Source organism: Nonomuraea sp. NPDC003201 (assembly GCF_053590415.1).
Genome location: NZ_JBSFTC010000057.1, coordinates 1 through 47,867, shown reverse-complemented (window position 1 = coordinate 47,867; position 47,867 = coordinate 1). Strand labels below are relative to the sequence as shown.

The window sequence follows — 47,867 nt, the reverse complement described above, 5'->3', positions numbered from 1 at the left end:
CCAAGCAAATTTCCGTCAATTAATGACGGGGATATGCATGTGTATCTCATGCACTGGCTTTTAACACACTGTTGAGTTCTCAAGAAACGGACGCGTACTTCCTTGCTCAAAACCGTTCCGGTCTTTCGCTCGGAGGCGTTCATTTCGTTGTGTCTTTATTCTTTCCAGCCGTTCAAGTCCCTGTCAAATTGACCCGACTTGCTCGACCTGCTGGAATTAAGACCCGCCCCGCTTCCGGGACAACCCCTCTAACTTACCAGCCCTCACGAGTGGACGCGCACGTCCGCCGTGATGGAGGAGGAAGAAGGCTTGTGCCGGACTGCTTCGGCTCTTCAAGATTAGCAGCGCTCCCGACCCCTCGTGCCGGATCGCCGCGTACGACGGACACAGATCGATCACGCCCGAACATAGACTCCCCACGTGAGCAGTAACACGCCGCCAGTGGCGAAGAAGGTTCCGACTGAGCGCACCCACCACGGTGACACCGTCATCGACGAGTACGCCTGGCTGAGCAACAAGGAAGATCCCGATACCACCTCCTATCTGGAGGCGGAGAACGAGTTTCTCAAACAGCAGACCGCTCACCTCTCCGATCTCCAGGAGCAGGTGTTCCAGGAGATCAAGGGCCGCACGCAGGAAACCGACCTCTCGGTGGCCAGCCGCAAGGGCTCCTGGTGGTACTTCTCGCGCACCTCGGAAGGCAAGCAGTACGCCGTCTCCTGCCGGGTTCCGGCCGACAGCGACGCGCCTCCGGAGATCACCCCGGGTGCCACTCTCGAACGCGAGGAGGTGATTCTCGACGGCAACGAGCTCGCCGGCGACAGCCCGTTCTTCTCGATCGGCACCAGCTCCGTCTCGCCCGACGGCACGATGCTGGCCTATTCGACCGACTTCAAGGGCGACGAGCGATTCACGCTGAAGTTCAAGAACCTCGAAACAGGCGAACTGCTCCCCGACGAGATCACCGACATCTTCTACGGCGGCGCCTGGTCGGCCGACGGCTCGACGTTCTTCTACACGCGCGTCGACGACGCCTGGCGCCCGTTCCAGGTCTACCGGCACACCCTCGGCACCGAAGAGGACGTGCTGGTCTACGAGGAGTCCGACGAGCGTTACTGGGTCGGCATCGGCCTCACGCGCAGCGAGAAATACCTCGTGCTCGGCGCGGGCAGCAAGATCACCAGTGAGGTGCGCATTCTCGACGCCACCGATCCCGCCGGTGAGTTCACGGTCGTGCGCCCCAGGAAGACCGGCGTCGAATACGGCGTCGAGCACGCGGGCGACTTCTTCTACGTGCTCCACAACGAGAACGCCGAGAACTTCGAGCTGGCCACCGCCCCGCTCGACGCCCCCGGCACCTGGACGCCGCTGATCGCCCACCGGGACGACACCAGGCTCCTGGAGATCGACGCCTTCTCCGACCACGCCGTGGTGCACTTCCGCCGCGACGGGCTGACCGGCCTGCGCGTGCTGCCGTACCCGGGCGACGTCCAAGGTTGGCGCGAGCGGATCGAGGCCGCCGAGCGGAACGCGTACGAGATCGACTTCCCCGAGCCGCTCTACGACGTCGGGCCCGCGGGCAACCCCGAGTTCACCACGACGCGGCTCCGGCTGGCCTACACGAGCATGGTCACCCCGCCCAGCGTGTACGACTACGAGCTGGACACGCACGAGCTGATCCTGCTCAAGCGGCGCCCGGTGCTGGGCGGCTACGACCCGGCCGACTACGAGCAGTTCCGCGAGTGGGCCACGGCCGAGGACGGCACGAGGATCCCGGTGTCCATCGTGAAGCGCAAGGACTCCGCCAGGCCCGCGCCGACCGTTCTGTACGGGTACGGCAGCTACGAGACCTCCATCGACCCCGGCTTCTCGGTCCCGAGGCTCTCGCTGCTCGACCGCGGGTTCGTCTTCGCCGTCGCGCACATCAGGGGCGGCGGTGAGATGGGCCGCCGCTGGTACGAGGACGGCAAGCTCACCAGGAAGCGCAACACGTTCACCGACTTCGTGGCCGTGGCCAGGCACCTGAAGGCGACCGGCTGGAGCGAGCGGGTCATCGCCAGGGGCGGCTCGGCCGGCGGCCTGCTGATGGGCGCGGTCGCGAACCTGGCGCCGGAGGAGTTCGCGGGCGTGGTGGCCGAGGTGCCGTTCGTGGACGCGCTGAACACCATCCTGGATCCGTCGCTCCCGCTCACTGTGATCGAATGGGACGAGTGGGGCGACCCGCTGCACAACCCCGACGTCTACGCCTACATGAAGAGCTACACCCCGTACGAGAACGTGGACGGCCGCGCGTACCCGCCGATCCTGGCCATCACCAGCCTGAACGACACCCGCGTCCTCTACCACGAGCCCGCGAAGTGGATCGCTCGCCTGCGGGCGACGGCGAACGGCGGGCCGTTCCTGCTCAAGACGGAGATGGGCGCCGGGCACGGCGGCCGCAGCGGGCGCTACGACGCCTGGCGCGAGGAGGCCTTCGCGCTCTCCTGGATCATCGAGAGGGGCACCTCATGACCTATCAGGCCGACGACAGCCGCTACGAGCGGCAGCCGTACAACCGCAGCGGTCGCAGCGGGCTGAAACTGCCCGCGGTCTCGCTGGGCCTGTGGCACAACTTCGGCGACACCCGCCCGATCGAGAACTCGCGGGCGATCCTGCGGCGCGCGTTCGACCTCGGGGTGACGCACTTCGACCTGGCCAACAACTACGGCGTCCCGTACGGCTCGGCGGAGACGAACTTCGGCCGCATCCTGCGCGAGGACTTCACCCCGTACCGGGACGAGCTGATCATCTCCACCAAGGCCGGCTACGACATGTGGCCGGGTCCGTACGGCGAGTGGGGATCGCGCAAGTACGTCCTGGCCAGCCTCGACCAGTCGCTGAAGCGCATGGGGCTGGAGTACGTCGACATCTTCTACAGCCACCGCCCCGACCCGGGGACGCCGCTGGAGGAGACCATGGGGGCGCTCGACCGGGCCGTGCGCTCGGGCAAGGCGCTCTACGCGGGCATCTCCAACTACTCGGCCGAGCAGACCGCCCAGGCCGCGCGGATCATGCGCGAGCTGGGCACGCCGCTGCTCATCCACCAGCCGTCCTACTCGATGATCAACCGGTGGATCGAGGACGGGCTGCTCGACGCGGTGGAGGAGGCGGGCATGGGCTGCATCGTGTTCTCGCCGCTGGCCCAGGGCTTGCTGACCGACCGCTACCTCGGCGGCGTGCCGGCGGACTCGCGGGCGGCGACGAGCAGGTTCCTCAGCGCCGACCGGATCGACCTCGACCTGGCTCGCGGCCTCGACGAGATCGCCAGGGGCCGCGGGCAGACGCTGGCCCAGATGGCGCTGTCGTGGACGCTCAGGGACCCGCGGGTGACGAGCGTGCTCATCGGGGCGAGCAGCGTGCGGCAGTTGGAGGACAACGTGGCGTGCGTGGACGGCCCGGCCTTCACGGAGGACGAGCTGGCGGCCATCGACAAGATCACCGAGCGCTACACGGCCCGTTGATCACAGGGATTCGTGCCGCTGAAGGTAGGTGAAGGCGGCCCAGCCGGGCAGCACCGGGAGCCAGAACGTGAGCAGCCGGTGCAGCAGCACGGCCGAGGTGGCCAGCTCGGCGGGCACGCCGGCCACGGTCAGGCCGCCCGCGAGCGCGAGTTCGACCGCGCCCAGACCGCCCGGTGTGGGCGCGGCCGAGCCGATGGCGTTGGCCGTGAGGTAGACGACCGCGACGGCGGTGAAGCTGAGCGAGCCGCCGAACGCGGCCACACAGGCGTCCAGGCAGAGCACGAACGCCAGGGTGATCATGAGCGTGCCCGTGCACGCCTCCACCATCTTGCGCGGCGACTGCAGCACGTCGAGCAGCCTGGGCAGCACGTTCGAGAACAGTTTGCGCATCCTGGAGGTCACCAGCCTGCGCAGCGGCGGCACGCCAAGCACCACCACGACCAGCACCGCGACCGCGAGCAGCACCAGGACGAGGCCGCGCGACGGGGTGAACGACGTGGTCGTGGTGGAGCCGGTGATGTAGGCGAACAGCAGCAGCAGCGCGATGTGGAAGACCAGCATGATGAGCTGTGAGGCCCCCACGCTGGCCACCGCGCTGGCCGGCGAGATGCCGCGCTTCTGCAGGTAACGGGTGTTGATCGCGACGCCGCCCACGGCGGCGGGCGCGACGAGCTTGACGAACGACGAGGCGAACTGCACGAGCACGGTACGCCAGAGCGGCAGCGGCTCGGGCACGAAGCCCCGCAGCATCAGGGCCGCGGCCACGAAGCTGACGAACGACGCGACCAGCGCGACCCCGGACCAGGCCCAGTTGGCCGTGGTGACCACCCGGTAGATGTCGACCCGGCTGAGCTGGGAGAGCACGATGTACGCGGCCAGCGTGCTGGCGATGATCGTGATCAGGGTGCGCGGTTTGAAGCGTTCGAGGCGTACTTCCTCGACCTTGCCCTGCGGCTTGAGCGCGACGATGTGCTCGCGGATGCCGGCCAGCAGGTTCTTGTTCTTCGACAGGGCCGAACGGGTCTCCCTGGTCAGCGCGATGCGCTGGAGCAGCGGCATGGCGGCGGCCAGCGTGTCGGGCCCCATGACGGCCGCCGCCGTCCGTACGGAGCGCTCAGGGCCGACGCGCAGCGCCAGGTAGGTGAGCAGCTGGGCGATGTCGAGCCTGAGCAGCAGGTCGCCGGCGGCGATCTCGCCGCTGCGCGCGTCGGTCAGCACGACGCGGCCCGCCCGGTCGAGGTGGATGCTGTCGCCGGTGAGCCGCCGGTGCGCCAGGCGCTGGATCTGCAGCAGCTCCACCTGCTCCCAGATCTGGGCGAGCAGCTCGTCGTCGATCTGCTCGTCGGGCACCTCGTCGAGGGGGCGCGTCTCGATGTGCTCGTACGCGAGCATCGCGGCCTCGGTGCCGATCTCGCTGGTGCCGAGCAGCCTGGGGGTGCTCACGCCGGCCGCCTGGGCCGCGTACGCCATGAGCGCCTCGCGCTCCAGCTCCGCCCGGAGCGACCTGATGGCCCTGCGCCTGGTCTCGGAGTTGAGCCGGATGCGCCGCCACAGCCGGTACGGCAGCCCGGCCACCTGCCGGTCGCGGTCGAGCACGGTGACGTCGAGGCTGGTGCCGTCCTTGAGCCCGATGGCGTAGCGGCGGCTCCCCTGGTGGTCGTCCTCGATGCGGCGGGCCGAGACCACCGCGAACGACAGCTTGCGCAGCGCGGCCACCAGGGCGCTGCCCGCCGGCCTGGTGTTGGGGCTGCCGACGCCGTAGAGGGTGGCGTAGCCGATGACCATGCCGACCAGCACCGTGACGATGGCGCTCGGGATCGTGATCTGCCGGCCGGAGAAGAACGCGAGGACGTAGAGGGCGATCGTGGTCCACATCAGCATGCGCCAGGTGGGCCGGCGCGAGATGCGGACGGCGGTGGCGTACGCGACGACCGAGGTGAGCAGCGTGTTCACCGGCTCGATCGTCCGGTCGCCGGTCAGCAGCACGCGCAGGTCGTCGGCGTTGCCGGCGACCAGCCACTGCCCGAGCAGGAACGACCCGGCCATGCCGATGATCGCGGCGATCAGCCCTTCGGCGACGCGCAGCCCGTCGCGGTGGAAGACCCGTTCGACGGCGAAGGCCGCGGGCACGATGAGCACGGCCGCGCCACCCAGGAACGCGGCGATCCTGCTGAGCAGCGGTACGAGCTGCGCGCCCTCCTTGACGTCGGCCTCCAGGCCGATGAGCGTCTGCTTGGCGACCAGCGCGAGCAGGACGACCGCGCCGAGCACGATGAGCGTGGCGAAGAAGCGCAGCAGGTCGGAGGGGCGGCGAAGGCGCTGGGGCAGCAGCGGCTCCACAACGTAGACGTCGCTTTCCGCGCGTGACTCACCCACGGCTGGATCCCCCTCGAGGTCCTCCGTGTCATCTCGTTCCCTGATTTCGGCCACCGACAGCGATTCTGCACCTTCCCGGCCGGACCGTGCGATCTCTAGGCTTCCAGTGTCCTCAATCGCCCCCGCAATCGTCGCACCGGGCAGGCTACACGCATTTCCGCGTCTGCCGTCATTCCAGGTGCGGGACGTAGTCTGTGTCCCATGTCGGGTGAATTGAGGGTTTTGGGGGCGTGTCCGCTGGACTGCCCGGATGGCTGCTCCTGGGTGGTCACCGTGGAGAACGGCAGGGCTGCCAAGCTCCGCGGCAACCCCGACCACCCGTACACCAGGGGCGCCCTCTGCGTGAAGGTCAACCGTTACCTCGAGCACACCCGGGCGGACGACCGCATCCTGCACCCCATGCGCCGAATCGGCCCCAAGGGCTCCGGCCAGTTCGAGCGCATCACCTGGGACGAGGCGCTCGACGAGATCTCGGTGCGGCTGCGCGGCATCGTCGAGGAGCACGGCGGGGAGGCCATCTGGCCGTACCTGGGCACCGGCACGCTCGGCTACCTGCAGGGCTGCGAGGGCGTGGCCGGGCGGCGGTTCTGGAACATGCTGGGCGCCTCCAAGCACTGGCTCAACATCTGCTCGGCGGCCGGCAGCAGCGGCCTGATGCGGACGAACGGCACCCCGGGCGGCATGGACCCCGAGAACTTCGCGCTGGCGAAGCTGATCCTGCTCTGGGGCACGAACACGCTGACCAGCGGTCACCACCTGTGGAAGTTCATCCAGGACGCGCGGGCGGACGGCGCGCACGTCGTCGCCATCGACCCGATCCGCACCAGGACGGCCGACCAGGCCGACGAGTACCTGGCGATCAGGCCGGGCACGGACGCGGCGCTCGCGCTCGGGCTGCTCAACGTCGTGCTGGCGGAGAACGCGCAGGATGAGGAGTTCCTGGCCGAGCACACCGAGGGCTGGGAGGACTTCCACCAGGAAATCCTGAAATATCCGGTCGAGACTGTGGCTGAAATCACCGGCATCCCCGCCTCCGCCATCCACAGCCTGGGGATACGGCTCGCCCACACCCGCCCGACCGCCATCCGCGCCACACAGGGCCTCCAGCGGCACCAGGGCGGCGGCACCGCGCTGCGCACGCTCGCCTCGATCCCCGGCGTCACCGGCGACTGGCGCCACCCCGGCGGCGGCATCGCGTACTCCACCAGCGGCCACGTGCACTTCGCCATCGACACCCGCGACGACCTGCTGGCCAAGCCCGTCCGCACGCTCGTCATGACCAAGCTGGGGTCCCAGCTCGACGACGTGAAATGCCTGTGGGTGTACGCGGCCAACCCGGTGGGCTCGAGCCCCGACGCGAACGCGATCAGGCGGCAGCTCGCCCGCGAGGACCTGTTCACGGTGGTCATGGAGCAGTTCCCGACCGACACCGTGGACTACGCCGACATCGTGCTCCCCGCGACCATGCAGACCGAGCACCAGGACCTGCACGCCGGATACGGGCACCTCTACCTGCTCTGGAACGAGCCCGCCGAGCCCGCGCCCGGCGAGTGCCTGTCCACGACGGAGACGTTCCGGCGGCTGGCGGCGCACATGGGGATGACCGAGCCGTCGCTGTTCGACTCGGACCTGGAGCTGGCCGAGCAGCTGCTGGCGAGCGGGCACCCGTCGCTGGAGGGCATCACGCTGGACCGGCTGCGCAAGGAGGGCTGGGTGCGGATGAACTACCCCGAGCCCTTCACGCCGTTCGCCGAGGGCTTCCCGACGAGGTCGGGCAGGATGCGCTTCCCGCAGGCGGGCAAGGCGTACACACCGTCCCACACGGCCGGTACGAGGGGCGGCTCGCCGTACCCGCTGGCGCTGGTCACGCCCGCGTCGCACACGTTCCTCAACACGACCTTCGGCAACAACCCTGAGCTGCGCCGCCGCGCCAAGGACCCGGTGGTGCTGGTCAACCCGGCCGACGCGGCCGCCCGGGGGCTGGTGGCCGGTCAGCGGGTACGCGTGCACAACGACGGCGGCGAGTTCCTGGCGGACGTGGAGATCAGCGACCGCGTGGCGGCCGGGGTGGTGGCCTCGCCGAAGGGGCGCTGGCCGAAGCTGACCCCCGGCGGCGCCAACCCGAACGCGGTCGTGGCCGAGCGGGACGGGGACATGGGAAGGGGGCCGGGCTTCCACGACAACCTGGTCGAGATCAGCCCTTGTGCCGGTCCATGAACGCCACGATCCGGTCGAGCACGTCCTTCCCGTGAGGACTGGCGAACAGCGCCGAGGCGTGCAGGCTCTCCCCCGGGATGACCATGGTCTGGTTGTCAGGGGCCTTCGTGGCGGCGGCGTGCGCCCTGGCCAGGTCGTCGGCGCCGCCGTACCCGTCGTTCGCGGAGCCGATCTGGAGGAGCGGGACGGTCAGTCTGGCCGCGTTCTCCCCGCTGATCTCGCCTGAGACGGCCACCACGCCGGCCACCTTCGAGCCGAGCCGCAGGGCGGCGGGGACGGCGGTGGTGGCGCCGATCGAGCCGCCGACCAGGAAGACCCGCTTGACGCCCGGCTCCTTGGCCAGGCGTTCGGCCATGGCGACGGCGCCGTCCTCGGGGAGGATGGCGGAGGTCCTGGCGTACAGCAGGACGCGGTAGCCGGCGGCCACGAGGCGGTCCGACAGGGGCCGCCACGTGCACACGTTGCCCCGGCGCTCGTAGGTGATGACCACGCCCACCGGGCCGTCACCGGTGATCACGCCGGGCAGGTCGCCGTCGTGCTTGAAGATCTTGCCGTCCGCCTCGGTGAAGCACCCGGAGACGTTCGGCCCCGTCGGAATCGGGGCCGACGTCGTCGCCTCGGGAACCGGGGCCGGACTCGTCGCCGCGGGAGCCGTGCTCGGGCCGGGCGCCGCGGCACCGGTGCCGGCCGCGCCCCCGCAGGCCGTCAGCACTCCCACCATGAGCCCCACCACACCTACCAACGCGCGCATGGCCGCCCTTTCCGCTCAACTATGTCAGAAGTGACATAGTCGTAGGAGCACCATATCCTTGGGCGAACCATGACCTCAACGCTGGGATTCGCGATCCTCGCCGTGCTGGCGCGCGGCGAGCGCACGGGGTACGACCTGGCTGCGGCCATGCGGCGGCCCGTCGGCTACTTCTGGACGGCCGGGCACAGCCAGATCCATGCCGAGCTGCAGAAGCTGCGGGCCGGGGGGCTGGTCGGGTTCGAGGCCGAGCACGGGCCGGGGCCGCAGGGCAGGAAGGTCTACCACCTGACCGCCGAGGGCCGGGTGGTGCTGCGGGAATGGGTCACCGAGCCGCCCCGCGAGCGGCCGGAGCGCGACGAGCTGGTGCTGAAGACGTACGCGTCGTGGCTGGCCGAGCCGGAGCTGGTCAGGCGGATGTTCGCCGACCAGCTCGCCGCGCACGAGGAGCGGCTGGCCGAGTACGAGCGGCAGGAGGCGTCATTCGACGGGCCGCCCGCCTTCGACGATCCCCGGTTCGGCAACTACGCCACGTTGCGCTGCGGGCTGAGCTACGAGCGGCACCGGGCCGAGTGGTGCCGCTGGATGCTGGCTCAGCTCAGCGAGAGCTTGTAGCCCTCGTGGGAGGCCGCGAAGCCGAGGTTGTCGTAGAAGCGGTGCGCGTCCGTACGTGACTTGTCGGAGGTGAGCTGCACGATGACGCAGCCGCGCTCCCGGGCCCGGTCGACGGCCCACTTGATCATCCGGCCGCCGAGGCCCTGGCCGCGGGCGGCGGCGGCGACCCTGACGGCCTCGATCTGGCACCGCTCGGCGCCCAGCCGCGACAGCCCGGCCAGGTACGTGAGCTGCATCGTGCCCACCACCTCGCCGTCCTGCTCGGCGACGATCAGCTCGTCGTACGGGTTGGCGTCGATCCGCTCGAACGCCGCCAGGTAGCGCTCGTCGCCGGGGTCGCCCTCGCGCGTGGCGCCGAGATGGTCGTCGGCCAGCATCGCCACGATCGCCGGCACATCCTCCTTGCGGGCCTCGCGGAAGAGCACTTTCTCACTTTGCTGCATGTCCGAATGATGTCAGGGATGGCTCAGGGTCCTTCCCCGATGCCCCCAAGGGGGCCGAAAAGGCACCATGAGTGACATGAACGAAATCAGCCGACGAGACGAAGTCTCGCTGTCGGGTGCCGCGCTCCGCGGCGCCCCCTGGAAGGCCGCCGCCGTCGGTGGCGGCGCCGTCGCCGCGACCAGCTTCGGCCTGGGCGTGCTCACGGGCGGTGGCGACCTGGTGTGGGCGCTGGGCCTGGGCATCAGCCTGTTCGCCCTGATCGCCGCGATCGGCGCGGTCTCCAAGCCGCACGAGGGCGACCGGGTGACCCGCCAGGCCCGCCTCTGGTCGCTGAAGCACCCGTGGAAGTTCGCACTGCTGCCCGCGGCCATCACGGCCGTGCTGGACTACCCGGTGCAGCTCGTGCTCGACCACGAAGGGGTGTTCGGCTCCGGCGTGCAGGCCCTGTGGCACGGCGCGCTGGTCTACCTGATCGCCGGCATCCTGACCCTCACCATGCGGGGCCGCGCCGATTCCGCCCGGTGAGCTCAGCCCTGCGCCTCCCGCTCCGCCTGGCTCCGGCACACGCAGAACTCGTTGCCCTCCGGGTCGAGCATCGTCACCCAGCCGGTGCCATCGGGCTGCCGCAGGTCGTCGTGGACGGTCGCGCCCAGCCCGATCAGCCGCTCGACCTCCTGGTCGCGGGTCCTGCCCTCGGTGCCGTTGACGTCGAGGTGGACCCGGTTCTTCACGGTCTTGCCCTCGGGCACGCGGATGAACAGCAGGAACGGGTCCTGCCTGGTACGCAGCATGACCTCGTCGTCGCCCGGCTTGTCACCCTCGCCGAGCGGCAGCCCGGTGGCCTTGCTCCACCAGGTGGCGATCTCGTACGGGTCGGCGGCGTCGATGGTCACGGCATGAATTTCGATCACGCAGACACCCAACCCGTGACGAGCCGGAACGTCAAGGTCAGGCGAGCACCCGCAGGCCGATGACCCCCGCCAGGATCAGCGCGATCGAGACGATGCGCGCCGGCGAGACCTCGTCCCCCATGGCGATCATGCCCAGCACCGCGGTGCCCGCCGCGCCGACGCCGGTCCAGACGGCGTACGCGGTGCCGACTTCGAGGGTCTTGAGCGCGTACGAGAGCAGGCCGAAGCTCAGCACGGCCGTGACGAGGAACGACAGGGTCCACCACAGGTTGCCGAACCCGTTGCTGAGCTTGAGCGAAAGGGCCATGACGACTTCGAAGACGCCGGCCAGCACGAGGACGATCCACGCCATGATCAGAACTCCCTTGGGACGAGACATCAGTACGTGCGTCGTCTTGGCGTTCCGGGTACGGCGCGTCTCGTCCGGGAGCTTGTCAGCTCATGAGCGACAACGCGGCCCTCGACGGGATCATTCCCACCAGATGGTGACCCATCGGTCGCGCGGCAACGGCCACATGCCCAGCTCCATCACCGTGGCCGCCACCTCCTCCGCTCTGGACGGGTCGAGGCACACCCTGCGGCACGCGCTGGCCGCCAGGTCGTCCAGCGAGGTGAATCGTTCCAGGGGAGCTTCCCGTTCCTCCACCTGCACCGGGTAGCCGAGCGCCGCGGCCAGCGCCACGCAGTCCTCGGCGATGGGCCGGACCGGCCGGTCCACCCCGTGGAAGTGCTGCCACAGCGGCGCCATCCAGCTCATGGGATGGCGGTGCGTGAGCTCCAGCACCACCCGCCCCTGCGTGCGCTCGTCGAGGGCCCGCAGGAAGTCGGCCAGGTCGAGGACGTTGTAGATCACGTGAGCGGCGATGGTGACGTCCACCACGGGCACCCGCCCGGCCACGTCGGGCCAGCGCCCCTCGATCGCCGTGACCGGCACGCCGAGCTTCTCCGCCCGGGCGGTCAGCCCCTCCAGCATCGACGCCGAGGTGTCCACCGCGTAGAGGTGGCCGATGCGCTCGTGCAGCGGCAGGGACGAGGCGCCGGGGCCCGAGCCCACGTCGAGCAGCGTGCCCTTGTCGGGCAGCGCCTCCGAGAGCCGGGACATGGTGGGGCCGTCGTCGGGTTCGGCCAGCGCCCTGTCGGTACGGGTGCCGAACCGCTCGGGCGAGTGACTCCAGGGGTCGGCGGAAACCTTGGCCATGATCTTGTCGGGAATGGCCCATGATTCCAGGCGCTCTCGCCATCTCGCGGCGAGTTCTTCGGCGTCCATGGAGACGAGCATGCCACGCATACCTGGGGTTACCCGCGGGTAGCATTGCAGAGTAAGGTTACTCGCCAGTACGAATACCCCTCGGTTCAAGGAGATCGACCCCATGGGCCACTACAAGAGCAACGTGCGAGACCTGGAATTCAACCTCTTCGAGGTGTTCGGGCGACGTGAGATCCTCGGCACAGGGCCCTTTGCGGACGTGGACGAGGAGGTCGCCCGGGGCATCCTTGACGAGGTCAACAGGCTGGCCTCCGGCGTCCTGGCCGACTCCTTCGAGGAGGGCGACAGGAACCCGCCGGTGTTCGACGCCGCGACCAGCTCCGTGAAGGTGCCCGAGGGCTTCAAGAAGTCCTACAAGGCGCTGGTGGACGGCGGCTGGGCCAACCTCGACCTGCCCCCCGAGCTGGGCGGCCCCGGCATCCCGAGGAGCCTGGCCTGGGCCACGGCCGAGATGGTGCTGGGCGCGAACCCGGCGCTGTACATGTACGCCGCGGGCCCCAACTTCGCCTACACGCTGTGGAAGGTCGGCACGCCGGAGCAGAAGCGCTTCGCCGAGCTGGCCATCGAGCGCGAGTGGGGCGCCACGATGGTCCTCACCGAGCCGGACGCCGGCTCCGACGTGGGCGCCGGGCGGGCCAAGGCGGTGCGCCAGGAGGACGGCAGCTGGCACATCGAGGGCGTCAAGCGCTTCATCACCAGCGCCGAGCACGACATGACCGAGAACATCTTCCACCTCGTGCTGGCCCGCCCCGAGGGCCACGGCCCGGGCACCAAGGGGCTGTCGATGTTCCTGGTGCCGAAGTTCCACGTGAATCTCGAGACCGGCGAGCTGGGCGAGCGCAACGGCGTCTACGTCACCAACGTCGAGAAGAAGATGGGGCTGAAGGTCTCCACGACGTGCGAGCTGACGTTCGGCGACAAGCACCCGGCCGTCGGCTGGCTGGTGGGCGATGTCCACGAGGGCATCAGGCAGATGTTCATGGTCATCGAGCACGCCCGCATGATGGTCGGCACCAAGGCCATCGCCACGCTCTCCACCGGTTACCTGAACGCGCTGGAGTACGCCAAGTCGCGCCTGCAGGGTGCGGACCTGACCCGGATGGCCGACAAGGCCGCCCCGCGGGTCGCCGTCACCCACCACCCCGACGTGCGGCGCGAGCTCATGCTGCAGAAGTCGTACGCCGAGGGCATGCGGGCCCTGGTGCTCTACACGGCCACGTTCCAGGACACCCTCCTGGTCGACCCCGACGACCGGCACGCCAGTGAGATGAACGACCTGCTGCTGCCCATCGTCAAGGGCGTCGGCTCCGAGCGGTCGTACGAGCTGCTCTCCCGCTCGCTGCAGACCCTCGGCGGCTCGGGCTACCTGCAGGACTACCCGATCGAGCAGTACATCCGGGACGCCAAGATCGACTCCCTCTACGAGGGCACGACCGCGATCCAGGGCCTGGACCTGTTCTTCCGGAAGATCCTGCGCAACCAGGGCGCGGCGGTCGGGTCGCTGCTGGCCGAGATCGGCGAGTTCGCCGGCTCGGAGGCGGGCAACGGCCGGCTCAAGGAGGAGCGCAAGCTCCTCGCGGAGGCCGCCGCCGAGGTCAAGGCCATGGGCGACACCATGGCGGGCTGGGCGCTGGGCTCGCTGGAGGCGCCGGCCGAGGTGTACAAGGTCGGGCTGAACACCACCCGGCTCCTGCTCGCGCTGGGCGACCTGGTGATCGGCTGGCTGCTGCTGCGGCAGGCCGAGGTGGCGCTGGCCAGGCTGGCCGACGGCGAGGACCCGTTCTACCTGGGCAAGGTGGCCGCGGCCTCGTTCTTCGCCAAGACCGTCCTGCCGCGGCTGGCGACCGAGCGCCGGATCGTGGACTCCACCGGGCAGGAGCTCATGGAGCTCCCCGAGGAGGCCTTCTGAACCGTGGGGGCGGGGGTGCTTCGAGGGAGTACGGTCGCGGCATGAGCTCGACTTCCCACGATCATCCCCTTCCTCCGCCCCGGGTCGAAGAGGTGTCCGAGGGCGTCTTCGCCTACATCCAGCCCGACGGGAGCTGGTGGATCAACAACACCGGCTTCCTGGCCGGCCGGCGCGGCGTGATCTGCGTCGACGCCTGCTCGACCGAGCGCCGTACGCGGGCCTTCCGCGAGGCCATCGGCACGGTCACCGACCGGCCGATCACCACGCTGGTCAACACCCACCACCACGGCGACCACACGTTCGGCAACTGGCTCTTCCCCGAGGCCACGATCGTCGGGCACGAGGGCGTGCGGGAGCAGATCCTGGCCGACGGCGTCCCCACCTACCGCGCCGCGTGGTCGCCCGAGGTGGAGTGGGGCGAGATGGAGGTGGCGCCGCCGTTCCTCACCTTCACCGACCGGATCACCCTGCACTCCGACGACCTGCGGTGCGAGGTGAGGCACGTGGGCCACGCCGCGCACACGACGAACGACTCGTACGTGTGGATCCCCGAGCGGCGGCTGCTGTTCTCGGGCGACCTCGTCTTCAACGGCGGCACGCCGTTCGTCCTGATGGGCTCGGTGGCCGGGGCGCTGGACGCGCTCGACCAGCTCAGGGCGCTGGGGGCGGAGACCGTCGTGCCGGGCCACGGCGGGGTGTGCGGGCCGGAGGTATACGACCGGGTCGAGGGTTACCTGCGGTTCGTGCAGGAGACCGCGGCGCGGGGCCGGGCGGCGGGCCTGTCGCCGCTGGAGGCGGCCAGGCAGGCAGACCTGGGCGAGTGGGGCGGGCTGCTGGACTCCGAGCGCATCGTGGGCAATCTGCACCGCGCCTACGCCGAACTCGACGGACAGCCGCTGGGCGCGCCGATCGACCTGGCCACCGCCGTGTTCGACATGATCACCTACAACGGCGGCAAGCCTTTGTCCTGCCTCGCCTGAGATGTTACGGGTGTGATCTTCTGTACCCGGGTATGACCGTGGCTGTACTCGCCGTTTGCCTGGAGGTCGTCATGGGTGTCGGGGTAAGCATCTTCTTCCTCACGCTTGGCGCCATCCTGAGATTCGCGATCGAGCCCGACGTGTTCGGCAAGGCCGTCCACATGGATGTCGTCGGGCTCATCTTCATGATCGTCGGTGGCGTGGGAGTGGTGCTGAGCGTCGTGCTGGCCCCCAGGAGGGGCCGCACTTCCGAGGGCCGGCTGATGCACCGCGAGAACAACCCGCCGGAGATCTAGAGGCTGAGCTGCACCGCGGCCCGGGAGGCCAGGATCGGCCTGATGTGCTCCACGATCACCGCCTGATGCTGCGGGTGGTCGCGGTAGACCAGGTAGTCGTCGACGTCGTCGAAGTCGGCCACCACCGCGTAGTCGTGGTTGCCCTGGTTGATGCCCGCGTCCGGGCCCACGGTGTACGAGCGGAGCTGCGGGATGATGCCGGGCAGCTTGCCCAGCTCGGTGGTCACCGTCTCCTTCTGCTCGTCGGTCGCGGCCTCGGTCCAGGTGAACAACACGATGTGGCGAATCATGCGATCAGGTGTATCAGATCGCGACGGCGTGACTCTGTACGGGATGGGTGCGGGTGTCCCCGGCCTACGGCGATCGCCGGGGGAGGGGTCCTCCCGGCGGTCGCCGTAGGCTTTCCCGGCTAGCTCCAGGCCAGCATGTGCAGCGGGTCCTCCAGCATGTCGCCGACGTCGCGCAGGAACATCGAGCCCAGCTCGCCGTCCACGATGCGGTGGTCGAACGACAGGGCCAGGGTGGTCACCTTGCGCACCGCCAGCTCGCCGTCCACCACCCACGGCATGTCCCTGATCTGGCCGACGGCGAGGATGGCGGCCTCGCCGGGGTTCAGGATCGGGGTGCCGGCGTCGACGCCGAAGACGCCGACGTTGGTGATGGTGAAGGTGCCGCCGGCCATCTCGGCCGGCTGGGTGCGGCCCGCCCTGGCGGTCTCCGTGAGCTCGGCCAGCCGCCCGGCCAGCTCGGGGAGCGACAGGGTGTGGGCGTCCTTGACGTTGGGCACGACGAGGCCGCGGGGGGTGGCGGCGGCTATCCCCAGGTTCACGTAGCGCTTGACCACGATCTCCTGCGCCGCCTCGTCCCACGACGAGTTGATCATCGGGTGGCGTTTGACGGCGGTGAGGACCGCCTTGGCCACCAGCAGCAGCGGGGACACCTTGACGTCCGCGAAGTCCCGGAAGGTGCGCAGGCGCCGCACCGTCTCCATGGTGTTCGTCACGTCGAGCTGGAGGAACTCGGTGACGTGCGGAGCGGTGAAGGCGCTGGCGACCATGGCCTGGGCGGTCATCCTGCGCACGCCCTTGACGGGGATGCGCTCCTCCGGCCGCTCGGCCGCCGCCACCTCGGCGACCGGGGCCGCCCCGGCCTCCGCAGCGGCGTGGACGTCCTCGCGGGTGATCGAGCCCTCGGGGCCGGTGCCGGCGAGGGTGGACAGGTCGACGCCGAGGTCTTTGGCCAGTTTCCGTACGGGTGGCTTGGCGAGGACGCCGACCCGGCCGGCCGGCGGCGCGACAGGGGCAGCGGCAGGGGCAGGAGCAGGGCCGCCGGCCACCTCCACGCGGGAGGGGTTGGCCACCGGGCTCGCCGGGATGCCGGGAGCCTGGGGCTTGCGGGGGCGGCGCTTGGTGGCGCCGGTCTTGACGCCGTAGCCGACCAGGACCGCCTGGCGCTCCTCCTTGGGCGCCGGGCTGCCGTGAGCCCCGGGCTCGACGGCGCCCTCCGCCGGAGGCGTGGGCACCATGTCCTCGGCCAGGGCCTTGGTCTCCTCCGAGACGGGAGCGGCGCCCTCGGAGGTCTCGACGGCGATGATGGGGGCGCCGACGTCGACCGTCTGGCCCGCCTCGGCCAGCAGGTCCGCGACCACCCCGTCCCAGGGGATCGGGAGCTCGACGATCGACTTGGCCGTCTCGATCTCGACGACGATCTGGTTGACCTTGACCGCGTCACCCGCCTCGACGTGCCAGCGGACGACCTCGGCCTCCGTCAGCCCTTCGCCGACGTCGGGGAGCTTGAACTCGCGTCGCATGAGAACCCCACCCCCCTCAGTACCCGAAGGCGCGGTCGACGGCGTCGAGCACCCGGTCCAGGTCGGGCAGGTAGTGCTCCTCCAGCTTCGACGGCGGGTAGGGGGTGGAGAAGCCGCCGACCCTGAGCACCGGCGACTCCAGGTGGTAGAAGCACTGCTCCGTGATCCTGGCCGCCAGCTCGGCCCCGAAACCGCTGTTGACGGGGGCCTCGTGGACGACCACCACCCGCCCGGTACGGCGCGCGGAGTCCATCACGGCCGGTTCGTCCAGCGGGTTGAGCGAGCGCAGGTCGATCACCTCCAGCGAACGGCCGTCTTCCTCGGCGGCCGTGGCGGCCTCCAGGCACGTCTTGACCATGGGGCCGTAGGCCAGCAACGTGACGTCGGACCCGGGGCGCACGACCCGGGCCGCGTGCAGCGGCGGCCACCAGTCGGTGGAGCCGGTGTCGATGTCGGCCTTCTCCCAGTAGCGCCGCTTGGGCTCGAAGAAGATCACCGGGTCGTCGCTGCGGATGGCCTGCTGGATCATGGTGTACGCGTCGGCCGGGTTGGAGCAGGACACGACGCGCAGGCCGGCCGTGTGGGTGAAGTACGCCTCGGGCGACTCGCTGTGGTGCTCGACCGCGCCGATGCCGCCGCCGCACGGGATGCGTACGACGACCGGGAGCTTGATCGCGCCCAGCGAGCGCATCGGCATCTTGGCGAGCTGCGTGATGATCTGGTCGGCGGCCGGGAAGACGAACCCGTCGAACTGGATCTCGCACACCGGCCGGTAGCCGCGCAGCGCCAGCCCGATCGCGGTGCCGATGATGCCCGACTCGGCCAGCGGCGTGTCGATGACGCGGTCCTCGCCGAAGTCCTTCTGCAGGCCGTCGGTGACCCGGAAGACGCCGCCCAGCTTGCCGACGTCCTCGCCCATGATGAGGACCTTGGAGTCGTCCTCCATGGCCTTGCGCATGCCCTCGTTGAGCGCCTTGGACAGGCTCATGACCGTCATTTGGCGAACCCCTCCAAGTAGGCCGCGTACTGGGCGCGCTCCTGGTCCATCAGGGCGTGGGGCTCGCGGTAGACGTGGTCGAAGATGTCGAGCGGCCGGGGGTCGGGCATGGCCAGGCAGCGCCTGCGCAGGTCGGCCCCGAGCTGGTCGGCCTCGGCGTCGACGGAGTCGAAGAACGACGGGTCGGCGTGCTCGTTCTTGAACAGGTACGACCTGACCCGCTCGATCGGGTCCTTGAGCTTCCACGCCTCCAGCTCGCTGGCCACGCGGTAGCGCGTCGGGTCGTCGGTGGTGGTGTGGGCGCCCATCCGGTACGTGAACGCCTCGATGAGCGTCGGCCCCTGACCGGTGCGGGCGGCCTCCAGCGCCTTCCTGGTCACGGCCAGGCAGGCGAACACGTCGTTGCCGTCCACCCTGATCCCCGGGAAGCCGAAGCCGGAGGCGCGCCGGTAGAGGGGGATGCGGGTCTGCTTCTCCAGGGGCTCGGAGATGGCCCACTGGTTGTTCTGGCAGAAGAACACGATCGGCGCGTTGAACACGCTGGCCCAGATGAACGACTCGTTCACGTCGCCCTGCGAGGTGGCGCCGTCGCCGAAGTAGACGATCGTGGCGGCGCTGGCGTCGTCGCGCTGGATGCCCATCGCGTAGCCGACCGCGTGGAGGGTCTGGCTGCCGATCACGATCGTGTACAGGTGGAAGTTGTGCTCCTTGGGGTCCCAGCCGCCGTGGTTCACGCCTCTGAACAGGCCCAGCAGCTTCACCGGGTCGACGTCGCGGCACCACGCCACGCCGTGCTCGCGGTAGGTGGGGAAGGCCATGTCGGAGTCGGTCAATGCGCGGCCCGAGCCGATCTGGGCCGCCTCCTGGCCCAGCAGCGAGGCCCAGATGCCCAGCTCGCCCTGGCGTTGCAGCGCCACGGCCTCCAGGTCGATGCGCCGTACGAGGACCAGGTCGCGGTAGAGCGACCGGACCTCCTCATCGGTCAGGTCGATGTCGTAGTCGGGGTGCTCAACCCGCTCGCCCTCGGGGGTGAGCAACTGGACTAGCTCCGGAGGTGCGTCAGAGGCACCACGAGAGGCTTCGGCTGTCACGAGGCCTCCTTCGTCGGCCTCGTGACAGAGGTGCTGTGTTCATTGATGACCTCGACAAGCTCGGTCATGAGCCACTCCTGTGCGGTCGTCAGGGCAGGTCTTCGATGGGGTTGCCACCTTGAGGCCCGCCTTCCATGCGATGAACCATCTGGTGGTGGTTCGTACGCGTTTGGGGACATCGTGGCAGACGTCACAGCCCTGCGCGCAAGCCCCATGCCCTCCCCGTTCCCGTTGTGTCGACAGCCACACGCGCCGGTAGGCTGTGCTTCCCAGTCACCCACCGCATCCAGGAGGAACGCAGTGGCCCGCGTCATCGTGGACGTCATGTTGAAGCCCGAGATCCTCGACCCGCAGGGCCAGGCGATCGCCAGAGCGCTGCCCAGGCTCGGCTTCTCCGGCGTCTCGGCCGTGCGGCAGGGCAAGCGCTTCGAGGTCGAGCTCGACGGCCCGGCCGACGAGGCGGCGCTGGAGGAGATCCGCAAGATGGCCGAGACCCTGCTGGCCAACACGGTGATCGAGGACTACAGCGTCCGGGTTGAGGATTAGGGGAGATTTGCCGCCCGGATTCCCCCCTGGCCGGTTAAAGCGGGGTTCGGGGGCGGCACAATGCCACGGGCGTGCCAACACTAAATAACAACAACGTGATTTTGCGGTTAGCCCCGTTTTCACAGGGAAACCTACTCCAGGTGATGGTCTGGCGCCCGGAGGAGTCCGGTGGATATTGAGTTCTCGTTGGCACTGCCTCGGGATGCGATCGGCATTCCGATGGTCAGGCGAGTGCTGGGCGATGCCATGCGTTCACTCAACGTGAGTGAGACGTGCATCGCCGACATGCTCCTCGCCGTCTCCGAGGCGTGCTCCAACGCTGTGCGGCACGGGGGTCCTGCCAACCGCTACGAAGTGAGCGCGGCGATCGGCTACGGCCGCTGCGACGTGCGCATCGCGGACAACGGCGACGGCCTGCCGACGATGCCGCCGCACTTCCCTCCACCCGACACGGAGAACGGCCGTGGTCTGCTGATCATGCGCTCCGTGGTGGACGAGATCTCCTTCGGCATCACACCCGGCCGTGGCACCACGGTCCACCTGCGCAAGCACCTCGCCTGGGACGACTCGGCCGACGCCCGTCCCCGCGAGCTGGCGGCAGTCTGACCTGCGCCTTCGCCCGACGCACGAGCCGATGTGGACCACCCGGCAGCACCCGATAATCTGAAGACACCGCCGCAGACCGCCGTCCACCCGAAGAGACGGTGGCGCGTGCGCGCGCATTCCTCGGAGGGGACGACTGTCATGAGCGCTGCCCGTGTGGGCGTAGTCACGTTTCCAGGAACTCTCGACGACCAGGACGCCGCCAGGGCCGTACGCCTCGTGGGCGCGGAGGCGGTGCCGCTGTGGCACGCCGACCACGACCTGAAGGGGGTCGACGCCGTCTTCCTGCCCGGCGGCTTCTCCTACGGCGACTACCTGCGCTGCGGCGCCATCTCCCGGTTCGCGCCGCTGATGGACGAGCTCGTCCCGGCCGCCAGGGCGGGGCTGCCCGTGATCGGCACCTGCAACGGGTTCCAGATCCTCTGCGAGGCCCATCTGCTGCCCGGCGCGCTGACCCGCAACGCCTCGCTCCACTATGTCTGCCGTGACCAGCGGGTCCGGATCGAGCAGACGGCCACCCCCTGGACCAGCTCCTTCGAGCCCGGCCAGGAGATCGTGCTGCCCGTCAAGCACGGCGAGGGCCGCTACGTGGCCTCCGAGGACACCCTGGCCGCGCTGGAGTCGGGCGGCCACGTGGTCGTGCGCTACGTCGGCGGCAACCCCAACGGCTCGCTCAACGACATCGCGGGCATCCGTAACGAGGCGGGCAACGTGGTCGGCCTCATGCCGCACCCCGAGCACGCGGTCGAGGACCTGGTCGGCGCGCCCAGCACCGACGGCCTCGGGTTCTTCACCTCCGTCCTCAAGAAGCTGGTGAACGCATGACCGATAACGTGAAGCGGGCGGCGGAGACGCCCGAAGAGCCGATGCCCTTCGCCGAGCTGGGGATGAAGCAGGACGAGTACGACCGGGTCAAGGACATCCTGGGTCGCCGTCCCACCGGCTCCGAGCTGGCCATCTACAGCGTCATGTGGTCCGAGCACTGCTCGTACAAGTCGTCCAAGGTGCATCTCAAGCAGTTCGCCACCAAGGCGCCCAAGTCCGACGCGCTGCTCGTGGGCATGGGTGAGAACGCCGGCGTGGTGGAGATCGGCGACGGCTGGGCGGCCACGTTCAAGATCGAGTCGCACAACCACCCGTCCTATGTCGAGCCGCACCAGGGTGCGGCCACCGGCGTCGGCGGGATCGTCCGCGACATCATGTCGATGGGCGCGCGCCCGATCGCGGTGATGGACGCGCTGCGCTTCGGCGGCGCGGACGCCGTGGACACCCGCCGGGTCCTGCCCGGCGTGGTCGAGGGCATCAGCCACTACGGAAACTGCCTGGGCCTGCCCAACATCGGCGGCGAGGTCGTCTTCGACCCCTGCTACATCGGCAACCCGCTGGTCAACGCCCTGTGCGTGGGCCTGCTCCGCAAGGACCAGATCAAGCTGGCCACCGCGCCCGGCCCGGGCAACAAGGTCGTGCTGTTCGGCGCGTCCACCGGCCCCGACGGCATCGGCGGCGCCTCCGTGCTCGCGTCGGCGACCTTCGAGGACGAGTCGCACGCCAAGCGGCCCGCCGTGCAGGTGGGCGACCCGTTCATGGAGAAGCTGCTCATCGAGTGCTGCCTGGAGCTGTACGCGGCCGACGTGGTCGTCGGCATCCAGGACCTCGGCGCGGCCGGGGTGTCGTGCGCGACGACCGAGCTGGCCGCCAAGGGCACCGGCGGCATGCACGTCGACCTCAACCTCGTCCCGCTCCGCGACCCCTCGCTCAGGCCCGAGGAGATCCTCATGAGCGAGTCGCAGGAGCGGATGATGGCCGTGGTCCGGCCCGACGACATCGCGGCCTTCATGGCGATCTGCGACAAGTGGGACGTCCCCGCCACCGTCATCGGCGAGGTCACCGACACCGGCCGCCTGGTCATGACCTGGGACGGCGAGGTCATCGTGGACATCCCGCCGGGCACGGCGGCCGACGACGGGCCCGTCTACGAGCGCCCGTACCACGAGCCGTCCGGGCAGGCCGCGCTCAACGCCGACACGCCCGACCGGCTGGAGCGGCCCGCGGACCTGCGGGCCACGCTGTTCCAGCTCCTCGGCTCGCCCAACCTGGCCTCCAAGGAGTGGGTGACCTCCCAGTACGACCGCTACGTCCGCTCCAACACCGTGCTGGCCCAGCCGGCGGACGCGGGCATGCTGCGGATCTCGGAGGTCATCGCCGGCGCGGAGCCGACGACCAGGGGCATCGCGCTGTCCACCGACGGCAACGGCCGTTACGCCAAGCTCGACCCGTACGCGGGGGCGCAGCTGGCGCTGGCCGAGGCGTACCGGAACGTGGCCGTGACCGGCGCCAAGCCGCTGGCCGTGACCAACTGCCTCAACTTCGGCTCGCCCGAGGACCCCGAGGTCATGTGGCAGTTCGCCGAGGCCGTGCGCGGCCTGGCCGACGCGTGCCGCACCCTGGGCGTGCCGGTGACCGGCGGGAACGTCTCCTTCTACAACCAGACGGGCTCGACGGCCATCCACCCCACGCCGGTCGTGGGCGTGCTGGGCGTCATCGAGGACGTGGCCAAGCGGGTGCCGTCCGGGTTCACCGCCGAAGGGCTGAAGGTCGTGCTGCTCGGCGACACGCACGAGGAGTTCGGCGGCTCGGAGTGGGCGCACGTCGCGCACCGCCACCTGGGCGGGCTGCCGCCCCGGGCCGACCTGCACGCCGAGCAGGCGCTGGCGACCGTGCTGGTGGAGGCCGCCAAGAGGGGGCTGCTGGAGGGCTCGCACGACCTGTCGGACGGCGGGCTGGCCGTCGCGCTGGCGGAGTCGTGCCTGGCTCGGGGCGTCGGGGCCTCGGTGGCGCTGAGCGGGGACGCCTTCACCGACCTGTTCAGCGAGTCGGCCGCGCGGGCGCTGGTCACGGTGCGGCCGGAGGCCTACGAGGAGTTCGCGTCGCTGTGCGGGCGGCACGAGGTGCCCTGCTACGGGCTCGGCACGACCGGAGGCGCTTCGCTGGTGGTCGAGGGTGTGTTCCAGGTGCAGGTCGAGGAGCTGCGGGAGACGCACTCGGCGGCGCTGCCCGCGCTGTTCGGCTGACGGACTTCGGAAGGGCCGGTACGGGGTGCCCGTACCGGCCCTTCTTCGCGTGTTACGCCTTCTTCTGGCCCAGGCAGACGACGTAGACGGTGCCGCTGACGCTGGTGCCGTGGTTGCCGCTGCTGGTGGTCGTCTTCTGGTCGGTGGCGGTGGTGGACGAGTAGGTGTTGTTGCCGTTGTCGTCCTTGGCCACGCTCACGGTCCAGCCGGTGGTGCCGCTGGGCGCGCTGCTCATGACGATGGCGTTCTTGAGGGCCTCGAACGAGAACCCGCCGCCGGTCATCATGCCGCCCTTGTCGCAGCTGGCGGTCGCGGAGCCGGTCGAGTTCAGGGACGCGAACTTGGTGTAGGAGGTGTAGCTCGCGCCGTCGCCCGAGTCACCCTTCGGACCCTGCGGACCCGCCGGACCCTGGGGGCCCCTCTCTCCCGGCTTGCCGGGGAGGCCGTCCTTGCCGTCCTTGCCGTCCTGGCCGTCGTGGCCGTTCCTGCCGGGCAGACCGTTCCTGCCGTCCTTGCCAGGCAGCCCGTTCTTACCGTCCTGACCGTTCTTGCCGGGCAGGCCGTCCTTACCGTCCTGGCCGTCCTTGCCGGGGAGGCCGTTCTTGCCGTCCTGGCCGTCCTTGCCAGGCAGACCGTCCTTACCGGGGAGGCCGTCCTTGCCGTCCTTGCCGGGCAGGCCGTTCTTGCCGTCCGCGCCCTTCGGACCCTGAGGGCCGGCCGGGCCGGTCTCGCCCTTCGCGCCCTGTGCCCCCTGCTGGCCCTGCTGAACGGTCGTCTGGGAGGCGCCGCCGATCAGGATCCGCTCCTCCGTCTTCCGGCACTTCGTGTCGGGGTTGACGATGCGGGCGTACCGCGTCTTCTTGTGCACGCAGGCGTGCACCTCGCCGGCGGCCGACGATGCGGTGGCGACGCCACCGACGGTGAGGAGCGAGGCGGCCAGCGCCCCCACGGCGGCGAGGGTGAGCGTGCGCCCACCGCGAACCTTGTTAGCCACGGCTGTCCTTCCGAACAAGTGATGCTCATGTTGTCCATGAGATTCACGTTTCAACCGTTCCAAGAGATGGCAAGAACTACATAACGTATCCATCACGAAACGGAGGGTTACTGACCAGATTGACAGGATTTGGAGACAGCGGTGAGTAAAACGACGCATTGGCGACGTCGATCGCCGGTGGATAATCGGGTCTGTGTCAACCCCCTACCTGCCTCCGGCCACCCAGCCCGTACGCGGCGTGGTCTGGGGGATCCACCTGGTACTGCCACTGCTGGGGCTCTGGCTGCTGCTGGCCCAGCCCCAGGTCAACATCATGTGGCACCACAACCTCAGCCACTTCTGGATGATCATCACGGTGGCCGGGATCAACGTGGTCCTCGGAGTGATGATCAGCGAGGCGTCGCGGCGCCGCCAGGACGCCCGGCTGTTCCTCGTGTCCATGGTCTTCCTGAGCAGCGCCGGCTTCTTCTTCATGCACGGCCTGGCCACGCCGCAGATCATCCTGCCGATCGGCTCGCTGGGCTTCGACGTGGGCCAGCAGGTGGGGCTCTCCGTCGCGGCGGCGTTCGCGTTCGCCTCGGCGCTGCCGCTGGGCGACGCGGCGGCCAGGAAGGTCCTGGACGCCCAGCACTTCATCCGCGCGGTGCTGTTCGGCTTCATGCTCATCTGGGGCGTCACGTCGCTGGTCCCGGGGCTGACGCGGCTCAGCGAGCCGCCGCTGGCGTCCCCGGTCGACTGGCTGGCCTGGGCGTCGATCCCCGGCGTCCTGCTGTACGGCGCGGCGAGCGTGATGATGTTCCTGCTGCACCGCAAGCGCCCGTCGGCCATGCTGATCAGCCTGATCACGGCGTACGCGCTGCTGGCCGAGGCCATGGTCGCCGGGATGTCGCAGCTCAACTGGCATCTGTCCTGGTGGGAGTGGCACCTGCTGCTCACGCTGGCCTTCGTCTTCGTGGCGTACAGCGCCTACCTGCAGTTCAGGCGGGAGGGGTCGAGCGCGGGCCTGTTCGACTCGGTGACGCTGGCGGCGACCGTGCGGCGCATCCAGCAGGACTACGACAAGGCCCTTGAGGAGCTGGTCGAGCACGTACGGCGGGGCGAGCCGCTGGCCGCGGCCCGGCTGTCGGGCAAGTTCCGGCTGAACGAGAGCCAGGTCGCGGTGCTCGACCGGGCGGGCGAGGCGCTGGCCAACGAGCGCGAGCTGTCCGGGCGGCTGTCCGCCATGGTGGCCGTGAGCGCCCAGACCCGGGTGGGCCTGCCCGAGGACCAGCTCCTGGCCACGGCCCTGGACCGGGTGCGGCAGGCGTACGGCGACGTGAAGATCGGCCTGGTCGCGGAGGGCAGGACGGAGATCGGCTCGCGCGAGTACGAGTTCGCCGACAACGAGCCCATCAGGCGCGACAACCTGCTGGCCTTCCCCCTGACGGTCAAGGGCCACCTGGCGGGCGTGCTGGAGGTGCCCGTCGGGCGCACCCAGCAGGACGAGGCGCTGGCCGCCACGCTGGCCGGGCAGCTGTCGATCTCCCTGGAGAACGCCCGCCTCTACCAGGAGCTCGACACGCTCTTCCGGCAGTACATGTCGCCCGACGTGGCCAACGCCCTGCTGGCCGACCCGGCGCAGGCCGCGCTGGGCGGCGAGCTGAAGGAGCTGACCGCGCTCTTCGCCGACCTCAAGGGCTTCACGACGTTCTCCGAGAAGGTCACGCCGGGCGAGATCGTCGAGATGCTCAACCGCTACCACACGGCCGCCGTCCCCTGCATCCTCAACAACGGCGGCACGATCGTGCAGTTCGTCGGCGACGCGCTGCTGGCCCTGTTCAACGCGCCCGCAGCCCAGGCGGGCCACGCGCGGGCCGCCTGCAAGGCCGCGCTGGAGATGCAGCGGGCCGCCGCCGAGGTGGCCGAGGAGATGGCGTGGAAGCGGGTGGACGACGTCCCGTGGCCGACGTTCAGGGTGGGCGTCAACACCGGCCCCGCGCTGGTCGGCAACATCGGCAGCCCGGAGCTGCGCGGCTTCAACGCGATGGGCGACTGCGTGAACGTGGCCGCCAGGCTCGAGGGCATCGCCGAGCCGGGCACGGTCGTCATCGGCGAGACGACGCTCCGGCAACTGGGACGTGGCGCGTCGGTGAACCCTCTGGGCCCGCTCAACCTCAAGGGCAAGGAAGAGCTCGTCAATGCGTATGTTCTGACTGATTTGCAATAGAAGGGTGACTCCCGTACCGCCATAATCGGGCGCATGGAGCCAGAGTCCGGCGAGTTTCTGTCCATGCTCACCGAGGAGGAGGTCGCGGCCCTGCGCGCGGCCGGTCGCCCGCGACGCTGGGATCGCGGCACGACCGTGATCAACGAGGGCGACACGTCCGACTGGGTCCTCGTGCTGACGGATGGCCGGGTCAAGTGCTCGTCGCACACGAGCGCCGGCACCGAGGTGGTGCTGGCCGTGCGCGGCCCCGGCGCGCTGCTCGGGGAGATGTCGGCCATCGACGGATCGCCCCGCTCGGCCACGGTGACCGCGCTGGAGCCGATCTCGGGCATCGTGGTGCGGGACTTCTCCTCGTTCCTGGAGTCCCACGGGCGCATCGCCGTGCTGCTCATGCAGCTCGTCACCGGCAGGCTGCGGGACGCGGACAGGAAACGCATCGAGTACGGCGCGTTCGACACCACGGGCCGGGTCGCGACGCGCCTGCTGGAACTCGCCGACCGCTACGGCGAGAAGACCAACAGCGGGGTGCGCGTGGCGCTGCCCCTGTCGCAGGACGAGCTGGCCGGCTGGACGGGCGCCTCCCGCGAGGCGGTCAGCAAGGCGCTGCGCACGCTGCGCGACCGGGGGCTCATCGAGACCGGGCGGCGGCGCGTGGTCATCCACGACCTCGACGGCCTGCGCAAGAGGGCCCGCTAGATCCCGCCCGCCAGATCCGGTACGTACGCCGTACGTCATAGTGGAGGGCATGGTCGCGGTCATTCCTCACGACGCCAGCCGCTTACGCTACGCCTGGCAGGTCTGCGCGGTCACCAGCCTGGGGCTGGTCCTCATCGGCATCGCCGGCAGCACGCTCAACGTCGCGCTCCCGACGGTCGTGCGGCACTTCCACGCCAACGCCCTGGAGTCGGGGTGGATCCTCCTGGCGTTCCTGCTGGTGAACACCGCGAGCCTGGTCTTCTTCGGCCGGGTGGCGGACCTGCTGGGCAGGCGGGAGGTCTACCTGACGGGGTTCGCGATCTTCACGGTGGCCTCGCTGCTGGCCGGGCTGTCGCCGAGCGTGTGGTTCCTGATCGCGATGCGGGTGCTGCAGGCGATCGGGGCGGCGATGATCCTGGCGAACGGCACGGTGATCATCACGGACGCGTTCCCGCCGGACCGGCTGAGCCAGGGCATGGGCGTCTACATCGGCACGCTGTCGGTGGCGCAGCTGGCCGGGCCCACGCTGGGCGGGCTGATCGCGGAGACCGCGGGCTGGCAGTGGATCTTCTGGGTGAACGTGCCCGCCGGGCTGGCCGCGCTGACCGTGGGGGCGGTGATCCTGCGCAGGATGCCCAGGCGGCCGAAGGAGCCCGTGGACGCGCTGGGCAACGTGCTGGTGTTCGCGGCGCTGACGGCGGTGCTGCTGGCGCTGTCGGAGACGGGCTCGGCGGGGCTGACCAGCCCCGTGGTGCTGACGGGTGCGGCGGTCTTCCTGGTGCTGCTGCCGCTGATCGCGCTGGCCGAGCGGCGCTCCTCGAACCCGGTGCTGGACCTGCGGCTGTTCGGCGGGCGGCTGCTGGCCTACGCGAATCTGGCCTCGTTCTGCAACGCCCTGGCCCGCTCTGCGCTGATCCTGGTGGTGGCGCTGTACTTCCAGGCGGCCAGGGGGGTCGACGCGTTCACGGCGGGGCTGAGCGTGCTGCCGGTGCCCGTCGGGATCGGGCTGGCCTCGCCGATCGTGGGCCTGCTGGGGCGGCGGGTGTCGCCGTACGCGCTGTCCATCGGCGGGGCGGTGCTCAGCGCTCTCGGGCTCGGGACGCTGATGCTGACCGCCGATCCCGCCACGCCGTACTGGGTGATCGGGATCGGCCTGTTCGTGGCCGGCTGCGGCAGCGGAACGTTCCTGACCGGCAACACCACCCAGGTCATGCGGGCGCTGCCGACCGGCAGCCTGGGCGTGGTCAACGGGTTCCGCGTCATGATCATGAACGTCGGCATCGTGATCAGCGTCGGCCTGTCGCTCAGCGTCCTGACCGCCTCCGTGGGGCCCGGGCTGCGGGCCCAGGTGTACGCGGGCACGCTGTCCAGGCTGTCGCCGGTGGCGGTGGGACAGCTCATGGACGGCTTCCAGCGCGCGTACGCCGCGCTCTTCGCCGTGGCCCTCACGGGCGCGCTGCTCGCGGCCCTGGCGCGTCCTCAGAGGGCGGTGGCGAGCCTGGACTCCACGTCGCGGTAGCGGGAGACCGGGATGAGGTGGACGCCGTCGAAGGCGCCCGAGTCGCGCAGGGCGAGCACCTGCTCGCAGGCCGCCTCGACGCCGGCCATGCGGTCCGCGGCCACCTTCGCGATCAGGTCCTCCGGCAGGTCGATGTCGGGGATGGCGGCGGTCAGCATCCTGGCGTGGCGCTCGCTGGCCAGGACCATGACGCCCGCGTAGACCGGCACGTCCACCGGGTGGGTCTCGCGCCAGCGCAGCTGCGCCTCCAGCGAGAAGCCGACCTGAAGGAACAGGAAGTCGGCCGCGCGCTTCCACGCGGGCAGCGAGCGCATCGAGGCCGCCGCGCCCAGCCGCATGCCCGGCGAGAACTCCCGGGCCTCCTCGATCATCGAGCGCACGGTGAGGTCGCTGGTCCGGTTGCCGCTCGTGGGCTTGTCCCCATATACGAACAGGAACTGGTCCACCCCGTAGGCCGCCGCCGTGAGCAGGTCACGGCGGAAGCCCAGCAGGTTGCGGTCGCGCGAGTTGAGGCAGGCGATGCCGCGCCCGCCCATGGCCTCGACCTCGTGCGCCACCGCCACGCTCGACACCGTCGCGCGCCCGATGTGGTTGTCGGGGATGAGGAACGAGTGGGCGATCTTGCTCATGGTGCCGATCTGGTGCCTGACGTGCTTCAGATCGGGCTTGGTGGGAGGTTCGATCTCGCAGATCAGCTCAAAGGGCATGATCGAGACTCTAACCTTTGGGCGCGAGCGCCTCTATGCCGCTGAGCACCAGATCGACGCCGAACGTGTCGTACAACCCCGGCTCCGTCCCCCTCACCAGCGGTGAGGCCATCTCGACCAGGTGCGGGTACGTCTCCTCGGGCAGCGACCGCAGGCCCGCCAGCTTGGTCCTGAGCGCATCCGGGTTGACGGTCTTGACGTGCACGGGGGCGTCGGCGATGGCGATGGCGCTCTGCAGCAGATATTTGCTGATCAGGCAGCTCTCGTCGACGCCGAACCCGGCGCTGCGGGCCAGGCCGAGCGCCTGGTCCCAGACGGCCAGGAAGTTCGGCACCTCGACGGGGTCGATCTGCTCGATCACGCTCTTGGCGCAGGGATGCGCGCGCAGCGTCCTGATCAGCCCCTCGATCAGGTCGCGGAACTGCTCCTGCCACGGGCGCTCGTCGGCCTGCTTGGGCGCGAAGCCGCCGATCAGGTGGTCGGCCATGCCGACGAGCAGCTGGTCCTTGTTCTTGTAGTGCCAGTAGAGGGCCATCGGGGTCACGCCCAGGTCCGTGGCCAGGCGCCGGATCGTCACGGTGTCGAGCCCTTCGGCGTCACCGATCTCCAGCGCCCGCTCCGCGATCGCCTGCGCGGTCAGTTTTCCCATCACGGTTGACAACTATACGCCGTACAAGTTCAACTATACGACGTACAAGTACGGCGTATAGGAGGAGATGTCCGTGCGGTGGTGGGCGTTGGTCGCGGTGACCTTGGGCACATTCATGACTTACTTGGACAACAACGTCGGCAATGTCGCGTTGCCGACGATCCAGCGGGAGCTCGGGCTGACGATCTCGGGTCTCGAATGGATCGTGAGCTCGTACATCCTGGTCTTCGCCGGGCTGATGCTGGTCGGCGGCCGGCTGGCGGACGTGTTCGGGGCCCGCAGGGTGTTCCTCGGCGGGCTGGCGGTCTTCACGCTGGCCTCGCTGGCGGCCGGGCTGGCCACGTCCGGCGCGGCGCTGATCGCCGCGCGGGCCGTGCAAGGGGTGGGGGCGGCGCTGCTCACGCCCACCGCGCTCACGCTGATCAGCCAGATCTTCCCCGACGCCGGCGAGCGCGGCAGGGCCGTGGGCATCTGGAGCGCCGCGGGGGCGCTCTCCATGGCGCTCGGGCCGATCACGGGCGGCTTCATCAGCCAGAACCTGCACTGGGGCTGGATCTACCTGATCAACGTGCCGATCGGCGTGGTGACGTTCGGCCTGGGGATGTGGGCGGTCAGGCCCGCGTTCACCCGCGTGCGGCACCGGATCGACCTGCCCGGGCTGGCCACTTCCGCCCTCGCCCTGTTCGCTCTGACATATGCGCTCATCGAGGGTGCGAGCGCCGGGTGGACCTCGCCGGAGATCCTGACCGCGTTCGGCGTGTTCGCGGCGGCGGCCGTGGCGTTCGTGCTGGTCGAGGCGCGGGCCGCCGAGCCGATGATCGCGATCTCGCTCTTCAGGTCCAGGGTGTTCAGCGGCGGGCTGCTCACCAGCGGCATCTGGTCGTTCGGCGTGTTCGGGATCTACTTCTTCAGCGCCCTGTGGCTGCAGAACGTGCTCGGCTTCTCCCCCACCCAGGCGGGCGCGTCGTTCGTGCCGATGGCCCTGGTCATGGCCGTGATCGCGATCCTGTCGCAGCGGATCAGCGCGCGCATCGGCATCGGCCGCACGGTGGCGCTGGGGATGGCGCTCATGGGCACGGCGATCTACCTGCTCTCCGGCGTGGGCGCCGGCGCCGACTACACCGACGTGGCCCCCTGGTTCCTGCTGTACGGGCTGGGCGGCGGCATGCTCGTGCCCCTGACGGCCGCGATCCTCGGCGGCATGCCCCAGGGCAGGTCGGGCGTGGCCTCGGGCGTCCTGAACGTGTCACGCGAGGTGTTCGGGCTGCTCGGCATCACCGTGCTGGGGGCGATCCTGAGCGCCAGGCAGAGCGGCAGCGACCGGGCGCCGCTGCTCGCCTTCCTGGACGCGTACCAGTTCACGCTGGTCATCGCGGCCGTCGTGGTGCTGGCGGCGATCCCGGTCGCCCTCTACTCGCTGCAGGCCCGTCGCGAGACCCGGCGCGACGACGAACCTCAGGCCATGGCCACCGTCGGCTCGTCGAACTGAGTGCGGTAGAGCTCCTCGTAGCGGCCCTCGGCGGCGAGCAGGTCGGCGTGCGTGCCCCGCTCGACCACGAGCCCGTCCTCGATCACGAGGATGAGGTCGGCGGCGCGGATCGTGGAGAGCCGGTGCGCGATCACCACGGCGGTCCTGCCTTCGAGCGCCTCCCCGAGCGCTGCCTGCACGGCCGCCTCGGAGGTGGAGTCGAGCGCCGCCGTGGCCTCGTCCAGGATGACCACCCGGGGCCTGGCCAGCAGCAGCCGGGCGATCGTCAGCCGCTGGCGCTCGCCGCCCGACAGGCGGTAGCCGCGCTCCCCCACGACCGTGTCGAGCCCGTCGGGCAGCGACTCGATCAGGGTGGCCAGCCTGGCCCTGGTGAGGGCGTCCCAGATGTCGTCCTCGCTCGCCTCGGGCCTGGCCAGCAGCAGGTTCGCCCTGATCGTTTCGTGGAAGAGGTGGCCGTCCTGGGTGACCATGCCGAGCGTGTCGCGCAGCGAGTCGGCGGTCAGGTCGCGTACGTCCACGCCGCCGAGCCGGACGGCGCCGGAGTCGACGTCGTACAGCCTGGGCAGGAGCTGGGCGATCGTGGACTTGCCCGCGCCGGACGAGCCGACCAGCGCCACCATCTGGCCGGGTTCGGCCCGGAACGAGACGCCGTGCAGCACCTCGACGCCGCCGCGCGAGTCGAGCGTGGCGACCTCCTCCAGCGAGGCGAGCGAGACCTTGTCGGCCGAGGGGTAGGCGAAGCGGACGTCGTCGAACTCGACGGAGACCGGGCCCTCCGGGACCTCGCGGGCGTCGGGCTTCTCCTTGATGAGCGGTTCGAGGTCGAGCACCTCGAAGACGCGCTCGAAGCTGACGACCGCGCTCATGACGTCCACGCGGGCGCTGGCGAGTGCGGTCAGGGGCGCGTACAGGCGGGTGAGCAGCATGGCCATCGACACGAGCGCGCCGGGCGCGAGCTGGTCGCGCAGGGCGTAGAAGCCGCCGAGGCCGTACACGAGCGCCAGGGCCAGCGCCGAGACCAGCGTCAGCGCGGTGACGAAGGCCGACTGGGTCATGGCGGAGCGCACGCCGATGTCGCGCACCCGCCTGGCCCGGTGGGCGAACTCGGCCGATTCGTGCGCGGGCCGGCCGAACAGCTTGACCAGCGTCGCGCCGGGCGCCGAGAAGCGCTCGGTCATCTGCGTGCCCATGGCCGCGTTGTGGTCGGCCGCCTCGCGCCGCAGCCTGGCGATCCGGGAGCCCATCCGCCGGGCGGGCAGCACGAAGACCGGGAGCAGCAGGAGCGCGAGCAGCGTGATCTGCCAGGAGATGCCGATCATGGCGATGAGCGTCAGCACGAGCGTCACGACGTTGCCCGCCACGCCGGACAGGGTGTCGGTGAACGCCCGCTGCGCCCCGATCACGTCGTTGTTCAGGCGGCTGACCAGCGCGCCGGTGCGCGTCCTCATGAAGAACGCGACGGGCATCTTCTGCACGTGGTCGAAGACGGCCGTACGCAGGTCGAGGATCAGGTCCTCGCCCAGGCCCGCGGACAACCACCGGTTGAGCAGCCCGAGCCCCGCCTCCGCGAGGGCCAGGCCCGCGATCGCGAGCGCCACCACCACGACCACGTCGAGCGGCTCGCTGTTGAAGATGGCGTCCACCACCCGGCCCGCGAGCAGCGGGGACCCCACCGCCAGGCCAGCCATCACCACGCTGAGCACCAGGAACAGCGTCAATTTCCGCCGGTGCGGGCGCGCGAACCCGCCGATACGCCGGAGCGTCGCCCTGGAGACAGGGCGACGCTCCTTCTGGTTGTTCATCGAGTACAGCTGGTGCCAGGCGGTCATCTCCATGCTCATGGCATGGAACGGTATTGCCTCAAGTTAACTTGAGGTCAAGCGCCGATCTTCTTGCCCTGGCCGTGCCAGACCACCGCGACCGACGGACGCGGCTGGTCGCCGTCGGGCCAGTGGCTGCTGGGGTTGTCGGGGTTCGCGCCGTCGGTCTCGCCGGGGTGCTGCACCGCGACGAAGACGCTGCGCTGGTCCGCGGTCACCAGCGGGCCGCAGGTCTCCGCGCCGAACGGGACGGTGAGGAACTGGCGCAGGTGGCCGCGCTCCTTGCCGCGCACGGGCATCACGAACATGCCGTCGTTGCTGCCCAGCTGGTTGCCGTCCGTGGCGATCCACAGGTTGCCGTCACGGTCGAACGCCACGTTGTCCGGGCACGAGATCGGCGAGACCTTGGTCTTGTCGTAGCCGGCGAAGTAGGTGCCGGGGTCGTTCGGGTCGCCGCAGACCAGCGGGAGCGACCACGCGAACGTCTTCTCGCCCGCGTCGTCGCGCCGCTCGACGATCTCCAGGATGTGGCCGTGCTTGTTCGAGGGGCGCGGGTTGGCCTCGTCCACCTGGGCCGCGGTGCGGTTGGTGTTGTTGGTGAGCGCCACGTACACGGCGCCGGTGACCGGGTTGCGCTCCATGTCCTCCGGGCGGTCCATCTTGGTCGCGCCCACCTTGTCGGCGGCCAGGCGGGTGTAGACCAGGACCTCGACGGCGGTCATGCCGTCCACGTACGACTTGTCGCCCGAGACCAGCGGGATCCACTCGCCCGAGCCGTCGAACTCGCCGTCGGAGGGCAGCTTGCCGCTCCCGTCGATCTCGGAGGCGGGGCTGTCGCCGGTGAACTTGGCCACGTACAGGGTGCCCTCGTCCAGCAGCGTCCGGTTGTGCCGGTCGAAGCCGGGGATGTAGCGGTTCTTGGAGACGAACTTGTAGATGTACTCGGAGCGCGAGTCGTCACCCATGTACACGACCAGGCGGCCGTCGCGGGCCAGCGTGGTGTTGGCGGCCTCGTGCTTGAAGCGCCCGAGCGCGGTCCGCTTGATCGGCGTGGAGTCGGGGTCGAACGGGTCGATCTCCACGATCCAGCCGAACCGGTTGGCCTCCTGCGGGTGCTTGGCCAGGTCGAAGCGCTCCTCCACCCGGTCGAACCGGCGGCTGCCCGACGGGGTGCCGGTGGTGATGGTGTAGCGGGTGATGTACGGCTTCTGCGCCGCGGGCACCTTGTCGCCGTTGACGAAGTACTGGTCGAAGTTCTCCTCGGCGGTCAGCACGGTGCCCCAGGGGGTGGTGCCGCCCGAGCAGTTGTTCAGCATGCCGACGGGGGTGCGCCCCTCGGGGTCGGCGGCCGTCTTGAGCAGGTCGCTGCCGGCCGCGGGGCCGGAGAACTTCATCGTGGTCTGGGCGGTGATGCGGCGGTTGTAGCGGCGGCGGCCCTTGGTGACCAGCTTCCACTCGCCCGCGCCGGCCCGCTCGATCTCCACGACCGAGCCGCCGTGCGCGGCCAGCGCGATCTTGATCTGCTCCTCGGTCGCGGCGGCGCCGCCGGTGTAACCGCGGAACATCAGGGCCTCGTTGGTGTACTCGTGGTTCACCCACAGCAGGGCGCGGTCACGGCCCATCGGCAGGAGCATGACGTAGTCGCAGTTGTAGCCGAACTGCTTGGCCTGCGCGTCCGCGCTCTGGTTGTTGAAGTCGAAAGCGGGGGCGTCGGGCAGCACGGGGTCGCCCCAGCGCACGACCACGGACGAGCGGTAGCCATCGGGGATGGTCAGCTTGTCGTCCTTGTTCGGCGCGACCGGGGTGAACCGGAGGTCGCCGGAATTCCCGCCCCGGGCGAGCTCAGCGGCCTGCGCCTCGGGGTCGTCGGCCATGGCCGGCACGGCCCCCGCGATCCCCGCGCCCGCCACGAGGGCGCCGAGCGCGCCGGCGCGCAGCACGCCGCGGCGTGACAGCGCCTCCTTCACCACATCGCCGAAATAAGCGTTGCCACTGGTGTTCGCCACGTCATGCGCGCACGCGTTCCCGCAGCGGAACTGACACGTCATCGCGGAGCGACCGCCCTTGTGCGGGGTGGAAATCAGCGGCAGCAGCCGCCCGCCCGCGTTCCGGTTCGCCACAGATCCTCCATATTTGTGCGCGGTTGTACGGCGGGGAGGCTACGGCCGTTGTCAAAACCGGAGGTGAACGATGACCTCCGTCTCGATGAACGCTGCCAGGGAGACAATGGTGGGGTGCCACCACGCAAACTGGATCAAGAGAAGCTGAGGGCGGCGCTCGACGCCCAGCTCGTCGCCCTCGACGAGCCCGCCTACGACGGTCCCGCGTCGTCACTGCCCGACGCGCTCGTGGCCGCCGTGCTGGCCGCCTACGACCGGGGGCTCGAGCCCGAGCGCGCCGCGGCCAGGCAGGCGGTGCGCCACCTGCTCGACCGGCTGGCGACCGCCGCGCCCGGCAGGACCGTGGAGGTGCGCGTGCCGCCGTACGCCGCCGTCCAGGCCGTCGAGGGCCCCCGCCACACCCGGGGCACGCCGCCGAACGTGGTCGAGATGGACGGCCGCACCTGGATGGAGCTGGCCCTGGGCCGCCTCACCTGGGCGGAGGCGATGGCGAAGAACCTGGTGTCCGCCAGCGGGTCGCGGGCGGACCTGTCAGAGCACCTGCCGCTCCAGCCTTCCTAGCCGCGGGTGCCGCTCATCCAGGGGAACTTGTCCTGGACGCACTTGTCCACGAGCGGGCTGGGCAGGTGCGCGCACTCCTGCACCACGTGCCAGAACCAGAGCGCCACGATCGCGAAGAGCACCAGCGAGAGCCCGCTGATCACGATACCGGCGATCGCGCGGCCCTTGCCGGCGCGCTTGGCGAGCGCCACGCAGCCGAAGACGATCGACAGGATGGCGGTGATCAGGCCCGTGAAGCAGACGAAGACCAGAAAGGGGCTGGCCACGCCCAGCACCAGCGACGCCGTGGCCAGACCGCTGCCCGGCTGGGCCTGCTGGTAGGAGACGCCGTAGGGCGGCGGGCCGTAGCCGGGCGGGCCGCCGTACGGGCTGGACGGCGTCGTGCCGGGGACGGTCGGCTCCTGGCCCGGTGGCGGGGCGGCGTACCCGCCCGGGGTGCCGCCGCCGGGCGGCCCCTGGTCCGGCGGCGGGGGCGGGTAGGGCCGCTGGTCGTCCTGTTCGTAGCGGGACGGCGCCGGCCTGGCCGGCGGCTCCCCCTGGGCGGCCCCCCAGCCCGGGTAGGTCGGGGTGGCCCCGGGGATCTGGTACGCCTGGGTCGCCTCGGCGTCGCCCTCCGCCGGCGGCAGGACCTGGGTCTCTTCAGCGTCGCCCCCGGTGGGCGGCGGGGGCTGGGCCTCCTCGGCACCGCGCTGGGCCTGCTCGGCGTCGCCTCCCGTGGGCGGCGGGGTCTCGGGTGAGGTGGGCAGGTCGGGATGGGTCGGCTCGCCGCCCGGCCTGGGCTCGTGCGTGGGCGGCACGTCGGGCGGGGGCACCACAGGCGGCACGGGAGCGATCGGCTCCTCGCCCTCCTGGGCGGGCTCCCGCCGCTCCTCCTCCGGCTCGCCGTCGCGCCACCACTCAGGCGCGTGCCGGCCGGGCTCTTCCTCTTCCGGACGACCTTCGCGCGGGCCCTGGCCCGGGCGGGGCTCGTTCGGGTCCTCAGGTGTGGTCATGCGTCTCCCCGACGGCTCAATTGCCGGACACTTCACCCTTTCGCGGAGAGGGTCGGCTAAACCACGCGACACGGTAAAAGGCTTCCGATACTTGGGTCACCATGCGCCAAAACCGCAGGCGGCGGGCAAGATGGGTGCATGCTGGAGGAGACCCTGACGTACGCGCTGATCAAGGTCATGAAGGCGCACCGCAACCAGTTGGCCGCCGAGCTGGGCCCGCTCGGGCTGCACGCCGGGCAGGAGCTGCTGCTCAACCAGCTGTGGCGGCAGGACGGCCTCTGCCAGGGCGAGCTCATCACCAGGCTCGGCGTCGAGCCGCCCACCGTCACGAAGACCCTCCAGCGCCTGGAGCGCGCCGGGCTCGTCCGCCGCGCGCCCGACCCCGGCCGGGCGCGGGTGACCCGCGTCTACCTCACGGACGCGGGCAAGGCGCTGGAGCAGCCGGTGGAGGACATCTGGAACCGGCTGGACGAGGAGCTCCTGCGCGGCTTCGACGCCGAGGAGCGCACCCTGCTGGCCCGGCTCGTACGCGCCATCACCCATTAGTCGTTTCACTCTCAGCGAAACCACCTTGCGACCAGGGCAGCCTCTCCAGTTAGCTGGCTAATTAGTCGGCTAACTAGAGAGGATCGTCTCCATGCACGTACTGATCACGGGTGGCTCGTCGGGCATCGGCGCCGCCACCGCGCTCGCGTACGCCAAGGCCGGGGCGCGCGTCACGATCACCTACAACACGGGCGCGGACCGGGCGGCCGGGGTCGTCAAGCGGATCGAGGAGGAGGGCGGCCAGGCCGCGGCCGTACACCTGGACCTGGAGGACCACGCGACCATCGCGCCCGCGGTCGCCCAGGCGGGCGAGGTGGACGCCCTGGTGGCCAACGCCGTCCGCTGGGGCACCATCATGCCCAACAGCGTGCCTTTCGAGGGTGTGCCCGCGGCCGAGTGGTCGGCGGTCATGCACGCCAACGTGGTGGCCAACGCCCTGCTCGTGCAGGCCGTGCTGCCGGGGATGCGGCACAGGGGGTTCGGACGGATCGTGTTCGTCTCGTCGGGCGCGGGCGAGGAGGGGCTGCCGGGGCCGGGCGCGTACGGCACCGCCAAGATGGCCCTGCACGGCATGGCCCGCGCGCTGGCCTGGGACGCCGGCAAGGACGGCATCCTGGTGAACGTGGCCGTCGCCGGGCTCACGCTGACCGAGCGGGAACGCCCGGTGTCGCAGGAGGTGCTGGACGCCATCGCGGCCCGCACGCCCACCCGCAGGCTGTCCACCGCGGACGACCTGGCCGCGCTGATCCTCTTCCTCGGATCCGCGGCGAACCGAAACCTCACCGGAGAGATCATCCGGGACGGTTCAAATGCGGGCAGATCCAGCCACGTCGCCTGATATCGCCCCCGAGTGTGCGAGCACAGAAGCGGCCGACCTAAACTGAGGCATGTGCTGAAGGGCGACGGCCGGCTCGGCCATGACCTGGACCTCGATGACCGCGCGCCTAAAGACGCCTGTGGCGTCTTCGGCGTCTGGGCTCCAGGCGAGGAAGTTTCCAAACTCACCTACTACGGGCTGTACGCGTTGCAGCACCGCGGCCAGGAGTCCGCGGGCATCGCGGTCAGCGAGGGCAGCCGCATTCTCGTCTACAAGGACATGGGCCTGGTCGCCCAGGTCTTCGACGAGTCGGTGCTCAGCACCCTGCGCGGCCACCTGGCCATCGGCCACTGCCGCTACTCCACCACCGGATCGAGCGTGTGGGAGAACGCGCAGCCCACGCTGAGCTCCACCGACGTCGGCGGCCTCGCGCTCGCCCACAACGGCAACCTGATCAACACCCCGGAGCTGGCCCAGCGCCTGGCTCCGGGCTCCACCCGCGCGACGACCGACACCGAGGTCCTGACCACGCTGCTCGCGCAGGACCGCACCCGTACCATCGAGGACTCGGCGGCGGAGCTGCTCCCGCAGGTCAAGGGCGCCTACTCGCTGGTGTTCATGGACGAGAAGACGCTCTACGCGGCCCGCGACCCGCAGGGCATCCGCCCGCTGGTCCTGGGCCGGCTGGAGCGCGGCTGGGTGGTGGCCTCCGAGACGGCCGCGCTCGACATCGTGGGCGCCACGTTCGTCCGCGAGATCGAGCCGGGCGAGCTGCTGACCATCGACGAGCGCGGCGTCAGGTCGCGCCGCTTCGCGCTGGCCGAGCCCAAGGGCTGCCTCTTCGAGTACGTCTACCTCGCCCGCCCCGACACCACCATCGCCGGGCGCGGCGTCCAGGTCACCAGGGTCGAGGTGGGCCGCGTGCTGGCCCGCGAACACCCGGTGGAGGCCGACCTGGTCATCCCCACGCCCGAGTCCGGCACTCCGGCGGCCGTCGGCTACGCCGAGGAGAGCGGGATCCCCTACGGGCAGGGCCTGGTCAAGAACTCCTACGTGGGCCGCACGTTCATCCAGCCCTCGCAGACCATCCGCCAGCTCGGCATCCGGCTGAAGCTCAACCCGCTGCGCGAGGTGGTCGCGGGCAAGCGGCTGGTGGTCGTGGACGACTCGATCGTGCGCGGCAACACCCAGCGGGCCATCGTCAAGATGCTGCGCGAGGCCGGGGCCAAGGAGGTGCACGTACGCATCTCCTCGCCGCCCGTGGCCTGGCCGTGCTTCTACGGCATCGACTTCGCCACCAGGGCCGAGCTGATCGCCGGGTCGCTGTCGGTCGAGGAGATCCGCGCCTCGCTCGGCGCCGACTCGCTCGGCTACATCTCCCTGGAGGGCCTGACCAAGGCCACCACCATCCCCGCCGACCGCCTGTGCAGGGCCTGCTTCGACGGCTCCTACCCGATCCCCATCGACCAGGACAACGTGGGCAAGTTCGTGTTGGAGAGCAAAGCGTGAGCACTTACGAGGCCGCGGGCGTCGACATCGAGGCGGGCGAGCGTGCCGTCGACCTGATGAAGAGCAAGGTGGCGCGCTCGCGGCGGCCCGAGGTGGTCGACGACGCCAGCGGGTTCGCCGGGCTGTTCGACGCCTCGGCCCTCCTGCGTTACGAGCGGCCGCTGCTCGCCACCTCGACCGACGGCGTCGGCACCAAGGTCATGATCGCCCAGCGGTACGGCAAGCACGACACCATCGGCATCGACCTGGTCGGCATGGTCCTCGACGACCTGGTGGTGTGCGGGGCCGAGCCGCTGTTCATGACCGACTACATCGCCTGCGGGAAGGTGGTGCCCGAGCGCGTCGCCGAGATCGTCGGCGGCGTGGCCGAGGGCTGCCGCCTGGCCGGGGCCGCGCTGGTGGGCGGCGAGACGGCCGAGCACCCCGGGGCCATGGGGCCGGACGAGTACGACCTGGCGGGCGCCGGGACGGGCGTCGTCGAGGCCTCCGCCATGCTGGGATCCTCCCGGGTCGTGGCGGGTGACGTGGTGCTGGGGCTGGCGTCCTCCGGGATCCACTCCAACGGCTACTCCCTGGTACGCCACGTGCTCCGCGAGGCCTCCCTGTCGCTCGACGCCGTCCTGCCCGAGCTGGGGCGGCCGCTGGGCGAGGAGCTGCTGGAGCCGACCCGGATCTACTCCCTCGACTGCCTGGAGCTGGCCAGGACCGTCGACGTGCACGCCTACGCGCACATCACCGGCGGCGGCATCGAGGGCAACCTGTCACGGTCGCTGCCGGGCCATCTCGACGCCGTGCTGGACCGGGCCTCCTGGACGCCGCCCGCCGTTTTCGGGGTGCTCGCCGGGCACGGGCAGATCGCCCAGAAGGATATGGACCGCACGTTCAACCTCGGCGTCGGGATGGCGGCCATCGTGGCCGCCGACTCGGCGGACGAGGCCGTCAGGGTGCTGGGGGCACGCGGGCTGGACGCCTGGGTGCTCGGGGAAGTGGTGCCGGGCGAGGGCCGCGCCCGCTACCGGTAGCCGTTCTCAGATCCCCAGCTTGGCGGCGATGCCGTCGAGGACGTACTCGAGGCCGGTCTCGAACCGCCAGAGCACGTCGTCCTTGCGGGTGGCCGTCATCAGGTAGCCCTCGAAGGTGGGGTAGCGCCCGGTCTGGATGTGCCAGGTCATCTGCGGGGCGAGCTCACTGCGCAGCTCGCCCCCGTCGGCCCAGCCCTGCTGGTCCATGAAGCTCTGCACGGCGATCTCGTACGCCATGGCGCCGTTGGCGTAGGCGTCCACGGCGCGGAACACGCTCATCGTGGTGTCGGGGTCGAGCCCCGATCCGGCCAGGGCCGACAGGGAGCGTTCGGTGACGGCCATGCGGCGCGGGGTGAGCGCGAGCATGGCCTGCGGGGACAGCTGAGCCAGCCACGGGTGCCGCAGCATCATCTCGCGGGTGCCGTGCCCCAGCGCGCGCATCGTCTCGCGCCAGCCGAGTCCCTCGGGCAGTCGCAGCTCCTCGTAGACGTGGTCGACCATCAGCTCCAGCAGCTCGTCCTTGCCTGACACGTACCGGTAGGGCGCCATGGGCGCGACGCCCAGCTCGGTGGCCAGGCGGCGCATGGTGACCGCGTCCAGGCCCTCGGCGTCGGCGATCCCGACCGCGGCCGTGGCGATGCGCTGCGGCGAGAGGGTCTGCCGCGGGGCGGGGGCCGGACGTTCCAGGCGCGCCCAGAGCGGTTCGCGCGGTTTGTCTTTCTCGACGGCCATGTGGCTCCCCTTCCGTGTTCCGATACAGCGTATCCGAAGTGGACAACGTACATTCGCGTGTGTACGTTGTATCTCGCTGGATACGACGTACACAAATGGAGTCCTCATGAACGACAGCCCGCTCAAGGTCGCGGTCATCCTCGGGAGCACCCGCGACGGCCGCCTCGGCACGGTCGTGAGCAACTGGATCGTCGGCCTGCTCGGCCAGCGCGGCGACATGGAAGCCGACCTGATCGACCTGGTCGAGACGCCGCTGCCGACCGTCTTCCCGGTCCTCGGCGAGCCCCCGGCCTCCCAGGAGGCCAGAGACCTGCTGGCCGCGGTGTCACCGCGGATGGCGGCGGCCGACGCCTTCGTGATCGTCACGCCGGAGTACAACCACAGCTTCCCGGCCGCGCTGAAGAACGCCATCGACTGGCACGGCCCCGAGTGGCACGCCAAGCCGGTCGCCTTCGTCTCCTACGGCGCCTTCTCCGCCGGTTTGCGCGCGGTCGAGCAGCTGCGCCTGGTCCTGGCCGAGCTGCACGCGGTCACCATCCGCGACGGGGTCGGCTTCCAGCGCGTCTGGGAGCAGTTCGACGGCGAGGGCAGGACGGTCGACCCGGCCGTCGAGCCCGCCGCCAAGGTGATGCTGGACCGGCTCGCCTGGTGGGCGCAGGCCCTGCGCGAGGCCAAGGCCGTCCGGCCGTACGCGGCGTGACGCGCCATGACCCGATCTCTTTACGTCGGCGTGTTCGGCCTGCTGCTCGGCATGTTCCTGGCCATGCTGGACGGCCTGATCGTGGGCACCGCGCTGCCCACGATCGCGGGCGACCTCGGCGGCCTGGACCGCCTGCCCTGGGTCGTGACCGCCTACATGCTCGCCGCCGCGGCCACCACCCCGATCTGGGGCAAGGTCGGCGACCTGTTCGGCCGCAAGGCGACCTTCATCGGCGCGATCGCGCTCTTCCTGGCCGGGTCGGGACTGGCCGGACTGTCGCAGGACATGGGCCAGCTCATCGCCTTCCGCGCCGTGCAGGGGCTCGGCGCGGGTGGGCTCATGGTCGGGGCGCTGGCCATCATCGGCGTGCTCGTACCGCCCCGTGAGAGCGGCCGGCTGCAGTCGATGATCGGCGTCATCATGCCGATCGCGTACGTCGGCGGGCCGCTCCTCGGCGGCCTGCTCACCGACTACCTGAGCTGGCGCTGGACCTTCTACGTCAACCTGCCCGTCGGCGCCGTGGCGCTGCTGATCATCTCCACCCGGATCCACCTCCCGCCCGCCGAACGCGTCAAGCCCCGCATCGACTACGGCGGCGCGGCCCTGCTCACCACCGCCATCGTGGCCCTGACCCTGCTGGCCGGCTGGGCGGGCACCGCGTACGCCTGGACCTCGCCCCAGGTCCTCGCCCTGGGCGCGCTCTCCGTGCTCACCCTGGCCGGATTCGTCGCCGTCGAACGCCGGGCCGCCGAACCGGTCATCCCGCCCCGGCTGTTCACCGACCGCGGCTTCACCCTGGCCCAGGTCCTCAGCTTCCTCGTCGGCGCTGCCATGGTCAGCGTGACCAACTACCTGCCCCAGTACATGCAGTTCGTCCAGGGCGCCTCGCCCGCGGCGGCCGGCATGCTGCTGCTGCCGCTGATGTTCGGCATGCTCGCCGCGCAACTGGTCACCGGCCGGCTCATCAGCCGCGACGGCCGCTACCGCCGCTATCCGATCCTCGGCGGCGCGCTCATGACCGCCGGATCCCTGGCCCTGCTCCTGCTCGACGCCTCCACCCCCGCGCCGGCCGCCTCGGCGCTCACCCTCGTCATCGGGACGGGGATCGGCCTGGTGATGCAGAGCACCACGCTCATCACGATCAACGGCGCCGACCCGCGCGACATGGGCGCCGCCAGCGGCACCGTCACCCTGCTGCGCACCGTCGGCGGATCGCTGGGCATCGCCGTGCTCGGCACCCTGTACGCGGCCCGGATGCGCACCCACCTGACCACCCGCCTCGGCCCCGGCCAGGCCGAACGGCTGGAGCGGAGCGGCGAGCTGACACCCGGATCGCTGCCCCGCCTGCCCGCCCCCGTGGCCGACGCCGTCCGCGAGGCCGTCACCAGCGGCCTGCACGCACTCCTCATCGGCGCCGCGGCTCTCGCGGCGATCTCGTTCGCGATCGCCTGGCTCATCCGCGAGACCCCGCTCCGCACCGAAACCCCACCCCAGCCCGACTCCGAACCGGCGGGCCTGCCCCGGAAAGCCTGAGCCGGAAATTCCCGCAGTGGGAGGAAGCGGGACCGGTCTCGGTGCGGCTATTGGCGCTTTCTCAACCGTCGGGCTCGTGCAGTCTCACATCCGGGATCTCAGCACGTCGACCTCGCAGCCTGGCGAGAACGGGTCGAAGCCGTGCTCGACCAGCCAGCGGACCGCCAGCAGGCTTCGCAGCGACCACCACGCGCGGATCACATCGAGGTCCACGTCGGCGCCGTAGCCGGCGACGACGTCGCCAAGGCGCTCCTCGTGTCCGAGCGTCAAGATGGCGAGGTCGAACAGGGCATCGCCCTGGCTCGCCTCGGACCAGTCGATCACGCCGGTGATCTCGTCACCGTCGACGAACACGTGAGTGATCTGCAGGTCGCCGTGCGTGAACACCGGCGTCCACGGCCGGAGCGCAGCCTCCGCGATCCGGCGGTTACGCGTGACCAGGTCGGCGGGAAGGACACCGTTCGCCACGAGCCACTCGCATTCGCCGTCGAGGCGCGATGCGATCTCATCGAGGCTCCGACCCGGCCATGGCGGCAGTGGCGCGTCGTGCAGCACCCGTACGGCGGCACCCGCCGCCGCCCACGCCGCCGACGACGCGGTCGACGGCTCGCCGAGGCGGCCGAGTGCCGTGCCTGGGAGGGCGGCGAGCGCGAGCACGGGCGGCTTGCGCCACAGGACCTCCGGAGTCGGGATCGGCGCCATGGCCATCGCCTCGACCTCGACGTCAGTGCGCACCTGATCGGTGTCGATCTTCAGGAACACGTCACCGACGCGCAGGGTCGCTCGCTCGCTATGGGCGACGACGACCTCGACCTCCTCCACGTCGGCGATTATCGCGGGGATGACCACCGACGTCACCGGGTTTATCTTCTTGTCCGATGCCCTGGCGCCACTAGCACAGCAGAAACACGCGAGCTAGTACCGGTAATGAGCGCCAGGTGCTGGGGCGTCGTTGCCAGTTGAATGGTGCTGATCGTGTTCGGCCGGCGATTGGGGGGCAAGGTGGCACAGCCGGTCGAGTCCGCAGGCTCTGGACCGAGGGACAGAAACTGCGGGAGAGGTCAGACGGCCTTCCATCCCGTGCATTGGTTGTTCGTTCCTGAAGGCCGCCAACAGAACCTGACATCGGTGGGGTTGGACCTTAGGGAGTGGTTGTAGCACAGGCCGCTGAGAGTGGGCGCGTCATAACGGATGAGAGTGCCGCCGCTGTACCTTACCGTGCCCCAGACGTCTGAATCGGGCCAGCTCCCGAGAATCCTGCAGACATTCAGGTTCGCGTGGTTGGAACTGATCTCCGCGAAGCCCCATGTGTTTCCCACTCTTAACGTGTGCGCTTCTGCAGGTGCGGTCATGGCTATGGCCGTCGCGGCCGTAGCGATGGCCACTTTCCCTATGCGCATGATTTTCGTAGGCATGGTGGTCTCCTTCTCCGGTTCCAACAGCGCACACGCATGTCGGCTTCTGGTGACCCGAAAACCGGGCTGACTGCAGTTTCGCCTCCGGAAAGGGCCTGGACGAGGGCGGCCTCCGGACATTCACCGGACATTTCACAGTGCTGGTGCTGTGAACGGATATGATCACCGGGGCGGGTGAGGACTCAGGCCGCCAGAGCCCGGAGCCGGCCGCCGCAGCGCACGCCCTTCTCGGCGCGGCTCGATCAACGCCCACTGCTCGTCGGATAAGACCGACCGGCAAATGGATCACCTTCAGGCGTCCTGGCCCTGTTCGAGGCTGGGCGGCACAGAACGAGCTCATGCCTCCAGGCTGAGGGCGGAGTTCATGGTTGAGCAGGCCCGGCGCAAGAGCGCGGGCAGTTCGCCCGGTGTGCAGTCGGGCAGCCATTGGTCCAGAGCGCAGCGCCACGTGGCCACGAAGAACTCGATGAGGAGCCGCAGTTCGAGACGGTTCTGTCCGTCAAGTCGGCACGCGATCTCGGCTTGGACTTCGGCGCAGTGCCGCAGCGTGTGCCCGTCGAGTGCGGGTGAGTCGGCGATCAGCCGGAGCGTGAGCGGGAAGCGCCGGTACCAGTCCTCGTCCATGCGCTCCAGGGTGGTCAGCATGGCGGCGAGGAAGACATCGGCCAGCGGCCCGGACTTCTCGATGCCGTCCAAGACTTCGAGGTAGGTCTCCCAGAGCTGCTTGACGGCGGTGAGTGCCACGTCCTCCTTGGAGCGGAAGTTGCGGAAGAAGGTCCGCCGGGACACCTCCACCTGCTCCAGCAGCGCGTCCAGCGGAGTGTTGTCGAATCCGCGTTCGCCGAAGAGCGTGAGGGCGGTGTCGATCAGTGCCTGGCGAGTACGCAGCTTTTTGCGTTCGCGCAGGGTGACAGGGTGTTCAACGGTCGTCATCGCCATCACTGTACCAAGTACCGCCGAAGTCACGCATATGCTCTACTAGAGCAAACGCCACACTATGGCACTTTATGGAAAGGGAGTCCTCCTGTGCGTGCACTCGTTGTGGATCACACCTCACCTGGACACTTGTCACTGACGGATGTCCCTGCCCCGCAACCCGCCGCCCACGAGGCGCTCGTGCGGGTCGAGGCGGTCTCGCTGAACTTCGGTGAAGTCCATGAGGCCGTCCGTCCGGAGATGCCGGACGGCACCGTGCTCGGATGGGACGCGGCCGGCGTGGTCGTCCAGGCGGCCGCCGACGGTTCGGGTCCGGCCGAGGGAGAGAGGGTTGTCACCCTCGGAGGAGAGGCCGGCTGGGCCGAGTTGCGGGCTGTACCCGCCGCCCTGCTCGGCACCGCGCCAAGGGACGCCGATCTCGGCGCGTTGAGCACCGTTCCCGTGGCCGGGCTGAGCGCCCTGCACGCGCTACGTCGGATGGGATCGCTGCTCGGTCGCCGCGTGATGGTCACCGGTGCTTCCGGCGGCGTCGGCCGCTACGCCGTCCAGTTGGCCGCCCGCGCCGGCGCGCACGTCGTCGCCATCAGCCGGAGCACCGCTCAGGCGGACGGGCTGCGAGCCCTGGGCGCCCACGAGGTCCACCCGGAGCCGGCCGCCGTGCAGCAGCCCGTGTCGGCCGTCCTTGACAACGTCGGCGGACATCACCTCGTCGACGCCTTCGCCTCCCTGTCGGCCGGCGGCAGCCTCATCAGCGTAGGCCGCTCCTCCGAGGCCGACGCGGTGCTGTCACCGGATGCCCTGCTGGGCACCGGGGGACGGCACGACCGGTCGATCCGCACGTTCTTCCTCTTCGGCGACCCCACCACCGACTTCTCTGCGGATCTGACCTGGCTGGCCGGAGAGATCGCCGCAGGCAGCCTCGATCCGGGCATCAGCTGGCGCGGCCCCTGGACTCGCCACGCCGAGGCGGTCAAGGTTCTGCTCGACCGTCGCCTCCACGGCAAAGCCGTCCTCGATCTCACGTAGCCGGCTCAACCTCCGTCCGTGCCGTACGACGCTGATGGAGGTCAAAGACGGGCTGCGACCGACGACCAGACGGGCACGCGCTTGAATGATCATGGACGTGCACCTGCCGACAGGTGGTAACGCTACAAATCCGCACAATTACACTACGGCATCGCGAACATCAACTCGCGCAACGCCCTCTCACTTCGCCTGGCCTGCACGAACGATCGACGATGCTTTATGTCCCCGTATCGCCACGCCTTCGAACCCGCTTCACGGCCGACGACATGCCCATGGGGAACGCGGCCCACAGCCGGGGGAGCGCGAGGCGGCCTGCCGGGGATCGGGGCGAAGCCCCGATCCCCCATCAGCACGCCCGCGCGTCAGCGAGGACCGCGCCTTCGGGGGATCGAAAGGGGGCTCGCCCCAATGCCGCTTAGTTAAGGGCTTTGGTGGTGATTGTGAGGGTGTAAGCGATCTTGCCTGGGGGCGGCGGGTCGCCGGGTTTCTTGCGGGCG

At 70.0% G+C, this 47,867-nt stretch carries 43 protein-coding genes and 1 riboswitch; of the genes, 24 read left to right on the top strand and 19 right to left on the bottom strand.

The window, feature by feature from the left end; all coding sequences use genetic code 11:
• Nucleotides 1-420: 420 nt before the first annotated feature.
• Together ACWDX9_RS21880 and mgrA are read left to right on the top strand one after the other, a co-directional pair.
• Complete coding sequence (locus ACWDX9_RS21880; RefSeq protein ID WP_449956750.1) at nt 421-2,511, top strand: S9 family peptidase; 2,091 nt, start codon at nt 421-423, stop codon at nt 2,509-2,511.
• Nucleotides 2,508-3,500, top strand: a complete 993-nt coding sequence (gene mgrA, locus ACWDX9_RS21875; protein ID WP_449956747.1) for an L-glyceraldehyde 3-phosphate reductase — start codon at nt 2,508-2,510, stop codon at nt 3,498-3,500. Before ACWDX9_RS21880 ends, mgrA begins: the two co-directional genes overlap by 4 nt.
• On the opposite strand, the gene ACWDX9_RS21870 is transcribed toward mgrA, so the two are convergent.
• Entirely contained in the window at nt 3,501-5,876 is a 2,376-nt protein-coding gene (locus tag ACWDX9_RS21870) for a lysylphosphatidylglycerol synthase transmembrane domain-containing protein (RefSeq protein WP_449956745.1), read from the bottom strand. It abuts the gene before it with no gap.
• A 201-nt stretch (nt 5,877-6,077) separates the two neighbouring features.
• Here ACWDX9_RS21870 and ACWDX9_RS21865 point away from each other — a divergent pair, with 201 nt between their 5' ends.
• On the top strand, nt 6,078-8,093 hold the full coding sequence (locus ACWDX9_RS21865) for a molybdopterin-containing oxidoreductase family protein (RefSeq protein WP_449956742.1): 2,016 nt from the start codon (nt 6,078-6,080) through the stop codon (nt 8,091-8,093).
• On the opposite strand, the gene ACWDX9_RS21860 is transcribed toward ACWDX9_RS21865, so the two are convergent.
• Nucleotides 8,071-8,844 carry an alpha/beta hydrolase gene (locus ACWDX9_RS21860; protein ID WP_449956739.1) on the bottom strand — a complete coding sequence of 258 codons (774 nt, stop codon included), beginning with the start codon at nt 8,842-8,844 and terminating at the stop codon, nt 8,071-8,073. The genes ACWDX9_RS21865 and ACWDX9_RS21860 overlap by 23 nt on opposite strands.
• Before the next feature lie 69 nt (nt 8,845-8,913).
• On the opposite strand from ACWDX9_RS21860, the gene ACWDX9_RS21855 reads away from it, so the two are divergent.
• On the top strand, nt 8,914-9,456 hold the full coding sequence (locus tag ACWDX9_RS21855; RefSeq protein WP_449956736.1) for a PadR family transcriptional regulator: 543 nt from the start codon (nt 8,914-8,916) through the stop codon (nt 9,454-9,456).
• Here the strand turns inward: ACWDX9_RS21855 and ACWDX9_RS21850 are convergent.
• Complete coding sequence (locus ACWDX9_RS21850; RefSeq protein ID WP_449956733.1) at nt 9,435-9,899, bottom strand: N-acetyltransferase family protein; 465 nt, start codon at nt 9,897-9,899, stop codon at nt 9,435-9,437. The two genes, ACWDX9_RS21855 and ACWDX9_RS21850, sit on opposite strands and share 22 nt — an antisense overlap.
• A 76-nt stretch (nt 9,900-9,975) precedes the next feature.
• On the opposite strand from ACWDX9_RS21850, the gene ACWDX9_RS21845 reads away from it, so the two are divergent.
• Nucleotides 9,976-10,425: a hypothetical protein gene (locus ACWDX9_RS21845; RefSeq protein ID WP_350737336.1), complete on the top strand. Its 450-nt coding sequence runs from the start codon at nt 9,976-9,978 to the stop codon at nt 10,423-10,425.
• A 2-nt stretch (nt 10,426-10,427) separates the two neighbouring features.
• Here ACWDX9_RS21845 and ACWDX9_RS21840 read toward each other — a convergent pair whose 3' ends face one another.
• The 3 genes from ACWDX9_RS21840 to ACWDX9_RS21830 all read right to left on the bottom strand — a co-directional run bounded on the left by ACWDX9_RS21840 (nt 10,428) and on the right by ACWDX9_RS21830 (nt 12,078).
• Nucleotides 10,428-10,811: a VOC family protein gene (locus ACWDX9_RS21840; RefSeq protein ID WP_449956730.1), complete on the bottom strand. Its 384-nt coding sequence runs from the start codon at nt 10,809-10,811 to the stop codon at nt 10,428-10,430.
• 37 nt (nt 10,812-10,848) lie between these two features.
• Nucleotides 10,849-11,163, bottom strand: a complete 315-nt coding sequence (locus ACWDX9_RS21835) for a DMT family transporter (RefSeq protein ID WP_350737341.1) — start codon at nt 11,161-11,163, stop codon at nt 10,849-10,851.
• A 32-nt stretch (nt 11,164-11,195) separates the two neighbouring features.
• Nucleotides 11,196-11,257: riboswitch (guanidine-III (ykkC-III) riboswitch) on the bottom strand.
• Nucleotides 11,258-11,280: 23 nt separating this feature from the next.
• Nucleotides 11,281-12,078 carry a class I SAM-dependent methyltransferase gene (locus tag ACWDX9_RS21830; protein ID WP_449956727.1) on the bottom strand — a complete coding sequence of 266 codons (798 nt, stop codon included), beginning with the start codon at nt 12,076-12,078 and terminating at the stop codon, nt 11,281-11,283.
• 103 nt (nt 12,079-12,181) lie between these two features.
• Between ACWDX9_RS21830 and ACWDX9_RS21825 the strand changes: the two genes are divergently transcribed.
• The 3 genes from ACWDX9_RS21825 to ACWDX9_RS21815 all read left to right on the top strand — a co-directional run bounded on the left by ACWDX9_RS21825 (nt 12,182) and on the right by ACWDX9_RS21815 (nt 15,263).
• The gene (locus ACWDX9_RS21825; protein ID WP_350737347.1) at nt 12,182-13,987 is read left to right on the top strand and encodes an acyl-CoA dehydrogenase; all 1,806 of its coding nucleotides are present in this window, start codon (nt 12,182-12,184) and stop codon (nt 13,985-13,987) included.
• 41 nt (nt 13,988-14,028) lie between these two features.
• The gene (locus tag ACWDX9_RS21820) at nt 14,029-14,967 is read left to right on the top strand and encodes an MBL fold metallo-hydrolase (protein ID WP_449956723.1); all 939 of its coding nucleotides are present in this window, start codon (nt 14,029-14,031) and stop codon (nt 14,965-14,967) included.
• A 71-nt stretch (nt 14,968-15,038) separates the two neighbouring features.
• Nucleotides 15,039-15,263, top strand: coding sequence for a hypothetical protein (locus ACWDX9_RS21815; RefSeq protein ID WP_192788390.1), 225 nt, complete (start codon nt 15,039-15,041; stop codon nt 15,261-15,263).
• On the opposite strand, the gene ACWDX9_RS21810 is transcribed toward ACWDX9_RS21815, so the two are convergent.
• The 4 genes from ACWDX9_RS21810 to pdhA all read right to left on the bottom strand — a co-directional run bounded on the left by ACWDX9_RS21810 (nt 15,260) and on the right by pdhA (nt 19,161).
• Entirely contained in the window at nt 15,260-15,553 is a 294-nt protein-coding gene (locus ACWDX9_RS21810) for a Dabb family protein (protein WP_363983999.1), read from the bottom strand. The two genes, ACWDX9_RS21815 and ACWDX9_RS21810, sit on opposite strands and share 4 nt — an antisense overlap.
• Nucleotides 15,554-15,672: 119 nt before the next feature.
• A complete protein-coding gene (locus tag ACWDX9_RS21805; protein ID WP_449956720.1) occupies nt 15,673-17,073 on the bottom strand; it encodes a dihydrolipoamide acetyltransferase family protein in 1,401 nt (466 codons plus the stop codon).
• A 16-nt stretch (nt 17,074-17,089) separates the two neighbouring features.
• Nucleotides 17,090-18,070, bottom strand: a complete 981-nt coding sequence (locus ACWDX9_RS21800; RefSeq protein WP_355207764.1) for an alpha-ketoacid dehydrogenase subunit beta — start codon at nt 18,068-18,070, stop codon at nt 17,090-17,092.
• Complete coding sequence (gene pdhA / locus ACWDX9_RS21795) at nt 18,067-19,161, bottom strand: pyruvate dehydrogenase (acetyl-transferring) E1 component subunit alpha (protein ID WP_449956717.1); 1,095 nt, start codon at nt 19,159-19,161, stop codon at nt 18,067-18,069. Before pdhA ends, ACWDX9_RS21800 begins: the two co-directional genes overlap by 4 nt.
• Before the next feature lie 300 nt (nt 19,162-19,461).
• Between pdhA and purS the strand changes: the two genes are divergently transcribed.
• The 4 genes from purS to purL all read left to right on the top strand — a co-directional run bounded on the left by purS (nt 19,462) and on the right by purL (nt 23,381).
• Complete coding sequence (gene purS / locus ACWDX9_RS21790) at nt 19,462-19,707, top strand: phosphoribosylformylglycinamidine synthase subunit PurS (RefSeq protein WP_350737364.1); 246 nt, start codon at nt 19,462-19,464, stop codon at nt 19,705-19,707.
• Between the two features lie 219 nt (nt 19,708-19,926).
• A complete protein-coding gene (locus tag ACWDX9_RS21785; RefSeq protein ID WP_350737367.1) occupies nt 19,927-20,313 on the top strand; it encodes an ATP-binding protein in 387 nt (128 codons plus the stop codon).
• Nucleotides 20,314-20,451: 138 nt separating this feature from the next.
• Nucleotides 20,452-21,135 carry a phosphoribosylformylglycinamidine synthase subunit PurQ gene (gene purQ / locus ACWDX9_RS21780; RefSeq protein WP_355207756.1) on the top strand — a complete coding sequence of 228 codons (684 nt, stop codon included), beginning with the start codon at nt 20,452-20,454 and terminating at the stop codon, nt 21,133-21,135.
• On the top strand, nt 21,132-23,381 hold the full coding sequence (purL, locus tag ACWDX9_RS21775) for a phosphoribosylformylglycinamidine synthase subunit PurL (RefSeq protein WP_449956714.1): 2,250 nt from the start codon (nt 21,132-21,134) through the stop codon (nt 23,379-23,381). Before purQ ends, purL begins: the two co-directional genes overlap by 4 nt.
• A 52-nt stretch (nt 23,382-23,433) precedes the next feature.
• Here the strand turns inward: purL and ACWDX9_RS21770 are convergent, their stop codons facing one another.
• A complete protein-coding gene (locus ACWDX9_RS21770; protein ID WP_449956711.1) occupies nt 23,434-24,375 on the bottom strand; it encodes a hypothetical protein in 942 nt (313 codons plus the stop codon).
• Nucleotides 24,376-24,568: 193 nt separating this feature from the next.
• On the opposite strand from ACWDX9_RS21770, the gene ACWDX9_RS21765 reads away from it, so the two are divergent.
• The 3 genes from ACWDX9_RS21765 to ACWDX9_RS21755 are packed head-to-tail and all read left to right on the top strand — an operon-like array spanning nt 24,569 to nt 28,796.
• A complete protein-coding gene (locus ACWDX9_RS21765) occupies nt 24,569-26,581 on the top strand; it encodes an adenylate/guanylate cyclase domain-containing protein (protein ID WP_449956708.1) in 2,013 nt (670 codons plus the stop codon).
• 33 nt (nt 26,582-26,614) lie between these two features.
• Nucleotides 26,615-27,277 carry a Crp/Fnr family transcriptional regulator gene (locus tag ACWDX9_RS21760; protein ID WP_364261071.1) on the top strand — a complete coding sequence of 221 codons (663 nt, stop codon included), beginning with the start codon at nt 26,615-26,617 and terminating at the stop codon, nt 27,275-27,277.
• A 49-nt stretch (nt 27,278-27,326) separates the two neighbouring features.
• Nucleotides 27,327-28,796, top strand: coding sequence for an MFS transporter (locus tag ACWDX9_RS21755; protein WP_355207748.1), 1,470 nt, complete (start codon nt 27,327-27,329; stop codon nt 28,794-28,796).
• Here ACWDX9_RS21755 and ACWDX9_RS21750 read toward each other — a convergent pair.
• Both ACWDX9_RS21750 and ACWDX9_RS21745 read right to left on the bottom strand, forming a co-directional pair.
• A complete protein-coding gene (locus tag ACWDX9_RS21750) occupies nt 28,757-29,503 on the bottom strand; it encodes a methylenetetrahydrofolate reductase (RefSeq protein WP_449956705.1) in 747 nt (248 codons plus the stop codon). The two genes, ACWDX9_RS21755 and ACWDX9_RS21750, sit on opposite strands and share 40 nt — an antisense overlap.
• Nucleotides 29,504-29,513: 10 nt before the next feature.
• Nucleotides 29,514-30,152 (bottom strand): TetR/AcrR family transcriptional regulator, encoded by a 639-nt coding sequence (locus ACWDX9_RS21745; RefSeq protein ID WP_350737639.1) that lies wholly within the window; start codon nt 30,150-30,152, stop codon nt 29,514-29,516.
• Nucleotides 30,153-30,219: 67 nt separating this feature from the next.
• Here ACWDX9_RS21745 and ACWDX9_RS21740 point away from each other — a divergent pair, with 67 nt between their 5' ends.
• Nucleotides 30,220-31,641, top strand: a complete 1,422-nt coding sequence (locus ACWDX9_RS21740) for an MFS transporter (RefSeq protein WP_449956702.1) — start codon at nt 30,220-30,222, stop codon at nt 31,639-31,641.
• Here ACWDX9_RS21740 and ACWDX9_RS21735 read toward each other — a convergent pair.
• Nucleotides 31,608-33,482, bottom strand: coding sequence for an ABC transporter ATP-binding protein (locus ACWDX9_RS21735; protein WP_449956699.1), 1,875 nt, complete (start codon nt 33,480-33,482; stop codon nt 31,608-31,610). The genes ACWDX9_RS21740 and ACWDX9_RS21735 overlap by 34 nt on opposite strands.
• A gap of 35 nt (nt 33,483-33,517) precedes the next feature.
• Nucleotides 33,518-35,581: a PhoX family protein gene (locus tag ACWDX9_RS21730; RefSeq protein WP_449956697.1), complete on the bottom strand. Its 2,064-nt coding sequence runs from the start codon at nt 35,579-35,581 to the stop codon at nt 33,518-33,520.
• Between the two features lie 114 nt (nt 35,582-35,695).
• Between ACWDX9_RS21730 and ACWDX9_RS21725 the strand changes: the two genes are divergently transcribed.
• Complete coding sequence (locus ACWDX9_RS21725) at nt 35,696-36,142, top strand: sterol carrier family protein (RefSeq protein ID WP_449956694.1); 447 nt, start codon at nt 35,696-35,698, stop codon at nt 36,140-36,142.
• Here the strand turns inward: ACWDX9_RS21725 and ACWDX9_RS21720 are convergent.
• The gene (locus tag ACWDX9_RS21720) at nt 36,139-37,134 is read right to left on the bottom strand and encodes a DUF4190 domain-containing protein (protein WP_449956691.1); all 996 of its coding nucleotides are present in this window, start codon (nt 37,132-37,134) and stop codon (nt 36,139-36,141) included. The genes ACWDX9_RS21725 and ACWDX9_RS21720 overlap by 4 nt on opposite strands.
• 138 nt (nt 37,135-37,272) lie before the next feature.
• Between ACWDX9_RS21720 and ACWDX9_RS21715 the strand changes: the two genes are divergently transcribed.
• The 4 genes from ACWDX9_RS21715 to purM all read left to right on the top strand — a co-directional run bounded on the left by ACWDX9_RS21715 (nt 37,273) and on the right by purM (nt 41,028).
• Nucleotides 37,273-37,680: a MarR family winged helix-turn-helix transcriptional regulator gene (locus ACWDX9_RS21715; RefSeq protein WP_449956688.1), complete on the top strand. Its 408-nt coding sequence runs from the start codon at nt 37,273-37,275 to the stop codon at nt 37,678-37,680.
• 91 nt (nt 37,681-37,771) lie between these two features.
• On the top strand, nt 37,772-38,518 hold the full coding sequence (locus ACWDX9_RS21710) for an SDR family NAD(P)-dependent oxidoreductase (RefSeq protein ID WP_364261094.1): 747 nt from the start codon (nt 37,772-37,774) through the stop codon (nt 38,516-38,518).
• 51 nt (nt 38,519-38,569) lie between these two features.
• On the top strand, nt 38,570-40,006 hold the full coding sequence (gene purF, locus ACWDX9_RS21705; protein ID WP_449956684.1) for an amidophosphoribosyltransferase: 1,437 nt from the start codon (nt 38,570-38,572) through the stop codon (nt 40,004-40,006).
• Complete coding sequence (purM, locus tag ACWDX9_RS21700; protein ID WP_449956682.1) at nt 40,003-41,028, top strand: phosphoribosylformylglycinamidine cyclo-ligase; 1,026 nt, start codon at nt 40,003-40,005, stop codon at nt 41,026-41,028. The genes purF and purM overlap by 4 nt, the downstream gene beginning before the upstream one ends.
• Nucleotides 41,029-41,034: 6 nt before the next feature.
• Here purM and ACWDX9_RS21695 read toward each other — a convergent pair whose 3' ends face one another.
• Complete coding sequence (locus ACWDX9_RS21695; protein ID WP_363983968.1) at nt 41,035-41,760, bottom strand: TetR/AcrR family transcriptional regulator C-terminal domain-containing protein; 726 nt, start codon at nt 41,758-41,760, stop codon at nt 41,035-41,037.
• Nucleotides 41,761-41,866: 106 nt separating this feature from the next.
• Between ACWDX9_RS21695 and ACWDX9_RS21690 the strand changes: the two genes are divergently transcribed.
• Both ACWDX9_RS21690 and ACWDX9_RS21685 read left to right on the top strand, forming a co-directional pair.
• Complete coding sequence (locus ACWDX9_RS21690) at nt 41,867-42,460, top strand: NADPH-dependent FMN reductase (RefSeq protein WP_449956679.1); 594 nt, start codon at nt 41,867-41,869, stop codon at nt 42,458-42,460.
• 6 nt (nt 42,461-42,466) lie between these two features.
• The gene (locus tag ACWDX9_RS21685; protein ID WP_449956676.1) at nt 42,467-43,993 is read left to right on the top strand and encodes an MDR family MFS transporter; all 1,527 of its coding nucleotides are present in this window, start codon (nt 42,467-42,469) and stop codon (nt 43,991-43,993) included.
• 84 nt (nt 43,994-44,077) lie between these two features.
• Here ACWDX9_RS21685 and ACWDX9_RS21680 read toward each other — a convergent pair whose 3' ends face one another.
• A complete protein-coding gene (locus ACWDX9_RS21680; RefSeq protein WP_449956674.1) occupies nt 44,078-44,815 on the bottom strand; it encodes a phosphotransferase family protein in 738 nt (245 codons plus the stop codon).
• A gap of 929 nt (nt 44,816-45,744) precedes the next feature.
• Complete coding sequence (locus tag ACWDX9_RS21675) at nt 45,745-46,341, bottom strand: TetR/AcrR family transcriptional regulator (RefSeq protein WP_449956671.1); 597 nt, start codon at nt 46,339-46,341, stop codon at nt 45,745-45,747.
• Between the two features lie 132 nt (nt 46,342-46,473).
• Between ACWDX9_RS21675 and ACWDX9_RS21670 the strand changes: the two genes are divergently transcribed.
• Nucleotides 46,474-47,370, top strand: a complete 897-nt coding sequence (locus ACWDX9_RS21670; protein WP_449956668.1) for a zinc-binding dehydrogenase — start codon at nt 46,474-46,476, stop codon at nt 47,368-47,370.
• Nucleotides 47,371-47,867: the final 497 nt, after the last annotated feature.

Bases quoted from the DNA above. Each gene is read 5' to 3' on its own strand.
- mgrA (WP_449956747.1), top strand. From the start codon at position 2,508: ATGACCTATCAGGCCGACGACAGCCGCTACGAGCGGCAGCCGTACAAC.
- ACWDX9_RS21865 (WP_449956742.1), top strand. From the start codon at position 6,078: ATGTCGGGTGAATTGAGGGTTTTGGGGGCGTGTCCGCTGGACTGCCCG.
- ACWDX9_RS21860 (WP_449956739.1), bottom strand. From the start codon at position 8,844: ATGCGCGCGTTGGTAGGTGTGGTGGGGCTCATGGTGGGAGTGCTGACG.
- ACWDX9_RS21855 (WP_449956736.1), top strand. From the start codon at position 8,914: ATGACCTCAACGCTGGGATTCGCGATCCTCGCCGTGCTGGCGCGCGGC.
- ACWDX9_RS21850 (WP_449956733.1), bottom strand. From the start codon at position 9,899: ATGCAGCAAAGTGAGAAAGTGCTCTTCCGCGAGGCCCGCAAGGAGGAT.
- ACWDX9_RS21845 (WP_350737336.1), top strand. From the start codon at position 9,976: ATGAACGAAATCAGCCGACGAGACGAAGTCTCGCTGTCGGGTGCCGCG.
- ACWDX9_RS21835 (WP_350737341.1), bottom strand. From the start codon at position 11,163: ATGGCGTGGATCGTCCTCGTGCTGGCCGGCGTCTTCGAAGTCGTCATG.
- ACWDX9_RS21830 (WP_449956727.1), bottom strand. From the start codon at position 12,078: ATGGACGCCGAAGAACTCGCCGCGAGATGGCGAGAGCGCCTGGAATCA.
- ACWDX9_RS21825 (WP_350737347.1), top strand. From the start codon at position 12,182: ATGGGCCACTACAAGAGCAACGTGCGAGACCTGGAATTCAACCTCTTC.
- ACWDX9_RS21820 (WP_449956723.1), top strand. From the start codon at position 14,029: ATGAGCTCGACTTCCCACGATCATCCCCTTCCTCCGCCCCGGGTCGAA.
- ACWDX9_RS21815 (WP_192788390.1), top strand. From the start codon at position 15,039: ATGGGTGTCGGGGTAAGCATCTTCTTCCTCACGCTTGGCGCCATCCTG.
- ACWDX9_RS21810 (WP_363983999.1), bottom strand. From the start codon at position 15,553: ATGATTCGCCACATCGTGTTGTTCACCTGGACCGAGGCCGCGACCGAC.
- ACWDX9_RS21805 (WP_449956720.1), bottom strand. From the start codon at position 17,073: ATGCGACGCGAGTTCAAGCTCCCCGACGTCGGCGAAGGGCTGACGGAG.
- ACWDX9_RS21800 (WP_355207764.1), bottom strand. From the start codon at position 18,070: ATGACGGTCATGAGCCTGTCCAAGGCGCTCAACGAGGGCATGCGCAAG.
- ACWDX9_RS21785 (WP_350737367.1), top strand. From the start codon at position 19,927: ATGGTCAGGCGAGTGCTGGGCGATGCCATGCGTTCACTCAACGTGAGT.
- purQ (WP_355207756.1), top strand. From the start codon at position 20,452: ATGAGCGCTGCCCGTGTGGGCGTAGTCACGTTTCCAGGAACTCTCGAC.
- purL (WP_449956714.1), top strand. From the start codon at position 21,132: ATGACCGATAACGTGAAGCGGGCGGCGGAGACGCCCGAAGAGCCGATG.
- ACWDX9_RS21760 (WP_364261071.1), top strand. From the start codon at position 26,615: ATGGAGCCAGAGTCCGGCGAGTTTCTGTCCATGCTCACCGAGGAGGAG.
- ACWDX9_RS21755 (WP_355207748.1), top strand. From the start codon at position 27,327: ATGGTCGCGGTCATTCCTCACGACGCCAGCCGCTTACGCTACGCCTGG.
- ACWDX9_RS21750 (WP_449956705.1), bottom strand. From the start codon at position 29,503: ATGCCCTTTGAGCTGATCTGCGAGATCGAACCTCCCACCAAGCCCGAT.
- ACWDX9_RS21745 (WP_350737639.1), bottom strand. From the start codon at position 30,152: ATGGGAAAACTGACCGCGCAGGCGATCGCGGAGCGGGCGCTGGAGATC.
- ACWDX9_RS21740 (WP_449956702.1), top strand. From the start codon at position 30,220: ATGTCCGTGCGGTGGTGGGCGTTGGTCGCGGTGACCTTGGGCACATTC.
- ACWDX9_RS21735 (WP_449956699.1), bottom strand. From the start codon at position 33,482: ATGAGCATGGAGATGACCGCCTGGCACCAGCTGTACTCGATGAACAAC.
- ACWDX9_RS21720 (WP_449956691.1), bottom strand. From the start codon at position 37,134: ATGACCACACCTGAGGACCCGAACGAGCCCCGCCCGGGCCAGGGCCCG.
- ACWDX9_RS21715 (WP_449956688.1), top strand. From the start codon at position 37,273: ATGCTGGAGGAGACCCTGACGTACGCGCTGATCAAGGTCATGAAGGCG.
- ACWDX9_RS21710 (WP_364261094.1), top strand. From the start codon at position 37,772: ATGCACGTACTGATCACGGGTGGCTCGTCGGGCATCGGCGCCGCCACC.
- ACWDX9_RS21695 (WP_363983968.1), bottom strand. From the start codon at position 41,760: ATGGCCGTCGAGAAAGACAAACCGCGCGAACCGCTCTGGGCGCGCCTG.
- ACWDX9_RS21690 (WP_449956679.1), top strand. From the start codon at position 41,867: ATGAACGACAGCCCGCTCAAGGTCGCGGTCATCCTCGGGAGCACCCGC.
- ACWDX9_RS21685 (WP_449956676.1), top strand. From the start codon at position 42,467: ATGACCCGATCTCTTTACGTCGGCGTGTTCGGCCTGCTGCTCGGCATG.
- ACWDX9_RS21675 (WP_449956671.1), bottom strand. From the start codon at position 46,341: ATGACGACCGTTGAACACCCTGTCACCCTGCGCGAACGCAAAAAGCTG.